This is a genomic window from Polymorphospora sp. NPDC051019, assembly GCF_040683055.1.
Taxonomy (GTDB): domain Bacteria; phylum Actinomycetota; class Actinomycetes; order Mycobacteriales; family Micromonosporaceae; genus Polymorphospora; species Polymorphospora lycopeni.
This window is the reverse complement of the sequence record NZ_JBFBCH010000006.1, coordinates 1-57,671: the sequence shown is the minus strand read 5'-3', so window position 1 is coordinate 57,671 and position 57,671 is coordinate 1. Positions and strand designations below refer to the sequence as shown.

The window sequence follows — 57,671 nt, the reverse complement described above, 5'->3', positions numbered from 1 at the left end:
CGTCGAGCTGGGCCGGCCCGGCCGCGCCGAGATCGCCAGCGTCGCGGCGCTCGCGCTGCGGCTGCGACTCGGCGGGGCGGATGCCGCGCCCCGCTCCTTCACCCTCGGCGAGGCCGTCCGGCGGGTGGCGCTCGTCGGCCTGCTCGCGCACGCCGTCGGCGCGCTGGTCGGTGCCGCCCTCGTCGTGTGGACCGCCTACCGGCTGCCCGGGCTTCCCGCCGACGCCCTGCCGGCCGCGCTCACCGACCGCTGGCAGGCCCTGTGGGGACTCACCGGTCTGCTGTGGATCCCGGCCTACCTGGCACTGGTGCACGGGCAACACCGCACCGCCCGGGTGCTGGCGCTGGTCGCACTCGCCCCGGTGCTGATCGGCACGGTGGTGGACGTGTCCGCCGACGGCGGCGCCTTCGCCCTGTCCCGGTCGTACTGGCTGCTCTTCGACGCGCTGCCGGTGCTGGCACTGGCCGCGTTCCACGGCGGCGCGCCACCGGTCCGGTCCCGCCCGTGGCTCGTCGCGCTGCCCGCCGGCACCGCGGTCGTCCTCGCCGTGTCGCTGGCCGTATGGTGGGCGGGCCGCCAGGAGGTCACCGCCGACTGGCCCGGGTTGTGGGCCGCCGGGGTGCTCGTCGCCACCGTCGTCCACGCCGCCCGCCGGCCGGCCGCGCCACACTGGACGCTCGCCCTCGGCATGCTCGCCGTGGCCGTACTCGGGCTGCGCGTGGTGACCCTCGTCGACCACCTGACGTTCGCCGTGGCCACCGCGGACCGTCCGGTGCTGCTGACCGTGAACGTCGCCCAGGCGGCGGCGATGCTCGTCGTCGCGGTGGCGCTCCTGGCGGTCTCGCGCCGCGCCATGCGCCGGCTCGCACCGGTCTGACACCCGCCGCGGCCACCCGGGAGGTCAGCGCCGCGGCGCCGGGCCGGCCGGCGCCGCTTCCCGCACCCGCTCGTCGCCGGCCGGCTCGCGGCGGATCGGGACGAGGTGCCACCAGGTCAGGCAGCGCCACACCCATTCCAGTGGGCCGTACCGGAAGCCGCGTAGCCACAGTGGACTGATCACCGCCTGCACCACCGCGATCGCCGCGCCGAGCAGGACGACCGTGCCGTAGCGGGTACCGGAGCCGACGTCGAGCAGCGCGTCACCGGCGACGATCAGCACCGACGCGAGCACGTAGTTGGTCAGGGCCATCCGCCCCATCGGCGCGAGCACCCGGTCCAGCGGGCCGCCCAACGGCGTACGCGACAGCAGCAGGAACCCGGTCACGAACAGGAAGGCGAAGACGAGGCCCGCCGGCAGCGACCGGTAGTGGGCGGTGGGGCCGACGCCGGCCCGGTACTGCAGCACCGCCGCGAGCACCGCGACCGGCACGGTGACCGCGAACGCGACCGCGAGCTGCCGCCCGCGCCGCCGCAACGTGTCCGCGATCCCGTAGCCGGCGACGGCCATGCCGAGCAGGAACAGGCCGGGGATGACGGTGAGGCCGTTGAACGTGACCCCGGCCGCCAGCAGCAGCACCACACCCAGCCCGAGCACCCACCGGCGGGACAGGTATGTCGCCGGCAGCAGCACCAGCAGCCCGAACAGCGCGTAGAACTTCAGCGCCTCACCGGGCTGCAGCAGGCTGTGCAGCGCCCCGAAGACCCCCAGCCACAGCAGCCGGCGCAGCAGCACCAGCCGGGGCCGGTCGGTCCGGCGCTCCGCCGTCCGCAGGAAGATGGCGAAGCTGACCCCGAACAGCAGCGAGAACACCGGGAACGGTCGTTGCAGGAACAGCAGTTCGAAGACGTACGCGTCGAGGTGGTCGGCGGCCGTGCCGGACGCCCTCGGCATCCCGGTCATCTGCACGATGTTCACCATCACGATGGCGGCCAGCGCCAGCCCGCGCAGGGCGTCGAGTTCGGAGATTCGCCGTCCGGTGGCCGGCGTCGCGTTCGGCGGGTTCGCGTCCATGGCCCCAGTCGAACAGCGCGGCCGGGTCCGGCGGCAGCGGGAAAGGTCGCCGCCGGACCCTACTTTCGTCGCATGCCCCGGTCCCCACGTCGGTGATCGGCACGCGTGCCGGGCCGGTCCCGCCGGTCCCGGATACGGTGACGGCATGGGTCCGCTCGCATGGCGTGGCGGCGGGTACGCGGTCGACATCGCGGTCGTGGTGGCCGCCGCCGTGGTCGGCGCCGCCCGGGAGATCGCCGACCCCAACCTCGCCACCAAGCACGTCGCCGCCCCCGTCTGGACGTACGTGGCGGCGCAGGTGCTCGCCGCGGTGCTGCTGCTGCGCCGGCGCACCCGGCCCGGGGCGGTCGCCGCCGGGGTCGGCGCGCTGAGCCTGTTCGCCCCCGCCACCGCCGCCCTCTTCGCCCCGTACGCCGTGACCGCGTACGGGCGGGACCGGCGACGCGGCTGGGCGGCCGTCGGCGTACTGGTGGTGTGCTGGATGGTCGGCGCGCACGCCTGGGCGATCGCCGATCCGTTCTCCGGCCCGGCACTGATCCTGGTCTCCGCCCTGCTCGGCATGTACGTCCGTGCCCGCCGCCACCTGCTCGACGAACTCGCCGAACAGGCCCGCACCGACGAACGGATGCGGCTGGCCCGTGAGATGCACGACGTCGTCACCCACCGGATCAACCTGATGGTGTTGCAGGCGGGCGCGCTCGGGGTGACCACGACCGACCCGGCGACCCGGGCGGCGGCCGCCGAACTGCGCGCGAACGGCTGCCGCGCGCTGGCCGAACTGCGCGACGTCGTCGGGGTGCTGCGCTCCGGCACGCGCACGCCACCGGCCCGCGACGGCGCCGCCGGCGGCCCGGACCACGACGGCACGACCGACGCCGCGCCCGACAGCGTCGTCGCCGACCTGGTCGACCAGTCCCGCGCGGTCGGCCTGCCGGTGACCCTCGCCGAATCCGGCGACCCGGCCACGACCGCCCCGGCGGTGCGCCGCACCCTGGTCCGCGTCGTCCAGGAGTCGCTGACCAACGTCCACAAGCACGCGCCGGACTCGACGGTCACCGTCACCGTCCGCTACGGCCCCGGCGAGGCGCGGGCGGTGATCGCCAACACCGCTCCGGGCCGGCCGCCCGACCCGGCGGTCGCCGCGACCGGCGGCGGCTCGGGGCTGCTCGGGCTGCGGCACCGGGTGGAGATGGTCGGCGGCACGCTGTCGGCCGAGCCGACCCCGGACGGCGGGTTCGCGGTCTCGGCCACGCTGCCGGCGGGGGCGGCCCGGTGATCCGCGTCCTCGTCGCCGACGACGAGCGACTGGTCTGCGCACACCTGCGCACCATTCTCGGCGTCGCCGCCGACATCGAGGTCGTCGGCGAGGCGTACGACGGTGCCGACGCCGTCGAGGCCGTGGTGCGGCTGCGCCCCGACGTGGTGCTGATCGACCTGCGGATGCCCGGCGTCGACGGGCTCGCCGCCATCGAACGCATCGCCGGCTTCGACGACCCGCCCCGGATGATCGTGCTGACGACCTTCGACGTCGACTCGTACGTGCTGCGGGCACTGCGGGCCGGCGCGTCGGGCTTCCTGCTCAAGTCGACCCCACCGGACGACCTGATCGGCCTGGTCCGGGTCGCGGCGGCCGGCCACACCGTGCTGTCGCCGGTCGCGGCGCGCCGGCTGGTCGGCATCGCGGACGGTCCCGCCCAGGCCCGGCAGCGGGCCCGCGGCCTCGTCGCCGCGCTCACCGAACGGGAACGGGAGGTCCTCACCCTGCTCGGCGCCGGCCGGTCCAACCAGCAGATCGCCCGCCGGCTCCACCTGTCGGAGGCGACGGTGAAGGGCTACGTGTCGCGGCTGCTGGTCAAGCTGGAGTGCGCCAACCGCACCCAGGCCGGGCTGCTGGCCCACGAGGCCGGTCTTACCGACGGCTGACCCGGACCGGCGGCCCGGTACGGCGGGACGTCAGGCGGCCAGCCGGTAACCGACGCCGCGTACGGTCTGGATCAGGTCGGTGCCGAGCTTGCGGCGCAGGTAGCCGATGTAGACGTCGACCACGTTCGAGCCGGGATCGTGGGCCAGCCCCCAGACCTGGTCCAGCAGCCTCTCCCGGCTCAGTGCCTCGCCACGGCGACGCAGCAGGGTCTCGGCGAGCAGGAACTCCCGGCCGGTCAGCACCACCGGCCGGCCGTGCACCGTGACGGTCCGCCGGACGAGGTCGAGCTGCACCGGCCCGGCCCGCAGCACGGTGGCGGTGGCCGGACCCCGCAGCCGGGCGCGGATCCGGGCGAGCAGTTCGTCGAACTCGAACGGCTTGGTCATGTAGTCGTCGGCGCCGAGGTCGAGTCCGTTGACCCGGTCCGACACCGCGGCGCGGCCGGTCAGCACGATCACCGGGATCCGTTCGCCGCTGGTCCGGATCTGACCGAGGGTGGTGAGCCCGTCCTGACCGGGCAGCCCGAGGTCCAGCACGAGCAGGTCGTGGCCCGGGCAGAGGGCGGCCGCGTCGGTGCCGGTGGTGGCCACGGTGGGCAGGTAGCCGGCCGCGCGCAGCCCTCTGGCCAGCAACGCGGCGATCCTCGGCTCGTCCTCGGCGACCAGTATGCGATGCACCGAACCACCCCCGCCGGACACGGCACGCGACCCACCCGTCAGCGAGCATCCGTCATTCCCGTCCACGGCGGCGGCGTCTGTCGGATAACCGTCGGCGGGGACCGGATGAGAGGACTCTCATCGGCGCCTGAGAAACGGGTGACGCACCCTCCCGACACTGGCCGGTACTGGCGGCACGACCGGGGTGGGGACAGGTATGGCTGGTATCGGTACCACGATCACGAACGCGCGGCGCGGTGGTGCGACAGCGGACCGCCGGCGGCACGGCCACCGGCGGCGCCGGACGCTCGTCCTGGCCGGGCTCACCGCCGCCGGGCTGCTGACCACCCTGCTGACGGTCCAGCCGGTCTGGGCGGTGACGTTCACGGTCACCAGCACCGCCGACGGGGTCGACGCGAACATCGGCGACGGAGTCTGCCGCACCAGCGCCAACACCTGCACGCTGCGGGCCGCGATCCAGGAGGCGAACGCGACGCTGCCCGGCGACACCATCCAGGTCCCGGCCGGCACCTACCAGCTCACCCGGCCGCCGGCCGGCGACAACGGCGACGCGACCGGGGACCTCGACATCGTCAGCCCGCTGACCATCGTCGGCGCCGGGGACGAACACACGGTCGTCGACGGCGGCCAGCCGCCGGCCGGGGCGCCGCCGGAGCGGCGCGGCCTGGACCGGCTGCTGGAGATCCACGACACCGCCGGCAACGTCACCGTCTCCGGCCTCACCCTGCGCGAGGGGTACGACCCGGAGCAGGGCGGCGCGCTCCTCAGCCGGTCACCGGGCCTGCTGCGCCTGCAGGACGTCGCCGTGCTCGACTCGTACGCCGGGGTGACCGGTGGCGGCATCGACCTCGACGGCGAGGGCCGGGTCGAGATCAGCGGCTCCGTCGTCCGGGGCAACGCCACCGGCGGCGACGGCGGCGGCATCCACAACCAGCACGAGGTCGAACTGACCCTCACCGACACCACGGTCGCCGGCAACACCGCCGGCGGTGACGGCGGCGGGGTGAGTAGCACCTCGAAGACCCGGCTGACCGTCACCCGCGGCACCGTCTCCGGCAATGTCGCCGGCGGCGAGGGTGGCGGCGTGCTCGCCGACTCGGAGCGGGCGACGACCGTACGCGGCACCGTCTTCACCGGCAACACGGCCGGCGACCCGGTCTCCGGCGACGGCGGCGGGGCCGGGCTCTACCTGGGCGGCAGCGGCGGGGCGACGGTCACCGGCGCGTCGTTCGCGGAGAACGAGGCGGTTGCCGAGGGCGGCGGGGTCGCGATCCACTCCGGCGGCCCGGTCACGATCGGCGACAGCACCGTACGCGACAACCACTCCGACTCCGGTGGCGGCGGGATCGAGAACAGCGGCATGCGGGTCACCCTGCTGCGGCTGACCGTCACCGGCAACAGCGCCGGCACCGACGGCGGCGGCATCGAGAGTCAGGGCAGCGGCGCCTTCTCGATCGTCGACACCTCGGTCAGCCAGAACACCGCGACGAACGGCGGCGGCTTCGCCAACGTCGCCGACGGCACCCTGCACGTCACCGGCTCCACGTTCTGGGACAACCGGGCCACCGAACACGGCGGCGGCATCTACAACGCCAGCGACGCCGACGCCCTGATCGAGAACACCACGTCGTCGGGGAACGTGGCCCAGGTCGCCGGCGGCGGCCTCTACACCGACGCCGACGCCGGCCTGCGGGTGGTCAACGTGACCGTCAACCGCAACGTCGCCCCGCGCGGCAGCGGCATCGGCGACGAGCCCGGCGGCTCGGTCAACTTCCCGGTCGAGCCGAGCACCTCGGTCATCCTGCGCAACACGATCGTGGCCGGCAACCTGCGCAGTCCCGAGTGCAGCTTCGCGGTCGGTTCCGAGGGTGGCAACCTCGACAGCACCGACTCCTGCCACCTGCGCGGCAGCCGCGACCGGACCAACGCCGGCGATCCGCGGATCGACGCCATCGCCGACAACGGCGGCCCGACGATGACCCACGCACTCCAGGTCGACAGCTTCGCCCTGGACGGCGGCGTCGCCCCCTGCGGCACCGTCGACCAGCGCGGCGTCACCCGGCCGAAGAACTCCGGCTGCGACATCGGCGCGCTGGAGCACGAGGGGCCGTTCCCGGCCGCCGACAGCACCCCGCCGGACACCTCGGTCGTCTCCGGGCCGCTGTTCGCCGCCGAGCGGGCCACCTTCCGGTTCGCCGGCACCGACGACACGACCCCGGCCGGGGAACTGCTCTTCGAGTGCCGGGTGCTGACCAACGACCCGACCGACCCGACCGACCCGCCGGACCCGACCGAGCCGCCGGACCCCGAGTACATCTTCGTCGGTTGTCCGAACCCGTACGAACTGCTCGACATCGAGATGGGGCAGAACACCCTGGAGGTACGCGCCATCGACCGGGCCGGCAACGTCGACCCGACCCCGGCGGTGCACGTCTTCACCGGCGGCGACGACATCACCCCGCCGGAGACGGTCTTCGCCAGCACCCCGCCGGACCCGAGTACCGGCCGGACCGCGGTGTTCAGCTTCCTCGGCACCGACGACCTCACGCCGACGAACCTGATCGGGTACGAGTGCCGGATCGACAGCACCGACGAGCAGGCCTGGCTGGAGTGCGCCAGCCCGTGGAGTTTCGCCAACCTCACCACCGGCACCCACACCGTGCAGGTCCGCGCCGTCGACGAGGGTGACAACGTCGACCCGACGCCAACCACGTACACCTGGACGGTGTCGTCCCCGGTCGACTGCGACACCGCGAACGTGATCCTCGGCGCCGACGCGGACGCCTACGTCGACGAGTCGGTCACCAACCAGAACTTCGGTATCGCCGAGGCGCTCACGGTCCGCTCGTCGGCGCCCGGCGAGGACGCCCGGACCCTGGTCCGGTTCCCGCTGCCGACCGACGTCCCGGCCGCCTGCGAACTGACCGGGGCGACCCTGCGGCTGTACGGCGACGGCGACGGTGGCCGGACGCTGGAGGCGGCCGCGGCCGGTGCGCCGTGGTCGGAGATGCAGGTGACCTGGGCCAACCAGCCACCGGCGGTCGGCCCGGCCGCGACCACGACGTCCGGCGGCGGGTTCCGCGAGTGGGACGTGACCGGCCAGGTCGCGGCGATGCTGGCCGGTGGCGCCAACCACGGCTTCGTGATCCGCGATGCGGCCGAGGAGGGTGACGGCGCCGAATCGTCGTTCGCCTCCCGCAACACGGTCGCCGAACCGCCGCAGGTGCCGCAGCTCGTGCTCCGGTTCGACGGGCCGGGTGCGCCGCAGCCACCACCACCGCCGGCGCCGGTGCCGACCACCGTCACCTGCGGCCAGGTGATCACGCACAGCATCCTGGTCCGCAACGACCTGACCGACTGCCCGCTGGACGGGCTGGTGATCGGCGCCCCGAACGTCGTCGTCGACCTCGACGGGCACACCATCGACGGGCCGGGCTACTTCCTCGGCCAGCCGGGCTCGCCGGTCGAACTCCCCGAGCTGGGGCTGCCGGCCGGGATCCGCAACGTCGGCTTCGAGAACGTCGTCGTCACCGGCGGCACCGTGCGGCAGTTCGGGTACGGCGTCGTGCTGATGGCCGGCACCCGGTTCAACCGGATCAGCGGGCTCACCGTACGCGAGAACGCGGTGGCCGGCGTCGAACTGGCCGACGCCGACGACGGCCGCAACGCCAACGAGGTGAGCGACAACGTCTTCGACGCCAACGAGATCGGCCTGGCCGTGGTCGCCGGTGCGGAGAACAGCGTGGTCCGGGACAACACCTTCACCGGCAACCTCGGCGTCGCCGTGCACATGCGTGACGCCAGCGGCCACCTGGTCGAGGGCAACACGGTCAGCGGGGTGACCGCCGACCCGACCATCGGCAGCGACGGCGGCTTCCTGCTGGAGGACGCCCGCGACAACCGGCTGCTGGACAACACGCTGGCCGACACCGGCGACGGCGGCATCATCGTGTCCGACGGCTCGCACCGCAACCGGGTCGAGGGCAACACGATGATCCGTACCGGCGACGCCGGCGTCTCGGTCGAGGACTCCGACGGCAACCAGGTGACCGGCAACGTAGCCCACCTGGCGTCCGACGTCGGGGTCGGGCTCAGCGGGGCGGCCGGCACCGTTGTGCGCGGCAACGACGTACGGTTCAACCCCGGCGGTGTGGCGCTGGAGGAATCCAGCGACAACCTCGTGCAGTCCAACGACGCCAGCCGGTCCGGTGGCGCCGGCATCTCGGTCGGGGCCGGGTCACTGCGCAACCGGATCCTGGACAACACCGTGCACGGCTCGGCCGGCGGCGGCATCTCGGTCGACGGCGCCGCGGTCGACCCGGAGGGCAACCCGCTGGACGGCAACACCGTCGAGCGCAACAGTGTCGTCGGCAACCAGGGCGACGGCATCTCGGTCGCCGAGGCCGGTCACCGGCTGGCCGGCAACACCGCACACCACAACGCCGCCTTCGGCATCGACGCCGCCGAGGGCACCGTCGACGGCGGGGGGAACACCGCCGGCGGCAACGGCGAGCCCGAGCAGTGCCAGGGGGTCGTCTGCGGTCCGGGTACGCCGGGCGCGCCGCCGACCGCGGACCAGACCGCACCGGACACCGTGCTCACCACCACCCCGCCGAACCCGAGCAGCAGCCTGGCCAGCGTCCACTTCGGATTTACCGGCACCGACGACACCGGCCCGCCGACGGCCCTGCGCTTCCAGTGCCGGCTCGACCCGCCGCCGGACCCGCCGGCACCCGAGCCGGAGCCGGGCGAGCCGCCGCAGCCGCCGGACGTCGACAACTGGGTCGAGTGCGTCAGCCTCACCACCTACCACTTCCTGTTCGCCGGTGTGCACCGGTTCGAGGTACGCGCCGTCGACCCGGCCGACAACGTCGACCTGACCCCGGCGACGTACACCTGGACGGTCGCGGCGGTGCCGCCGGGACCGGACACCACCCCGCCGAACACGACGATCTTCTCGATGCCGGACCTGGCCAGCACCTCGCCGGTGGCGACGTTCGGATTCCGGGGCAGCGACAACGCGTCACCCGGCCCGAACCTGCGCTACGAGTGCCGGATCGACACCAGCACGTTCGGCCCCTGCCTGAGCCCGAAGTCGTACGCCGGCCTGGCGCTCGGCGGGCACACGTTCGAGGTACGCGCCGTCGACCTGGCCGGCAACGCCGACCCGACGCCTGCCACGTACACCTGGACGATCTCGCAGGCACCGGCGGACACCACGCCGCCGGACACCACCATCGACTCGGCGCCGGACGCCAGCACCGTGGCGACCGGGGCGACCTTCACCTTCTCCGCCGGCGAACCCGGCTCGACCTTCGAGTGCTCGCTCGACGGGGCCGCCTTCGCCGCCTGCACCTCACCCCAGGTCTACACCGGACTGTGGGCGACCGACCACGAGTTCCGGGTCCGGGCCACCGACCCGTCCGGCAACACCGACCCGACGCCCGCGGCGCACGCCTGGACGGTCCGTCCGGCACCCGTGCCGTCGGCGGTCACCTGCGGCCAGACGCTCACCCGCAGCGTCCTGCTGACCAACGGCCTGACCAACTGCGCCGGCGACGGGCTGGTGGTCGGCGCGGCCGGGATCACCGTCGACCTCAACGGCTTCGCCGTCGACGGTGTCGGTCAGGGCAACGGCATCCGCAACAACGGCCACGACCAGGTGACGATCACCAACGGCACGGTGCGGGAGTTCGACCACGGCGTGCAGCTCAACGCCGGCACCGCCGGCAACATCGTCGACGGGCTGAGCCTGGAGGAGAACCAGGAGGCCGGCATCCAGCTCGTCGACGCCGACAACGGCACCGCCGGCAACCTGATCCGGGCCAACCAGCTCACCGCCAACGCCGACGGCATCGCGCTCACCGGCGGCACCCGGGGCACCCTGATCAGGGACAACACGATCGGCGGCAGCACCCTGACCGGCATCCATCTCGACGGCGGCAGCGGCAACCGGATCGAGGCCAACCGGATCAGCGGCGGCAGCGGGACCGGTGTGTGGCTGGTCGGGGCGACCGGAAACACGGTGACCGGCAACACCGTCCTCGACCACTCCGACGCGGCCCTGACCCTGGAGGCGGCGGCCAACGACAACCGGATCGAGGGCAACGACCTCACCGGGAGCGAGGCCGGCATCGTCGTCGCCGACTCCGGTGACAACGACATCATCGCCAACGTCGCCACCAACCACAGCGACACCGGCATCAGCCTGGAGAACAGCCGCGGCAACGTGCTGCGCGGCAACGACGTACGGTTCAACAGCAGCGGCATCGACCTCGCCGGGTCGTCGGGCAACCGGATCGAGTCCAACGACGCCAGCGACTCGTCCTCCGGCGGCATCTGGCTCGGCGACGGCTCGCTCGACAACGTCGTCACGCTCAACACCGCCAGCGGCAACTCCGCCGAGGGCATCTCGGTCGAGGCGGAGGTGCTGCCGGGGAGCACCGACCCGGGCAACGTCATCGACCGCAACATCACGAACAACAACGACAGCGCCGGCGTCTACGTCGGCAAGGCCGGCCACCGCATCTCGGCGAACACCGCCGACAACAACAACGGCTGGGGCATCTACGCCGAGACCGGCAACGCCGACGGCGGCGGCAACCGGGCCACCGGCAACAGCGAACCGGAGCAGTGCCACCAGATCCGGTGCGACGGCTCGGCGCCGACCCCGCCGGAGGTCGCCCCGCCGGACACGGTCATCGTCGACGAGCCGCCGAACCCGAGCAACAGCACCTCGGCGAGCTTCACCTTCACCGGCATCGACGACAACACCCCGCTGCCCGAACTCGGTTTCGAGTGCCGGCTCGACAGCACCAGCGAGACGGCCTGGGTCGAGTGCGAGAACCCGTGGACGTACGGCAACCTGGCCCCGGGGACGCACACGTTCGAGGTACGGGCGGTCGACCTGTCCGACAAGGTGGACCCGACGCCGGCGACGTACACCTGGGTGGTGGCGCTGTCGCCGCCCGGCGTGCCACCGGTGACCACGATCAGCGCCGGCCCACCGGCGCAGACCGCGGCCCGCAGCGCCCTTTTCACGTTCTTCGCCAACGAGCCGGACGCGACGTTCGAGTGCTCGCTCGACGGGGCGCCGTACGCCGACTGCGTCTCGCCGGTCTTCCACGAGGACCTGCTGCCCGGTACGCACGAGTTCCGGGTCCGGGCCCGCGACGCCGAGGGCAACCTGGAGCCGACCCCGGCGACCCGCGCCTGGACGGTCACCGGTCCGCCGGTGGTGACCCTGGTGCTGGCGCCGGAGGCGGAGCAGACGAGCACGACGGCCACGTTCGCGTTCGTCGCCAACGAGCCGGTCGCCCGGTTCGAGTGCTCGCTCGACCTGGCCCCGTTCACCACCTGCGTCTCCCCGGTGGAGTTCACCGGCCTCGCGATCGGCGACCACTACCTGCGGGTGCGCGCGGTCGACCTGGACGGGGTCACCTCCACCGAGGAGGAGATGGCCGAACACGAGTGGGAGATCGTGCCCGGCCCCGACACCACGCCGCCGGAGACGACGGTCGACAGCGGCCCGGCCGACCCGGCGACCGCCACCTCGGCCACGTTCACCTTCTCCGGCACCGACGACGTGACGGCACCCGCCGGTCTGCTCTTCGAATGCCGCCTCGACAGCCAGAACGAGGCCGATTTCGTCGAGTGCACCAGCCCGCACGGCTATCCGAACGTGGACCTGCCCGACGATCTGGCTCCCGGCCCGCACGTCTTCGAGGTACGGGCCATCGACCAGGAGGACAACGTCGACCCGACCCCGGCCCGCCACGAGTGGACGGTGGCCGGCACCCCGGCCGCGCCGCAGACCACCATCGGGGCGGCACCGCCGCCGTCCACGGCCGGCACGACGGCGACGTTCGCGTTCAGCGCCAGCCAGCCCGGCGTCACCTTCGAGTGCGCGCTGGACGGGGCACCGTTCGCCCCGTGCGTCTCACCGGCCAGCTACACCGGGCTCGCGGTCGGCGACCACGAGTTCGCCGTACGGGCCCGGACCGCCGGGGGAGTGACCGACCCGACCCCGGCCGTCTTCGGGTGGACGGTGCAGCCACCACCGGACACCACCGCGCCGCAGACGTCGATCGCGACCGGTCCGGCGCAGTCGACGGCGAGCCCGGCCGCCACGTTCACGTTCACCGCGGACGAGGCGGGCTCGACTTTCGAGTGCTCGCTGGACGCCGCCCCGTTCGGCCCCTGCGTGTCGCCGGCCGCCTACACCGGGCTGGCGCCGGGCGGCCACCAGTTCCGGGTCCGGGCCACCGACGCCGCCGGCAACGTGGACGCCACCCCGGCGACCTGGTCGTGGACGGTCACCCCGCCGGTCACCTGTGCCACGCCGGGCTCGGTCACGCTGGGCGCGAACGCGGACAGTTGGGTGCTGCAGTCGTCGGCGTCGAGCAACTACGGCACCGACTCGGCGATCAAGGTCGACACCAAGGCCGGCAGCAACGCCCGGGTACTGGTCCGGTTCAACCTGCCGGCCATCCCGTCGGGTTGCCAGGTCGTGGGCGCGAAGCTGCGGATGTACGCGTCGTCGTACAAGACCGGCCGGACGTTGCAGGCGGTCCCGCTGGCCGCGACCTGGTCGGAGGCGAACGTGCGGTGGAACAACCAGCCGGCGACGACCGGCACCCCGGCCACCGTCGCCTCCGGCTCCGGCTACCGGGAGTGGACGGTGACCGGCCAGGTCGGCGGCATGTACGCGGGCGGCAACTTCGGTTTCCTGGTCCGCGACGCGGTCGAGAACGGCAACGGTGTCGAGCAGGGCTTCCACAGCAGGGAGAAGGGGTCCGACAACCCACCCCGGCTGGTGATCACCTTCGGGTGACGCCCGGCCGCCCGGCGTACCGCCCCCGTTCCGCCGTCGGGGGCGGTACGCCGGAGCACGATTCCCCAATGGTGAATGAAAGGTGAACGGGAGGTGTAGTTCAGGGGCGGAAATATAAGAGCCGTTAGGCGGATCGGTCGAATGTCGACGAAGGCGGCCGACCGATCCCCGGCCGTTCGAAGATTCCGGCCGTATCCACTTCGGAAGTACGATGCCGAGGCGCGCGGCACGAGGTGGCGGCCCGGTCCGCGCGACGACCATTCGCGCGACCCTGGGGAGTGTTTCGATGGTGGGTCGCTCCGGTTGGTCCCGGGCCATGCGGAGCATCCACACCCGAATACTCCTGTCCTACATCGCATTGATCGTCATATCGATCGGCGTTTCCGCGATCGCCATTCACGAGGTGCTCGTGATCCGCCTGGAAAGCCGGGTGGCCGAGGCCGTACAGCAGGAGTTCCTCGAGATGCGGCGGCTGACCGCGGACGGCCACGATCCCCGCACCGGGGCCGCGTTCACCACCGTCCAGGCCGTCTTCGACGTCTACTTCCGCCGCAACGTGCCCAGCAACGAGGAGGCGATGCTGGCCTTCGCGGACGGTCAGCTCTACCACGCCGCGCTCAGCCGGTTCCCGATCGACAGGCTTCCCGAGCCGGCCCTGCGGGCCTTCGCCGATGCCGCCGGCGCGCCCGCGCCCGAGCCGGACCGCCCCCGCCTGGCCAGCTACGACACCGGCAGCGGGGTGGCCTACTACGCGGCCCTGCCGATCCGGGTCGGCACCAGCAGCGGCGCGTTCGTGGTCACCATCCTCCCGGTGGGTGAACGCGCGGAGATCGCCAAACTCCAGCGGTACGGCGCCGGCGTCATTCTCGGCGTGCTGGTGCTCGCCTCGGCCTGCGCCTGGCTGGTGACCGGCCGGGTGCTCGGTCCGGTCCGGCAACTCACCGAGACGGCCCGGCTGATCTCGCAATCCGACCTGACCCGCCGTATCCCGGTCGGCCGCCAGCGCGAGGCGGCGGAAATGGCCAACACCTTCAACGCGATGCTCGACCGCCTTGAGGCGGTCTTCCGCCGGGAACGCGAATTCGTCGCCGACGCCAGCCACGAACTGCGGGGGCCGCTGACCATCTCCCTGGGAAATCTCGGCCTGCTCGACCGCGAGGTCTCCGGAAATCCGCAATGGCGTGGCACCATCGCCCTGGTCTCCGACGAACTGGTCCGGATGGGCCGGATAGTCAACGATCTGCAGCTGCTCGCCGATGTCGACCATCCACGATTCATCCAGCGCGAACGGATCGACCTGGAGACGTTCATGGCCGAACTCGTGGTCAAGGTCAGTGCGCTCGCCGTACGCGACTGGCGACTCGACGAGGCCGGGCCGGGGCAGGGGACCGCCGACCGGCACCGGCTCACCGAGGCCATGGTCAATCTGGCCGACAATGCCGTACGGCACACCACCGGAACCGACACGATCGCCCTCGGCGCGACTCTCGTCGACGGCGAGCTACGGCTCTGGGTCCGCGACACCGGCTGTGGTGTCCCGCCCAAGGACCAGCCGTACATCTTCGACCGCCTGCGTCGCGGCGCCCGGGCCCACCTGCGCTATCCCGGCTCGGGGCTGGGGCTGTCGATCGTCAGGGCGATCGCGGTGGCCCACGGCGGCCGCGTCGAACTGGTCAGCGGGCCGGGCGGCGGAGCGACGTTCACCCTGGTCATTCCGGAGCGGCCCGGGGAAGGGGCACCGCCGTGGCCCGGATCCTGATCGCCGAGGACGACGCCCAGATCGCGTCGTTCCTCGTCAAGGGGCTGCGGGCGAACGGGTGGACGACGGTCCACGCCACCGACGCCGCACAGGCCGAGCGGTTCGGCGTGGGCCATGAGTTCGACCTGGTCATCCTCGACCTGGGACTGCCCGACCGCAGCGGCCTCGACGTGTTGCGGACCCTGCGGACACACCGCCGCGGGCTACCGGTGCTGGTGCTGACCGGCCGGCCGGGCCAGGACGCGGCCGCCTGCCTCGACGCCGGCGCCGACGACTACGTGACCAAGCCGTTCCGCTTCGAGGAACTGCTCGCGAGGATCCGGGCGCGGCTGCGGGACGCCGGCATCGACGAGCCGCCCATCCTCGCGTCCGGCCCGGTCCGGCTCGACCCGCGGGCCCGGCGAGTCACCGTGCACGGCCGGGACGTGGCCCTCACCGGGCGTGAGTTCGCCCTTCTGGAAGTGCTCTTCCGGCATCCCGGCCGGGTGCTCAGCCGCGAACAGTTCCTGGCCCACGCCTGGGGCTACGACTTCGAGCCCAGCCCCAACCTCGTCAACGTCCACGTCAGCACCCTGCGCAAGAAACTCGGCGTCGACGTGATCGAGACGCTGCGCGGCCTCGGCTACCGGCTCCGCCGATCCTGAGCCGGCATCGACCGGTCAGCCCTGCGGCTGGGAGATGTTGACCATCCAGGTCACCCCGAACCGGTCCTGGCAGGTGCCGAACTCGTCGCCCCACATCTGCTTCTCCAGCGGCACCGACACGTTCCCGCCCTCGGACAGCTTCGCCCAGTAGCCGCGCAGCTCGTCGGCGTCGTCACCGCTCAGGCTGACCGACAGGTTGTTGCCCGGCCGGTAGTCCTCGCCGGGCGGGTGGTCGGCGCCCATGAGCGTGAACCCGCCGGAGGTGTCCAGCCTGGCGTGCATGACCTTGTCGGCGGCCGCCGGGTCCGGCGCGCCGAACTCGCCGTAGGTGTTCATCATCAGGGTGCCGCCGAAGACCCGCTCGTAGAACTCCATCGCCTGCCGTGCGTCGCCGTCGAAGCTGAGGTAGGGGTTGAGCAGGGAACCCATCGGGTGCTCCCTCCGGTCGCGCCAGTGCGGTCCCCGACAGGCTAGCGACGTTGCCCGGCACTTTCGCCGGAATGCGCAATCCCGGCCCGCATCCGGCGGTAGGCCAGCCCGCCCGCCAGGGCGGCCAGCAGGCCGGCGCCGAGAATCACCGGGCGGGTGCCGTCGACGAGGAAGTCCTCGCCCCACAGGTGCAGCCGACGTTGCCCGATCAGGGTCACCAACAGTGGCGCGAGGGCCACCGAACACCCCAGGACGACCTTCAGCATCGACTGGTAGAGCGCGTTGACCCGGCCCCGCATCGCGTCCTCGACCCGGGAGCCGATGATCGTCACCCCGGTCAGGAAGGCGGTGCCGGCACCGGCGCCCACGGCCACGACGGCCGCCAGCGACACGGCCAGGTGCGGGGAGAGCGCCACCACGACCAGTACGTTCCCGGCACCGACGACCGCGATCCCGAACAGCCGTTCGTGCGTCACCCGACGGGCCAGCCGGGGCGTACCGAGGATTCCGGCCACCAGCCCGACGAACGCGGCGAGGAGCAGGAGTCCGAACGCGGCCTGACCACCGCGCAGGCTCAGCGCGTACGTCTGGGCCGAGCCGACGACGGCGCCGCCGGCGGCGAGGGCACCGGCCATGCCGATCAGCAGCCCCCGGACCAGCGGGCTCGCGCGTACGTAGGAGACGCTGTCGCGCAGCATCGCGCCCAGACCCGGGCCGGGCGTCGCGTCCGGCGCCCGGTCGGCCGCACCGGCCGGTGTGGCCGGGGTCGGGCGGGCGGCGAGCTCGGGCAGGACGGTCGCGATCGACACCGCGCTGGCCAGGTAGAACAGCGCGGCGACGACGACCGCGAGCCGGGTCAGACCGTTCATGTCGAGCACGTGCGACGGCAGGCCGAAGACCGTACCGGCTCCCGTGATCAGCGTGAACAGGCCGCCGGCGACGGCGATCGTGAGACCGTACGTCATCGCCAGGCCCAGTTGGGCCGCCGGCGCGACCTGGTCCGGTCGCCGCAACAGGCCGGGTACGGCGGCGTCCTTCGCCGGAATCCACATCGTCGTGGCCACCTGGACGAGGAAGCCGCCGACGAGGATCCACCAGTAGCTGTTCACCACCGCGATCGACAGCAGCAGCGCGCAGCGGGCCAGGTCGGCGACGGCCATCACGGTACGCCGGTCGAACCGGTCCGCCAGCAGGCCCGCGACCGGCGAGAAGAGCAGGCCGGGCAGGAGGTTGGCGAACAGGACGCCGCTGAACGCGTAGTTCAGTCCGGCGCTGCTGGTGGCGAGGGTGCCGGCGAGCGCGGCGAACGCGGCCAGCGCCAGCCAGTCCGCGCTGCTGCACAGCCCGGTGACCATCCACAGCCGGCGGAACGCCGGGATCGCCAGCACCTCCCGGGCGCCGGCCAGGGCGGGACGCCCCGGGCGCCGTCCGGCACCGTCGTTTCCGGCTGCCGGGTCCTCGTCCACGCTGGCTCGCATCAGCGAATGCTAGACGTGGCTCCTGAGGTGACCCCGCGCCGACCGGCTCCGGGGCCGCGGGTTCGTCGAGGAGGACAAGACGACATACCCTCGCCGGGTGGCCGGCCCGTCGAGAATCCTCGTCTACGGGGTGTACGGCTCCGGAAAGTCCACGTTGGCCGAGGAACTGGCCCGGCGGCTGGGCCTGCCGTGGCATCCGGTCGACGACCTGACCTGGGAATCCGGCTGGGTCGAGGTGCCCACGGCGGTGCAGCGTCAACGGATCGGGGCCATCTGCCGGCAGCGGCGGTGGATCCTAGACGGGGCGTACGGCCCCTGGCTGGACCTTCCGCTGGCCCACGCCGACCTCGTCATCGGCCTGGACTATCCGCGCTGGCTGTCGTTGTGGCGGCTGCTGCGCCGGACCGCGCGCCGGGTGGTGACCCGGGAGACGATCTGCAACGGCAACCACGAGTCGCTGGGCAGCGTCTTCTCCACCGAGTCGGTCGTCGTGTGGCACTTCGGGTCGTTCGCCCGCAAGCGCCGGCGGATGCGGCGCTGGCAGGCCGAGCCGGGCGGGCCGCCGGTCCTGCTGTTCCGCCGGCCGGCGGACCTCGAGCGGTGGCTGGCCGGCCTCGGCCCCGGGCAGCCGTGAACCGGCCGTAAAGCCCACTAATCCTGTAGGGATAGACAGGTACGTTCGATCCGGGGTAGCCTCGCAGAAGGGTCCGGCGATAGCCGACAAACCCGGCTTACCGGGCGTGTTCCTCCGCCGCCGAGCCAGGCCCGTCACCACCTCCCACCCAGGAAGCGGAGCCGCGCCATGCCCGACACCCTCCCGTCGATGCATCTCGCCGTGACCCTCGACGGCGCCGGCTGGCACCCCGCCGCCTGGCGCGAGCCGACCGCCCGGCCGGCGGACCTGTTCACCGCCGGCTACTGGGCCGACCTCGTCACCGAGGCCGAACGCGGCCGGCTCGACCTCGTCACCATCGAAGACTCGCTCGGCCCGCAGTCCACCCACCCGGCGGGGCCGGACGACCGCACCGACCGGGTCCGCGGCCGGCTCGACGCGGTGCTGATCGCGTCCCGCGTCGCACCACTGACCAGCCACATCGGACTCGTGCCCAGCGTCGTGGTCACCCACACCGAGCCGTTCCACATCGCCAAGGCGATCGCCACCCTCGACTTCGTGTCCGGCGGCCGGGCCGGCGTGCAGGTACGGGTGTCGGCCCGGACCGACGAGGCGGCCCACTTCGGCCGCCGTCGGCCACCGGACCCCGGCGACGCCGACGCGGCCCGCGACCTGTTCGACGAGGCGGCCGACTACGTCGAGGTCCTCCGCCGGCTCTGGGACAGCTGGGAGGACGACGCCGAGATCCGGGACGTCGCCACCGGCCGCTTCGTCGACCGCGACCGGCTGCACCACATCGACTTCACCGGCCGCTGGTTCAGCGTGAAGGGACCGTCGATCACCCCCCGCCCACCGCAGGGGCAACCGGTCGTCGCCGCGCTCGCCCACGGCAGCCTGCCGTACCGCCTGATCGGCCGCTCGGCCGACCTCGGGTTCGTGACTGCGGACGGACCGGGGCCGGCCCGGGCCGCCGTCGCCGAGATCCGGGCCGCCGCGGGCCGGGCGGGGGAGACCCCGCACGTCTTCGGCGATCTGATCGTGTTCCTCGACGCGACCGCCGCGCGGGCCCGCGCCCGGCGGGCCCGGCTCGACGAACTCGCCGGCGGCCCGCCCGCCACGGACGCGGCGGTCTTCGCCGGCACCCCGGCCGAACTCGCGGACCAACTCGGGGAGTGGCAGGAGGCCGGCCTCACCGGCTTCCGGCTGCGTCCCGCCTGCCTGCCCCACGACCTCGAACAGGTCACCCGAGGGCTGGTGCCGGAACTGTCCCGGCGCGGCGCGTTCCGCCGGACGTACCCGGCCGGCACCCTGCGTCGGCTGCTCGGCCTGTCCCGCCCGGCCAACCGGTACGCCGCCGCCTGAACCGCCGGCACCGCCAGACCCAGGAGGGCCAGCCGACCATGGACAGACCACCCAGACAGATCCACCTCGCCGCGCACTTCCCCGGCGTCAACAACACCACGGTGTGGAGCGACCCCCGGGCCGGCAGCCACATCGAGTTCAGCTCCTTCGCCCACTTCGCCCGCACCGCCGAACGGGCCAGGTTCGACTTCCTCTTCCTGGCCGAAGGGCTGCGGCTGCGGGAGCAGAACGGCCTCATCCACGACCTCGACGTCGTCGGCCGCCCCGACACGTTCACCGTCCTCGCCGCCCTCGCGGCGGTCACCGACCACCTCGGCCTGGCCGGCACGATCAACTCCACGTTCAACGAGCCGTACGAGGTCGCCCGGCAGTTCGCCAGCCTCGACCACCTCTCCGGCGGCCGGGCCGCGTGGAACGTGGTCACCTCCTGGGACGCGTTCACCGGCGAGAACTTCCGGCGCGGCGGTTTCCTGCCGCAGGAGCAGCGGTACGAGCGGGCCCGCAGCTTCCTGCACACCACGTGGGAACTCTTCGACTCGTGGCGGGGCGACGAGATCGTCGCCGACCGGCGGTCGGGGGTGTTCCTCGGCGACGCCCGGGCGGGCACGTTCGCGCACCGCGACGCCCACTTCGACATCGCCGGGCGGTTCACCGTACCGCGCGGGCCGCAGGGCCGGCCGGTGATCTTCCAGGCCGGTGATTCCGACGCCGGTCGGGAGTTCGCCGCCTCCTCGGCCGACGCGATCTTCAGCCAGCACGGCACCCTGGCGGCCGGGCGCGCCTTCTACGCCGACGTCAAGGCACGGCTGCACCGCCACGGCCGTACACCCGAGCAGTTGCTGGTCCTGCCGGCGACGACCTTCGCCCTCGCCGACACCGACGAGGAGGCGCACGAGCGGGCCCACGAGATCCGGCTGCGGCAGGTCAGCGGACAGACCGCGATCCGGTTCCTGGAACAACTGTGGAACCGGGACCTGTCCGGGTACGACCCCGACGGCCCGCTGCCCGAGATCGATCCCGTGCCGGGCGAGAACCTGGTCGCCCGCGGCCGGGCCAGCGTACGGATGTACCGCGACCCGCTGGCCACGGCGAAGGAGTGGCGCGAGCGCGCGGCGGCGAAGCGGCTGTCGATCCGCGAACTGGTCATCGAGGTCACCGGCCGGCAGACCTTCGTCGGCTCACCGGCGACCGTGGCACGGGCGATGGACGAGTTCGTCCGGGCCGAGGCCGGCGACGGGTTCATTCTCATACCGCACCTGACCCCCGGCGGGCTCGACGAGTTCGCCGACACCGTCGTACCGCTGCTGCAGGAACGCGGGGTCTTCCGCACCGAATACACCGGGCCGACGCTGCGTGACCACCTCGGGCTCGCCGTACCCGAACCGGCGGTCCGGACCGCCGGATGAGGTTCCCCCTGGTCGCGCCCGTCGCCTGTGCTCCCGACCCGGCAGAGTGAACGAGGAGAATCCGATGCCCACCACCCCGCTCGCGGTGCTCGACCTGGTCCCGATCCCGTCCGGGGCGACCGCCGCGGAGGCGATCGGCAACAGCATCGACCTCGCCCGGCGGGCCGAGCGGTTCGGATACGCCCGGTACTGGTTCGCCGAGCACCACCTCAACCCCGGCGTCGCCGGCACCTCTCCGGCGATCATGATCGCGCTGGCCGCGGCCGCCACCTCGACGATCCGGGTGGGCTCCGGCGCGGTGCTGATGGGCCACCGCACCGCGCTGTCGACCGTGGAGGAGTTCGGGCTGATCGACGCCCTGCATCCCGGGCGGCTCGACCTCGGCCTCGGCCGCTCCGGCGGCCGGCCCACCGAGCCGGCCCCGGCCCCGGTCGGCGGCCGGGCGCCGAACGGGCTGCTGATCCCGCCCCGGTTCTCCGCCGCCCACCTGCTCGCCGCGCCCCGCTTTGTCCTGCAGAGAACGCTGCTCCAGCTACCCGGTGCCCGGTCGCAGGACTACGTCGAGCAGGTCGACGACCTGCTGCGCCTGCTACGCGGCACCTACCGGTCCGCCGACGGCGAACCGGCGCGGCCGGTACCGGGCACCGGCGCCCGGTTGCAGGTCTGGATCCTCGGCAGCAGCGGCGGCGAGAGCGCGCAGGTCGCCGGCGCGCACGGGCTCCGGTTCGCCGCCAACTACCACGTCAGCCCGGCCACCGTCCTGGAGGCGGCCGACGGCTACCGGGCCGCGTTCCGTCCGTCGGCGGAACTGGACCGGCCCTACGTCAGCGTCTCCGCCGACGTCGTCGTGGCGCCGGACACCGACACCGCCCGCGAACTCGCCGCCGGCTACGGCCCGTGGGTACGCGGCATCCGCACCGGCGAGGGCGCGATGCCGTTCCCGACCCCCGAGGAGGCCCGCGCCCACGAATGGACCGACGCCGACCGGGAACTGGTCGCCGACCGCGTCGACACGCAGTTCGTCGGCACCCCGACCGAGGTCGCCGACCGGCTCGAACAGTTGCGGGAGGCGACCGGCGCCGACGAACTGGCCGTCACCACCATCACCCACCGCCACGCCGACCGGGTGCGCTCGTACGAACTCCTCGCCCGGGAGTGGCGACGCCGTTCCCGGTGACCACCGGACCCGGCTCCGCGACGGTTCACCCGAACCGGGTGATCCCCGGCCACCCCGGTTGCGGCCAGGGTTGGCGCCATACGCCGAGCGGAGGGAGTTGTCACCGGTGGTGGACGACATCGATCGGTTCTTCGCCACGCTGGGCGAGACGTCGGAGGGGCGGCTCCCACCGAGCAGGCACGGGACGATCAGGTTCGTGTTGCACCGGAACGGGGCCGTCGACAACTGGCTGGTCACCTTCGCCGGCGGCGGCGCCACCGCGGTGCCCGACGACCGCCCGGCCGGGTGCGTGGTGAACATGTCCGGCGAATGGTTCGAGAACCTGCTCGCCGGCCGCGACCACACCGTCTCGATGACGTTGCGCGACCGCGCCGCCGTCGAGGGCGACCTCACCCTCTTCCTGACCTTCCGCAGACTGCTGCCGCCCCTGGCCGACACCCGCGGTCCGCTGCCCGAGGCCGTCGCCGCGCACGCCCCCCGGCCCGGAGGTGGCGAGTGAATCCGGTCAGCATCTACTACGGCAACCTGTTCATGACCTGTGACCGCAAGGGCGACGTCGAACCGTCCCGGCAGATGCCGCTCGGCCTGTTCTTCTTCGACACCCGGTTCCTGTCCACCTGGCGGCTCACCGTCAACGGGGAGCGCCTGCAGACGCTGTCGATCGACGACCTGCAGTACTTCGAGTCCCGGTTCTTCCTCACCCCCGGCCAGCCGACCCACTACGTCGACACCGACATCTCGGTGTTCCGGCACCGGTGGGCCGGCGACGCCTTCGAGGAACGGGTGTCGGTGCAGAACCACTCGAAGGAGCCGATGGACCTGACCATCCGCCTCGACATCGGCGCCGACTTCGCCGAACTGCTCGACATCAAGCACGGCATCCAGCGGCACCGCGAAACCACGACGACGATCCGGGACGGCGTGCTGACCGTCCGGTACGAACGCGGCGTCTTCGTCCGGGAGACGCTGGTCGCGTCGAGCCAGCCCTGCGCGACCGACGACGACGGCATGACGTTCACCACCCGGGTCGAACCGCACGGCATCTGGCACACCGACCTGCGGGTCACCGCGCTCCTGCGGCCGGCCAAGCCGGCCGACCTGCGGGAGGCGCTGCCCGGTCACCGGCTGCGCAGCACGGAGCAGATCCGGCAGGAACTCGACGACTGGGTGAGCGGGGCACCCCGGCTGCGCACCGACTACGAGCCGCTCCAGCAGACGTACCAGCGCAGTCTCTCCGACCTGGTCGCCCTGCGGTACAAGGGCCTCAACTACCGGGAGTACCAGCCGCTGGCCGGGATGCCGTGGTTCATGAACCTGTTCGGCCGCGACGCGATCTTCAGCCGGATGCAGGCCCTGCCGTTCCTGCCGCAGACCTGCGTACCCGCCCTGCGCATCCTGTCGCTCGCGCAGGGCGCCCGGATCGATCCGTTCCGCGGCGAGGAGCCCGGCAAGATCCTTCAGGAACTGCGGTACGACGAGTCCGCGGCGTTCAACGAGCGACCGCACGCCATCCTGTACGCCGCCGCGGACACCACCCCGCTGTTCGTGATCCTGCTCGACGAGTACGAACGCTGGACCGGCGACACCGAACTCGTCAACGAGCTGCGGTTCGAGGCCACCCAGGCGCTCGACTGGATCGACCGGTACGCCGACCTGGTCGGCAACGGCTACCTCTGGTACGGCCCGCACGGCAGCACCGACGGCACGGTCGGCCAGAGCTGGAAGTGCTCCAACGAGGGGGTCTCCTTCCGCGACGGTCGGCTGGCCGGCTATCCGCAGGCGGCGTGCGAGATACAGGGCTACGTCTACGACGCCAAGTGCCGGGCCGCCCGGCTGGCCCGCCGGGTCTGGGGCGATCCGGAGTACGCCGACCGGCTGGAGCGGGAGGCCGCGGCACTGCGGGAACGCTTCAACCGCGACTTCTGGATCGAGGACAGGGGATACTACGCGGCCGCCCTGCAGGCCGACGGGCAGCAGGTCGACTCGCTCACCTCGAACATCGGCCACCTGCTGTGGAGCGGCATCGTCGAACCGGACCGGGCCGAGGCCGTCGTCTCGCACCTGCTCGGCCCCACCCTGTTCTCCGGCTGGGGCATCCGTACCCTGGCGACCACCGAGCAGCGCTACAACCCGATCGGATACCACACCGGCACGGTGTGGCCGTTCGACAACTCGATCATCGCCTGGGGGCTGCGCCGGTACGGCTTCCGCCCCGAGGCCGCCCGGGTCGCCGCCGCGATCCTCGGCGCCGGCCGGTACTTCGGCGGGCGGCTGCCCGAGGCCCTTGCCGGCTACGACTCGACCCTGACGAAGTACCCGGTCCTGTACGCCTCGGCCGGCGCCCCGCACGCCACCTCGGCCGGCGCCCCGCTGCTGTTCCTGCGTACCCTGCTGGGCCTGGAACCGTACGACGACCACCTCGTGGTCGACCCGGCCGTGCCGGAGGAGATGGGACAGATCGAGCTGCACGACATCCCCGGCCGCTGGGGCCGGCTCGACGCCCTCGGCCGCGGCCAGCCCGGCATCGCCCGCCGTTGACCGCGCCACCGCCGGCCCGTGTAGCCCGGCGCCTCACCGCCGCGGCCCGTGCGGCCCGCCGCTGACCGCGCCACCGCCGGTCCCGCGTTGTCGATCTGAGCGTCAGGGACCTTATCCGTCGGCGGAAAGGTCCCTGGCGCTCAGATCAGGAAACAACCGCCCGCCCCTGGCCCGGCGGCGCGGCCCGATGGATACCGTCGAAGCATCTTCAGCCCCTCCTTTTCCGGCATATCGTTCGGGTGACGGCCGCACCCACGTCGACGCCGGTACCGGCGACCCCACCCGCGTGGTCGGGAGCGGCATGTGATGCCCGACATCTCCAGGAGGCCACAGGCATGACGAGGTATGTGGAGCGCACCACGAGCACCAGCCAACCCCTGTTGCACCAGCACGGCCGGCAGATCCAGGAGTTCGGCTCCGTACGCCAGTTGCCGGTCGGGCTGTCGTACGACGCCCGGATGTACTCCTGCGAGCGGGTCAACCGCATCCTCTCCGACACCCAGATCCTGTACGCCCTCTACAAGAAGCACCACTGGCTGATGCGCGGGCACACCTTCTACCAACTGCACCTGCTGCTCGACAAGCACGCCGGCGAACAACTCGCCCTCATCGACATGCTCGCCGAACGGGTCCAGACGCTCGGCGGCGTCGCCGTCGGCGACCCCCGGCACGTGGCGGAGATAACCAAGGTGCCCCGCCCGCCGGACGGCGCCGAGGAGGTGCCCGCGATGCTGTCCCGCCTCCTCGAGGCACACGAGATGATCCTGACCGACGCGCACGACGCCGCGGCCCGGGTCGCGGACATGGGTGACGACGGCACCAACGACATACTGGTCTCCAACGTCATCCGGACCGGCGAGTTGCAGGCGTGGTTCATCGCCGAACACCTCGTCGACACCCCGGTCGTACGCGCGTAACCGGCGCCCCGGTTTGGTCGGTACGGCACCGGGTAGCGCACCGGATATGCGGATGACCGATTCGAACTCGCGGAAGGCCGGGCGGTGAACGCCCGGGTGGCCGTCGCCGGCCAGATCGCCCGCGACCTGGTGCTGCTCGTCGACGAGGTGCCCGACGGCGGCCGGTCCGTCGCCGCCCGGCTGCGCCGCGAGATGCTCGGCGGCAAGGGCGCCAACCAGGCGGTCTCGCTCGCCCAGCTCGGCGCCGACCCGGCCTTGCTGGCCGTGACCGGTGACGACAGCGTCGCCGACCAGTTGCTCGCCCAGGCTGCCCGCGACGGCATCGACGTGTCGGCCGTCGTCCGGCGGCGCGACACGGTCACCGGGCTGATCGTCGAACTGCTCGACGGGCGGGGGCACTGGCGGTACGTCGAACATCTGCCGGACGCCGTCCTGCTCACCGAGGCCGACGTACGCGCCCACGCCGACGTACTGACCGCCGCCGACGCCGTACTGGTGCAGTTGCAGCAACCGCCGACGGCGACGCTGACCGCGGCCCGGCTGGCCCGCGAAGCCGGCCGGCTGGTCGTGCTCGACGGCGTGCCCACCGACGACGGGCACCGGGCCGCGCTGTTCGCCGCCGCCGACGTGCTGCGGGCCGACGACCACGAGACGGAACTGCTGACCGGGGTGACCGCCGGTGACCCGGAGCGGGTCCGGGCCGTTGCCACCGACCTGCTCGCCGCCGGCCCCGGACTGCTCGTCCTCGGGCTCGGCGGGGCCGGGAACCTCGCCGTGTGGCGCGACCCGCGCTGGGGCGAGGGACACCTGCTGGTCCCGTTGACCGCCGAGCACGTCGTCGACACCACCGGCGCCGGCGACGCGCTGGTCGCCGCGCTGACCGTCGCGCTGCTGCGCGGCGACCCGCCACCGGCCGCCGTCCGCTACGCCGTCGCCGCTGCCGGCGCCACCGTCGGCCATCCGGGCGGCCGGCCCACGCTGGACCGGGCCGCGCTCACGGCGTGACCCGCCTGACGCCGGATTGCCGCCGGCCCGCACTGGGAAGTAGGCGGGGATGACTGGACACGTGGTGGTGTTCGCGCCGGCACCGTTGCTGACCGTGACCATCGAACAGCAGGCCGACGCGGTCGAGTTGCACCTGCACGCGGGCGGGCAGGGCGTCTGGCAGGCCCGCATGATCGCCGCACTGGGGGTGCCGGCCACCCTGTGCGTCACCGTCGGCGGCGAGGTCGGCGACGTCCTGCGGGTCCTGCTCGCCGACGAGAACGTCCAGGTACGGGCGGTGGCCCGGCAGGCCGGCTCGGGCTGGAGCGTCCACGACCGGCGCGACGGCAGCCGGACCGAGATCGCCGAACACCCGGGCGAGCCGATGGTCCGCCACGACATCGACGAGCTTTACAGCATCACGCTCGCCGAGGGGCTGCGCGCCCCGGTGTCCGTACTCAGTGGACCGGCGGCCCCGGAAGTCGTCGACCCCGACGTCTACCGGCGCCTCGCGGCCGACCTGCGCGCCAACGGCGGCCAGGTCGTCGCCGACCTGTCCGGCCCGTACCTCGCCGCGGTCCTCGACGGCGGCGTCACGTTCGTCAAGGTCAGCCACGAGGAACTCATCGACGACGGCCGGGCGAAGGACGACAGCGTCGACGAACTCGTGGCCGCCGCCCACCAGCTCCGCCGCGACGGTGCCGGGGCCGTCCTGGTCAGCCGCGCCGACGCGCCCGCGCTCGCGCTGCTCGACGACGACGTCACCGAGGTGCGCGTACCCCCGCTCCAGGTCGTCGACCACCGCGGTGCCGGCGACTCGATGAGCGCCGGGGTCGCGGCCGTCCTGGCCCGCGGCGGCGACCTGGAACAGGCGGTACGCACCGGCGCCGCGGCCGGCGCCGTGAACGTCACCCGGCACGGGCTGGGCACCGGCCGGGCGGAGACGATCGGGGAGCTGATCGGCCGGGTGCGGCTGGCACCGCTCGGCGAGGGGTAGGCGTTGGACATGGCGGACCGACCGGTACGGATTCTGATCACCAACGACGACGGCGTCGCCGCACCCGGCATCCGCTGGCTGGCACACGCCGCCCGTGGCGCGGGGCACGAGGTCGTCGTCGCCGCCCCCGAGCGGGAGGCCAGCGGCATGAGCGCGGCGCTGAGCGCCGTCACCGACCAGGGCCGGGTGGTGATCACCCGGCCCACCCCGCCCGGCCTGGAGGACATCGTCGCGTACGGCGTCGCCGCCTCGCCGGCCTACATCGCCGTGCTGGCCGGACTCGGCGTATTCGGGCCGGCTCCGCGCCTGGTGCTCTCCGGCATCAACCGGGGCGCCAACGCCGGCCACGCGATCCTGCACTCCGGCACCGTCGGCGCCGCCCTGACCGCCGCCAACCAGGGCCTGTCCGCGCTGGCGGTCTCCCTCGACGTGCTCACCCCGGCCGCGGCGACCAGCGCCACCGGGGGTGCCGCCGTCGCCGCCCTCGACACCGCCGACGACGAGGTCCGCAACTGGCCGGCCGCCGCCGACTTCGCGATCGGCCTGCTGCCCTGGCTGCTCGACGCCCCGGCCGGCACGGTGCTCAACCTGAACGTGCCCGACCTGCCCGCCGACCGGATCGCCGGGCTGCGGCCGGCCACCCTCGCCCCGTTCGGGCAGGTGCAGATGGCGGTCGCCGAGCGTGGCGAGGGGTACGTCCGCACCACCGTCGAGGCGTCCGAGCCACACCCGGCACCCGGCACCGACCTCGGTTGGCTAGCCGAGGGCTACGCGGCCGTCACCGCCGTACGCCCACCGGCCCCCGACCCCGGCGTCACCTTGCCACCGGCCCTGTGACGCCGGCCGGTCCGGTCCACCGGTTGTCCGGGCCGGCGAGGGAGACGATCAGCTCGATCAGCTCCGGCCAGCCGAGCTGCCGGCCCCGGGCGAAGCCCGCGTCGAAGGCGCCGTCGTCCAGGGCGGCCCGCACGGCGGCGGCGTCGCCGGGGGAGTCGAACGGGTCCATCCGCTCCGGGAAGTAGCCGATCGGGGTGCCGAGCGCCGCGACCGCACCGAGCAGGACCGCCCCGTCCCCGGCCCGCCCGGTCCGTCCCAGCGCGCCGGCCAGCGAGTGGGCCGTCGCCAGCCAGCTCGACCGGTCCGTCGCCGGATCGGACTCCAGCAGCAGCGTGGTCAGGGTGTTCCGGGCCCGCCCCGGCATGCCGAGATCCACGCTGACCTTGCTGTCGACCCAGTCCGACGAGATCACCGCCCACCGGTGCCCGCACGAGCGGGCGAGTTCGTTCGCGCGGGCGAGTTCGGCCCGGGCCCGGGGCAGGTCGGTGCAGGCCCGGCTGAGCTGGGCGCGTACGGTCAGCGCCTCGGCCAGCGCCCACGGCCGGTTGACCACCTCGGCGAGCCGGACGGCCTGGTCGGCCAGGGGGAGCGCGCTGGCGATGTCGCCGCTGATCGCGGTGACCGAGGCCAGGTAGATGACGGCGGTGGTGTGCGCGTCCCGGGCCCCGACCCGCTCGCACAGGTCGGCCGACGTCCGCAGCGCCCGGATGGCGGCGGCGTGCTCGCCGGCCAGGTAGCTGACCCCGCCGATGGTCATCAGCAGCCGGGCCCGGGCCAGCGTCCACCCGTCGGGCACGGCGTCGGCCGCCGGCCGCCGGCCGTCCAGCGCGGCCAGGGTACGCCGGCCCCAGCGCAGCCCCTCGGCGATCTGCCCGGTCCGGTACCAGAACCAGGCGAGCGCCCCGCAGATCCGGGCCGCGCACAGCGGGTCCCCGACGGCGAGCGCCGAGGCGAGGGCGGCCCGGATGTTGTCGCGTTCCAGGCCGAGCCGGGCCAGCCAGGTGTCGCCGTCGGGGGTCGGCAGGCGCTGCTCGCCGGTCTCGACGAGCCCCAGCAGCCAGCTCCGGTGCCGGGCCCGGGCGTCGTGGAGTTCGTCGTCGCGCAACAGCGCCGCTGCGTAGAGCCGTACCGACTCCAGCATCCGGTAGCGGCGCGGCGTCGTCCCGGCGTCCGCGGCGACCAGCGACTTGCGGACCAGGCCGAGCAGCGACGGCACCACCTGCGACACCGGGAGGCCGCCGCCGACCAGCCGTACGGCGTCCAGGTCGAAGCCGCCGTCGAAGACGCTGAGCTGCCGGAACAGGCACTGCTCCGGTTCGGTCAGCAGGTGGTAGCTCCACCCGATCGTGTTCTCCAGCGTGGCGTGCCGGTGGTCGTCGCCGTGCCCGGTGTCGAGCAGTGTGAACCGGTCGTCGAGCTGGAACGCGATCTCCCGCAGGGACAGGGCGCGGGACTGCGCCGCCGCCAGTTCGATCGCCAGCGGCAGGCCGTCGAGGTCCCGGCACACCTGGGCGGCGGTCGGCCGGTCGACGTCGGCCGGCCCGGCTCCGGGCAGGACCGCCGCGATGCGCTGCACCAGCAGCTCGACCGCGTCGTCGGGCGGCAGCGGGGCCACGTCGAGGACGGCCTCCCCGGCCACCGCCAGTGGTTGCCGGGTCGTGACGAGCAGCCGGAGCCCCGGGCACCGGCCCAGCAGCGTACGCGCCAGCCCCGCCACCGCCGTCAGCAAATGCTCGGCGTTGTCGAGGACCAGCACCATCTCACGTTCGGCGAGCACGGCCGCCAGTTCGTCGGCGCCGGGGTTGCCCGGTATCCCGACCGTCTCGGCGACCGTCCGGGCGACCAGCGTCGGCTCCCGCAGCCCGGCCAGCTCCACCACCCACGGCCCGTCCGCGTCTTCGCGGCCCCGGCAGAGTTCGAGGACCAGCCTGGTCTTGCCGATCCCGCCCGGCCCGGTGACGGTGACCAGCCGGTGCCGGGCCAACAGGTCCGACAGCGTCGCCAGTTCGGCGGTGCGGCCCACGAACGACGAGTGCGCCACCGACACGTTGCGGCTCGCCGGCAGCGCCACCCGTACCTGCCGGGCCGGCGCCGGTCCGTCGCCGACCGGCTGGTCGAGCGACTCGTCCTGGTTGAGGATCGCCGCCTGCACCCGCAGCAGGCCCGGACCGGGATCGGAGCCGAGATCCGCGGCGAGGCGTTCCCGGGCCTGCCGCAGCACCGCCAGGGCGTCCCCCTGCCGGCCGGCCCGGTAGAGCGCCACCGCGAGCAGTTCCCAGCCGCGCTCCCGCAGTGGATGGTCGATGACGAGCGCCTCGAGTTCACCGATCGCGGTGCTGTGCTCGCCGACCGCGAGCATCGCGGCGAGGCGCTGCTCCCGGGCGACCGCCCGCAGCGACTCCAGCCGGGCCACCTCGGAGACGGTGAACGGCGCGTCGACGAAGTCGCCGTACGCCTGGCCCCGCCACAGCGCCAGGCCCTCGTTCAGCGACTCGAGCGCCCCGGTCGGGTCGCCGCGGTCGAGTTGCCGGTCGCCGGCGGTCACCAGCGCGGTGAACCGTTCGGCGTCGATCGTCTCCGGTGGCACCCGGATCGCGTACCCGGTGCCCTCCCGCACCAGCAGCCGGGCCGGCGTCCGGGCGGCCCGGTTCGGTTCGAGTGCGCGCCGCAGCGCCGCGACGTAGCTGAAGAGGGTGGCCGTCGTCGGCGGCGGCCCGTCGCTCCACACCTGCTCGACGAGACGTTCGGTGGACAGGACCCGGCCCTGCGCCGCGATCAGCGAGGCGAGGACCATTCGCGGCCGGCGGCCGCCGAGGTCGACGGGTTCCCCGTCCAGTTCGGCGGTGAGAGGGCCCAGAACCCGGAACTGAATACTCATGCAAATCCCCACCCGGTTACCGTGCGCCGCCCACGCCGGTCGGGTGGTGTTGTCGGCCCCCCCAGGCACTCCAACCTCACCATAGCCACGCAAGTCGCATCCACTCAGCTCTCAGCCCGGGTTGCAGCGTGCTCCCAGTGGCCCCCAGCAGAGTCGCCCGCAACGGTGTGACCAGCGCGTTTGTCCGGCCACCGGTCGGGATTCCACTGGAGGTCGACCGGGCGCACGCTTGGAATGCGTCAGGTTGCCGACTCTCCGGGCATCAGCGGGTCCGCTGTGGACGGCCGCCTGGGGTGCGTTCACCCGCCCCGGGCGGCGAGGAAGCTGGCCAAAACCTCGGTGTGGGTGGAGAAGGCGAGTTCGGTCGGTTCGGTGACGACCAGCCACTCGGTCGCCTCGGCGGTCGGCGCCGACGCCGGCAACCGGTCGGCCGGCTGCGGCGGCAACACGCCGAAGATCAGCAGGGTGCCGCCGCTGGGGGCGCTGTGGACCGCGAACGGGCGTACGGTCTCGGCGTCACCGGTCAGGCCGGTCTCCTCGCGCAGCTCGCGGACCAGGGCGTCGCGCCAGTCCTCGCCGTGCTCGATGAACCCGCCGGGCAGGGCGAGCCTGCCGCGGGCGGGTTCGATGTCGCGGCGCTGCACGACGACGCCGAGGCCGTCGGCGGTCAGCACCGGCAGGATCGCCACCGCGACCGGGAGCGGGTTGCGCCAGGTGGTCTGGGCGCAGGCCGCGCACACCCTGGGCCAGTCGGCCCCGGCCCCGTAGACGGTTCCGCAGTACGAGCAGTGCGAGTGCAGAAGACCGGTCACGTCGCACGACGATACCGGGGCCCGGCAACGGGTCGCCGGGATCGCCCGGGGTCACGGGAGGTCGGCGTACCGCTGCGGGATGGCGGCCTCGACCCGCTCGGTGAAGGCGGTGAACGGGGTGGCCAGCACCGTCCGGTCCGGTGCCCGGCCGGTGTGCTTCCAGGTGCCGACGACCCGGCCGGCACTCACCACGGTCGGCTGGAACACGCCGTTGCGGCCGGGCACGATCCGCTCGGCGTGTTCGGCGGGTACGACGGCGGTCCGGTCGCCGTAGCCGAGGATGAACTCGTCGAAGCCGGGCAGCAGGAAGACGTCGCCGGCCTCGGCCCGCAGGGTGGCGAGCAGGTCCGGGGTCTCCGGTGCCATCAGGTGTTCGGTCCCGTCGACCTCGACGGCGGCCAGTTCCGGGCGGGCGACCGCCACCCCGGTCCGTACGTCGGTGGTGGTCAGCCCGGACCAGCGCACCAGATCCTTGACGGTGGCCGGGCCGTGGCCGCGGAAGTAGCGCCGGGCCAGTTCGCCCAGTGCCTCGTCGCGGTCCGGTCGCGGCGACGGCGGGATCCACTCGTCGGTGAGCACGATCTCCTGCTCGCCGCCGGACATCGGACCGAAGCACAGCGTGCCGGTCAGCGCCAGCTGCGCCAGCAGGTGGTAGCCGCGTTGTCCGGTGGTGGCGACGCCGGCACCGTCCCAGACGGCGAGCAGGTCGCGCCGGCCCAGCCGGCGGCCACCGGTCAGCGCGTCGACCGCCAGCGCACGGGCCTGCTCGACGACGGCCTCGGTGAGTTCGAGTTCGGCCCGCCGGCGCTTCGCCTGGGCGACCATCCGGGCCGAGGTCAGGTCCAGGATCCAGCGCAGGTCGCCGGCCGCGACCAGGTGCAGGGTGCCGCGCATGGGCCAGGACCGGACGACGTCGCCCGCGTCGAGCGCGGCCTCCACCACCGCCAGGCTCCGGGCGGTGGTACGCAGCGCCACCGACGTGAGCGCACCCCGCAGATCCTGGGCCTGTACGGCGGTCAGCCAGCCGACCACCTCGGCCGGGCCAGCCGGGCCGGGGCCGGCGAGCCGCTGCGCGGTGAGCCGGAGCAGGCCGATGTCGTGCGGTGTCGTCATCGGCCGATTGTCGCCCCCGCCGGTCCGCGGGTCCCCGGTGGGTACGGCGGTCAGCCGGCCTTCGGGGCGGCCGGCAGTGGCGTGACCGGCGGTGACGGCTCCTCGGGGACGACCTCGGACAGGTCCCGCAGCTTCGGGATCGGCGATCGGATCACGAACACCACCGCGAAGATGGTGCCCAGCGCGGCGACGACCATCGTCGCGCGTAGCCCGATCAGGTCACCGAGCGCACCGCCGATGACCGCGCCGATGGCGGCGGTGCCGGTGACCGCGAACCGGTAGCCGGCGTTGGTGCGGCCGAGCACGTCGGAGGTGACCGACGCCTGCCGCAGGCTGATCGCCTGGATGTTGTAGATGACCAGGCCGGCGGCGTTGACCAGCAGCGCGGCGCCGATGACGACGGCGGCGAGCAGCCAGTGTCCGCCGGCGGCGGGGATCGCCAGCGGCGCCACGTTGGCGATCATGATCGAGACGATCAGGGTCGGGCCAAGGCCCCACCGCCGGCCGAGCCGGGCGGAGAGGGTGCTGCCGAGCAGGGCACCGGCCCCGGACATGGTGAGCACGACGCCGATCACCGTCGGCGGCAGGTCGAGGCCGCGGGTCAGGTGCAGGATCAGCACCGCCCACAGCATCTGGTTGAACAGGTTGTAGACCGCCGCCTCGATGCCGAGCGCCCGCAGGTAGACGTTGCGCAGCAGCAGCCCGAGGCCGTGCCCGATCTGGGCGAACACCGACGGTCGCGGCCCGTCGTGTCCGGCCGGGGCCGGCTCGACCCGGCGGATGAACAACTGGGTGACCCCGGAGACCAGGAACGTGGCCGCGTTGACCGCGACCGCCACCGGCGCGGTCAGCGTGCCGACCAGCAGACCGGCCGCGCCCGGCCCGGTGAGCTGGGCGAAGGAGCGGCTGCCCTCCAGCCGCCCGTTCGCGTCGACGAGCTGGTCACGCTCGACTATGGACGGCAGGTAGGACTGGTATGCCAGGTCGAACACCACCGTCAGGGAGGCGGACAGCAGGACCAGGACCATCAGCAGCCAGACGTTGAGTCCGCCGAGCAGCGCGATGACCGGGATCAAACCGATCAGGACCGCCCGGCCCAGGTTGGTGCCGATGAGCAGCGGCAGCCGCCGGGTCCGGTCGACCCACACCCCGACGAAGAGGGTCAGCAGCAGGTACGGCGCGAACTGGGCCGCGTTGAGCGCACCCATCTGGAAGGCGGTGGCGTCCAGGGTCTCCGCCGCCAGCAGGGGAATGGCCACGATGGAGATCTGGGTGCCCATCATGGACAGCGACTCCGCCGACCAGAACTTCATGAAGTCGGCGTCCCGGGACAGCCGCCCGGGTCGCTTCTCCGGCTCCGGAGCGTCCATCGTCGGTCTCCTCGTCACCTGAGTTGTTCGCGCAGCAGCGGCAGCACCTCGGCGCGAAGCTGCGTCGGCGAGCCGAGCCACAGCGACTCGATCGCCGCCCGGCGATGGAACAGATGTGCGTCGTGGTCGTTGACCAGGCCGGACGCGCCGTGCACCTGCAACGCTTCGGTGGTCATCGTACGGGCCAGATCGGCGGCCGCGGCCAGACAGCGCGCGGCGGCGAGGCGCGTGTCGCGGCCCTGGTCGGCATCGCGGGCCGCGTCAAGGGTGAGCAGCCGGGCGGCGTCGAGGTGGACGGACAGTTCGGCGAGCCGGAACGCGATCGCCTGGAACCGGCCGATCGGCTGCCCGAACTGCTGCCGCTCGCGGGCGTACGCCACGGCGAGGTCGAACGCGCCCCGGGCCAGCCCGACGAGGTAGCCGGCCTGGCGGATCCGGGCCGTCGCGAGCGCGCGGGACCAGCCCGACCCGTCGGCGCTCCAGACGGCCGGTGTGCCGGCGAGCCGCACGTGGTGCAGTTCGCCCTGACCGAGTTCCTCGTGGCGGCGGACGGTGACCGTCGGATGGTCGCGGGGCACCAGCGCGAGCCGGGGCCCGTCGTCGGTCGTGCCGACCACGAGCAGATGGTCGACCTCGGTGGCGAAGCCGACGAACCGGCGCTCGGCGTGGATGCCGCCGGTCGTCGGGTCGACGGTCATGGCGCCGGGGTCGGCGGGGCTCGCCGCCCCGTCGGCGCGTACGGCCAGCGCGACGCCGCCGTCGCCGGGCAGGTCCCGCCCGCCCCGGGCCAGCAGGTCGGCGGCGGTCACGGTGTCGAGCAGCGGCCCCTGGTAGAGGGCGGCGCCGAGCCGCTCGGTGATCGCGGCCAGCTCCTCGTGGCCGCCGACCGGCGAGTCCGCGACCGGTGCCGGGCCGGCCCCGTCGGCCGCCGGCCCGGCGGTGTCCGGCGGCGGCCCGGTCAGCCCGAGCCCGACCAGGCCCTGCCAGATCATCGCGCGGATCGCCGGGTTGTCGTCGGCCGACCCGTTGTCCGGCCGGGGCCGGTAGGCCATCCGCCGTACCATCGCGGTCAGGTCGGGGTCGAGGAACTCCGCGAGCGCGTGCACCCGGGTCGTGGTCATGTCAGCAGCTCCAATCCCTGGGTGGCGACGACGTACAGCATGATCTGGGAGGTGCCGGCCGCCAGGGTGAGTCCGGGCGCCTCGCGGTAGGCGGCGTCGACGATGCCGTCGGCTGGGGCGTCGGCGTCGCGGGCGTCGAGCACCCCGTCGAGGCCGGTGAACTCCGGCGCCAGGACCGCCAGCTCCTTGAACACCTCGGTGACGTGCCACTTGGCGGCCGACGACTGCACGTCGTCGGGGCGGCCCTCGACCAGGTTGGTCACACACCGCCAGGCGAGCAGCCGCGCCGCCCGGACCCGCGCGGTCAGGTCGAGCAGGCGGTGCGCGTACGCCGGGTCGTCGAGCCGGCCGGTGGCCGCCGCCTGCCGCAGCACCGTGTCGAGCAGCCGCTGCGCCTTGGCCGCCGTGTCGACGCCGGTGCGCTCCAGGCCCAGGAAACGGTTGACGGTCTGCCAGCCCTCGTCGACCTCGCCGAGCACGTCTTCGGCGCCCACCCGTACGCCGTCGAGGGTGACGTCGACCATTCGGTCCTCGGTGAGGTTCCACATCGGACGCATCGTGACCGCGAAATTCCGCAGCGGCACCAGGAACAGCGTGATGCCGTGGTATTTCACGCCCGTGTCGGTGGTCCGGACGGCGGCTACCGCGAAGTCCGCGAACTGCGTCTTCATGCTGAAGATCTTGCGGCCGAACAGCCGCCAGCCGCCGTCGCCGTCCGGCTCGGCCCGGGTCCGCAACGAGCTGAGGTCCGAACCCACCCCGGGCTCGCTGAACAGCACCGCGGCCGACGTCTCGCCGCGGGCCAGCCCGGGCAGCAGCCGGGCGCGCTGCGCGTCGGTGCCGAAGAGCGCGATGGCGAGCCCGACGATGTCGACGCTCAGCCCGTGCGTCACGTCCGGCACCCCGTGCCGGATCAGCTCCTCGGTGACGATCGCCTTCTCGACCATGGTGGCGCCGAGTCCGCCGTACTCCACCGGCCAGTTGGGGGCCAGCCAGCCGCGTTCGCCGAGCCGGCGGTAGACGTCGAGCAGTTCCGGCTCCTCGCCCCCCGGCAGCCGGCGGCACCGGGCCACCGCCTCGACCACGTCCTCCTCGCACAGCAGCGCGCAGACCTCGGCCCGGAACTTGTCCTGCTCCGGGGTGAACAACGGCATCATTCGGCACCTCCGGGGTCGGCCTGGTCGAGGCCCGCGCGCAGGACGCGCGCCAGCTCCGGCAGGTTCGGCGGCTGCAACATCGTGTAGTGGTCGCCGGGCACCGTCCGCCGGTCCAGGCCGCCGGTCGCCACCGCCCGCCACCGGTCGAGGTCGTCGGCGGGCTCGTCGGCCGCGCTGAGCAGCAGCACCCGCCCCGGGTACGGCCGCGGCCGGTGCCGCAGCAGCGCCCGGTAGTTGGCGGTGAAGACCCGTACCCGGGTGGCGAGTTCGTCGGCGAGCCCGCCCGGCACCAGGTCGGCGACGGCGGCGAGCACCGCCGCGACCTGTTCGGCCTCCGGCCGGCCGCGAAGCTGCCCGGGATCGACCGCCGGCGGCCGCGCGCGGGCGATGCCGGCCAGGTCGCGGACGAACCAGGCCAGCAGGTCGGCGTGGTCCGGCTCGTCCGACCCGTCCGGCAGCCCGGTGTCCAGGGCTGCGACCAGCGCCACCCGCTGCCCCCGCTCCCGCAACTGGTGGGCCATCTCCAACGCCACCGCGCCACCCAGCGACCAGCCGCCCAGGTGGTACGGCCCCACCGGCTGCTGCCGCTGGACCGCCGCCACGTAGGCCGCCGCCGTCGCGGCGATCGAGGTGCCGGGGGCGCCGCCGTGCAGGGCCGGGTCCTCCAGACCGTAGAACGGCTGGTCCGGTCCGAGCAGCCCGGCCAGCCGGACGTACGGGGCGACCGAGCCGCCGACCGGGTGGACGAAGAACAGTGGCGGCCGGTCGCCGGTGGCCACGATCGGCACCAGCGGGCTGGCCGGGCCGGTGCTCCCCGCACCGGCCGGGTGGATGGCTCCGGCACCGGCCGGGCCGAGGGTGCCGGCCATCGCCTCCAGCGTCGGCGCCGCGTAGAGACTGCGCGGGTCGAGGGCGACGTCGAAGACCCGCCGTACCTCGGCGGCCAGCCGCACCAGGTCCAGCGAGTTTCCGCCGAGGTCGAAGAAGTTGTCGCGGACGCCGATCCGGTCGGCGGCGATCCGGTCGGTGCCCAGCACCCCGGTCCAGATCCCGGCCAGGTCCCGCTCGGCCGGGTTGCGCGGCGCGACGTGTTCCCCGCCGATCTCGTGCCGTGGCTCGGGCAGCGCCTTCCGGTTGGTCTTGCCGTTGCCGGTCAGCGGGATCGCGTCCAGCCGGACCAGGATCGCCGGCACCATGTACGCCGGCAGCCGGGCCGCCAGGTGGGCCCGCAGCGCCGCCTCGTCGTACCCGGTCCCGACGACGTACGCGACCAGCCGGGGGTTGCGGGCGTCGCCGCGTACGACGACGACGGCGTCGGTGACTCCCCTGTGGCCGGCCAGCACGGTCTCGATCTCGCCGAGCTCGACCCGGAAGCCACGGATCTTCACCTGCTGGTCGGCCCGGCCGAGGTATTCCAGCGTCCCGTCGGACCGCCAGCGCGCCAGGTCGCCGCTGCGGTAGAACCGCCCGTTCCCGGTCGGCACGAACCGTTGCGCGGTCAGCTCGGGCCGGCCGAGATAGCCGTACGCGACACCGGGGCCGCCGACGAGCAGTTCGCCCCACACCCCGATCGGCGCCGGCCGGCCGGCGGCGTCGACGACCCGCAGCGGCAGGTCGGGGATCGCCACCCCGATCGGGCTGGCGGAACGGGCCAGCAGCTCCCGGGACAGCACCTGGTAGGTGGTGTGCACGGTGGTCTCGGTGATGCCGTACATGTTGACCAGCCGGGGTCGCTCCTCGCCGTGCCGGTCGAACCAGCGCAGCACCGAGTCGACGTCCAGCGCCTCGCCCGCGAAGATCACCGTACGCAGCGCCAGCTCGTCGGACGGCCCGCCCCACTCCTCGTCGGCGGCGACCAGTTGCCGGAACGCGGCCGGGGTCTGACCGAGCACGGTGACCCGCTCGCGGCGCAGCAACTCGTGGAACCGCTCCGGTGAACGCGTCTCCCAGTACGGCACCACGACCAGCCGGCCGCCGTGCAGCAGCGAGCCCCACAGCTCCCACACCGAGACGTCGAACGCCGCCGAGTGGAACAGGGTCCAGACGTCGTCCGGGCCGAAGTGGTACCAGTGCTCGGTGCCCCGCAGCAGCCGTACGACGTTGCGGTGCGGGATCATCACCGCCTTCGGCCGGCCGGTGGAGCCGGAGGTGTAGATCAGGTAGGCGAGGTCGGCGCCGGTGACCGGGGTGACCGGCGCCTGCGCGTCCGGCAGGTCCTCTACGGACACCCGCTGGTGGTCGCCGGCGGGCAGCTGCGTGCCGGGCAGGGTCAGCACCGCCCGGACGCCGGAGTCGGCGAGGATGTGGGCCATCCGCTCGGCCGGCTGGTCGGGGTCGACCGGCACGTACGCCGCCCCGGTGCGCAGGATGCCGAGGATGCCGGTGACGAGGTCGGCTGTCCGCGGCAGGCAGACCGCGACCAGGTCGCCCGGCCCGGTGCCGAGTTCCACCAGCTTCGCCGCCACCCGGCCGGCCTGCCGGTCGAGCTCCCGGTAGGTCAGCCGGATGTCACCGGCGACCACGGCGACGTTGTCGGGCGTGCGCCGTACCTGCTCGGCGAAGAGCTGGTAGAGGGATTCGTCGGCGGGGAAGTCGGCCCGCTTCGCCCCCCAGCCCTCCAGCGCCGCGTGCTCGGCGGCGGACAGCGGGTCGAGCCCGCCGACCGGACCGTCGGGTGCGTCGACCGCCTGCGCGTAGACGGCGGCGAGGTGGTCGAGCAGGCGGCCGATCCGGTCGGCGTCGAACAGCTCGGTCGAGTATTCGACGTTGAGGTCGACGGGACCGGCGCCGGGGTCGACGGCGGAGATCGCCAGGTCGAACCGGGCCCGGTCCCAGTCGAAACCGACCGGTTCGACGACGGTGTCGCCCAGCCGCAGTTCGCCGCCGGTGACACCGCTGGTCTGCAACGTGAACGACACCTGGAAGAGCGGGTTGCGGCCCGGTACGCGTTCCGGTCGCAGCGTGTCGACGAGGGTGCCGAACGGCACGTCCTGGTGCGCGGTCGCGCCGAGCACGGTGTCCCGGCAGCGGTGCACCAGCTCCCGGAAGGTCGGGTCGCCGGCGACGTCGGTGCGCAGCACCAGGGTGTTGGCGAAGTAGCCGACGAGGGGTTCGATCTCCGACCGGGTCCGCCCGGAGAACACCGAGCCGACCACGAGGTCGTCCTGGCCGGTGTGCCGGTTGAGCACGACCAGGAAGCCGGCCAGCAGTACGGACAGGAACGACGTCTGCTCGGTGCGGGCCAGGTCCCGCAACCGGTCGGCGAGGTCCGCCGGCACCCTCCGGTCGGCCAGCGCGCCGGCCCCGGTCGGCTGGGCCGGCCGGGCCCGGTCGGTCGGGAACTCCAGCTCGGGCAGGTCGGCGAGGCGCTGCCGCCAGTAGCCGAGCTGCTGGTCGAGCAGGTCCCCGTCGAGGGTGCGCCGCTGCCAGGCGGCGTGGTCGGCGGGCTGGACCGCGAGCGGGGCCAGCGTGGCGGTGCCGCCGGTGCGGGCCGCGTCGTAGAGGGCGGGCAGCTCGGCGGTGACGACCCCGACCGACCAGCCGTCGGCGATGATGTGGTGCAGCACGACCAGCAGCACGTGGTCGTCGTCGGCCAGCCGGGCCAGGCAGGTCCGCAGGCCGGAGCCCGTACCGAGGTCGAAGGGGAGCCGGGTCTGGTCGGCGACCCAGCCGGCGAGCCCGGCCGGGTCGGTGCCGGTGACCGGCAACGGCCAGTCGGTCGGCGCCGGGTCGATCACCTGGCGTGGTACGCCGTCGCGCGCGACGAACCGGGTCCGCAGCGCCTCGTGCCGGCCGACCAGGCCGGCCAGTGCCCCGCGTAGCGCGGTCACGTCGAGGTCGCCGCGCAGCCGCAACGCGATCGGGATGTGGTAGACCGGCGACGCCGGGTCGAGCTGGTGCAGGAACCACAGCCCTTCCTGCTGGTGCGACACCGGCAGCGGGCCGGCGCGGTCCACCGGGGCGATCCGGTCGCCGGCCGTCGCCTCGCCGCCGTCGACCAGCTTGCCGAGCTGTTCCAGGGTCGGGTGGACGAAGAGCTGGCGCGGGTCGACGGTGACCCCGAACCCGTCCCGGATGCGGGAGATGAGCTGGGTCGCCTGGAGCGAGTTGCCGCCGAGGTTGAAGAAGCTGTCGTGCACCCCGACCGCGCCGGCGTCGACGTCGAGCAGCCCCTGCCAGATCTCGGCGAGCCGCCGCTCGGTGTCGGTCTCCGGCGGGGCGTCGCGGCCGCCACGGACCGGTTCGGGCACCGGCAGCCGGGCCTCGTCGACCTTGCCGGAGGCGGTGAGCGGCAGCTCGGCCAGCGTCACCACCGTGGCCGGCACCATGTGCAGCGGCAGCCGGTCGGCGAGGTAGCCGCGCAGTTCCTCGTCGCGCGGCTCCTGGCCCGCCTCCGGTACGACGTAGGCGGCGAGGAACGCCTGCGGGGTGCCCGGTTCACGGACCACGACCGTGCACTGCCGGATCGTCGGATGCCCGTTGACGGCGTGCTCGATCTCGCTCAGCTCGATGCGTAGGCCGCGGATCTTGACTTGTCGGTCGACGCGGCCGACGAATTCGATGTTGCCGTTGGTGCGCCAGCGTACGACGTCGCCGGTGGCGTACATGCGTTGGCCGGGTTGGGTGGTGAAGGGGTCGGGGAGGAATTTTTCGGCGGTGAGGTCGGTGCGGCCGAGGTAGCCGTGGGCGAGCCCGTCGCCGGCCATGTACAGCTCGCCGGGCACCCCGACCGGCACCGGCCGCAGCCGCCGGTCCAGCACGTAGGCCCGCTGGTTGCCCATCGCCCGGCCGATCGGCGGCTGCCCGGTCAGCGGCTCGTCCGGGCACCGGTAGTCGGTGCAGGTGACCGTGACCTCGGTCGGGCCGTACCCGTTGTGGAACTCCAGGCCCGGCCGCTGCCACCGGTTGACCAGTTCCGGCCCGTACGCCTCCATGCCGATGAACAGCACCCGCAGGTCGACCAGCGGCCCGGGGTCGAGCAGCCGCAGTACGGCCGGCGGGATGTCCCCGAACGTGATCCGCTCGTCGCGCATCAGTTCCTGCAACCGGTCCGGGTCGAGCAGCGTGCCGCGCGGGGCACCGACGACCGTCGCGCCGGCCGACAGGGTGGCGAAGAAGTCGGACACGCTGACGTCGAAGGTGGGGTTCGCCAGTTGCAGCACCCGGTCGCCGGGTCCGAGCTTGAAGAGTTCGCGCATGTTGCGGCAGAAGTTGACGATGGCGCGGTGGGGGACCATGACGCCTTTGGGGCGTCCGGTGGAGCCGCTGGTGTAGATGACGTAGGCGGTGTCTTCGGGGTGGATGTCCACTGTGGGGGGTGTGGTGGGTTGGGTGTCGAGGGTGTCGGTGTCGAGGGTGATGGTGTGGATGTGGTGGGGGAGTCGGTGGGCGAGGTCGGTGGTGGTGACGACGGTGGTGACGGCCGCGTCGTGGAGTTGGTAGGCGAGTCGGTCGTCGGGGTATTGGGGGTCGAGGGCGAGCCAGGCGGAGCCGGTTTTGAGGATGCCGAGTTCGGCGACGGGTAGGTGGAGTCCGCGGTCGAGTAGGAGGGCGGTGACGGTGCCGGGTCGGGCGCCGGTGTGTGCGAGTTGGTGGGCGAGTTGGTTGGCTTGGTGGTCGAGGTCGCGGTAGGTGAGTTCGGTGCCCTCGAACCGCATGGCGGTGCGGTCGGGTGTTTCGGCGACGCGTTCGGCGACCAGGTCGTGCAGCAGCGCGGCGGGCCGCTCCACCGGCGCCGGATTCCACTCCTCGACCATCCGCCGCCGCTCGTCGTGGCCGGTCACCGGCAGGTCGCCGATCCGGGTGTCCGGCTCGGCCAGCGCCCGGCGCAGGACCACCTCGAAGTGCCCCACCAGCCGGTCGATCCGGTCGGCGTCGAACAGCTCGGTGGAATACTCCACCAGCGCGTCGATGCCACCGCCCGGCTTCTCCACGACGGCGAACGCGATGTCGAACCGGGCCCGGTTCCAGTCGATGTCGACCGGGCTGACCGCGACGTCGCCGAGCCGGAAGTCGCCGCTGACCCCGGCCGCCTGCAACGTGAAACTGATCTGGAAGAGCGGGTTGCGACCCGGCGAGCGGTCAGGATTCAACGCGTCGACGACCAGCCCGAACGGCACCTCCTGGTGCGCGGTCGCACCCAGCACCGTGGCGTTGCAGCGCCCGACCAGCTCGCGGAACGTCGGGTCGCCGGCGACGTCCGTACGCAGCACCAGCGCGTTCGCGAAGTAGCCGACCAGCGGCTCGGTCTGCGACCGGGTACGCCCGGAGAAGACCGAGCCGACCGCCAGGTCGTCCTGCCCGGTGTAGCGCTCCAGCACCACCAGGAACCCGGCGAGCAGCACGGCCAGCAGCGACGCCTGCTCGCCGAGCGCCAACTCCCGCGACGCGGCGGCGACCCGGTCGGGCAGTTCCCGGCGCATCAGCGCGCCGGCACCCTTCGGCTGTGCCGGATGCGGCCGGTCGGTCGGGAAGTCCAGCGCCGGCAGGTCCCGCAGGTTGTCCCGCCAGAAGTCGAGCTGCCGGTCCAGCCGCTCACCGGTCAGCCACCGGCGCTGCCAGGCGGCGTGGTCGGCGGGCTGGATCGCCAGCGGTGGCAGCGCGGCGGCCCGTCCGGCGCGCGCGGCGTCGTAGAGTTCGGCCAGTTCGGCGGTGAGCAGCCCGACCGACCAGCCGTCGGCGACGATGTGGTGCACCACCAGCAGCAGCACGTGCTCGTCGTCGGCGAGCCGGGCCAGCCAGGTGCGCAGCATCGGGCCGCGCTCCAGGTCGCTGGGTTCCTGGACCAGGTCGTTGACCCAGCCGCCGAGCCGGGCCTCGTCGAGGTCGGTGACCGGCACCGGCCAGTCGTCCGGCACCGGGTCGACCACCTGGTACGGCACACCGTCGCGACTGCCGAACCGGGTCCGTAGCCCCTCGTGCCGCCCGGCCAGGGCGGCCAGCGCCCTGCGCAGCGCGCCGACGTCGAGGTCGCCACGTAGCCGCAACGCGAAGATCACGTGGTAGACCGGCGAGGACGGGTCGAGCTGGTGCAGGAACCAGAGCCCTTCCTGGAGGTGCGAGACCGGAAGCGGTCCACCGTCGCGCGGCACCGGAGTGATCCGCTCCTGCTCCGCCTCCAGCGCCCGCCGTTGCTTGAGCCGCAGTTCGAGCAGCGCCCGCCGCTTCTGGTCGATCGAGGTGGTCATGTCGCGCTCCAGAGGGTCAGCCGGCTCCGCCGAGCAACTTGTGGATCTCCGCGTCGGACAGGCCGGCGATCTCCGCCTCGAGCGCGTCGAGTTCGGCCGCGTCGAGCTGCTGTCGTACCGCCTCGTCGATCTGACCGGCGAGACGTTCGAGGGTCGGATGGGTGAAGATCTGCCGGGCTTCGAGGCTGATCTGGAACGCGTCCCGGACCCGGGAGATGATCTGGGTGGCCTGGAGCGAGTTGCCGCCCAGCTCGAAGAAGTTGTCCCGCGCGCCGATCCGGTCGGCGGTGATCCGGTCGGTGCCGAGGATGCCGGCCCAGACCGCGGCCAGCGACTTCTCGGTCGCGGTGGCCGGCGGCGTGAAACCGGCACCGATCTCGTGCCGGGGTTCGGGCAGTGCCTTGCGGTCGGTCTTGCCGTTGCCGGTCAGCGGGATGGCGTCCAGCCGGACCAGGTGGGCCGGCACCATGTACGCCGGCAGCCGGGCGGCCAGGTGCGCCCGTAGCGCCGCCTCGTCGTATCCGGTGCCGACGACGTAGCCGACCAGCAGCGGATTGTCGGCCTCGCCGCGTACGACGACGACGGCGTCGGTGACTCCCGCGTGGTCGGTCAGGGCGGTCTCGATCTCGCCGAGCTCGATGCGGAAGCCGCGGATCTTCACCTGCTGGTCGGCCCGGCCGAGGTATTCCAGCGTGCCGTCGGACAGCCAGCGGACGAGGTCGCCGCTGCGATAGAGCCGGTCGCCGTCGGCGGGTACGAACCGCCGCGCGGTGAGTTCGGGCCGGCCGAGATAGCCGTAGCTGACGGCGGGGCCGCCGACGAGCAGTTCGCCCCACACCCCGATCGGCGCCGGCCGGCCGGCGGCGTCGACGACGCGGACCGGCATGTCGGGGAGGGCGACCCCGATCGGGCTGGCGCACCGGGCCAGCAGCTCCCGGGACAGCACCTGGTAGGTGACGTGGACGGTGGTCTCGGTGATGCCGTACATGTTGACCACCCGGGGCCGCTCCTCGCCGTGCCGGTCGAACCAGCGTCGGACCGAGTCCGGGTCGAGGGCCTCGCCGACCAGCACCACGACCCGCAGTGCCAGCTCGCCGGCGTCCGGGCGCCGTTCGTCGACCGCCACGAGCTGCCGGAACGCCGCCGGGGTCTGCTCGAGCACGGTGACCCGTTCGTGGCGCAACAGCTCGTGGAAGCGTTCCGGCGAGCGGGTCTCCCAGTACGGCACGACGACCAGCCGGCCGCCGTAGAGCAGGGCTCCCCACAGTTCCCAGACGGAGGCGTCGAAGGCCGCGGAGTGGAAGAGCGTGTGCACGTCGGTGTCGTCGAAGTGGTACCAGTCGTCGGTGGCGCGCATCAGCCGTACGACGTTGCCGTGCGGGATCATCACCGCCTTCGGCCGGCCGGTGGAACCGGAGGTGTAGATCAGGTAGGCGAGGTCGGTGCCACCGACCGCGGCGACCGGTCCCTGCTCGTCCGGCAGGTCCGCCATGGACACCCGTACGTGCCCGCCGGCCGGCAGCGCGAAGTCGGCCGGTGCCAGCACCGCCTTCACCCCGGAGTCGGCGAGGATGTGGGCCATCCGGTCGGCCGGCTGGTCGGGGTCGACCGGCACGTACGCCGCCCCGGTGCGCAGGATGCCGAGGATGCCGGTGACGAGGTCGGCCGTCCGCGGCAGGCAGACCGCGACCAGGTCACCGGCTCCGACGCGCAGCCGGGCGAGGCGGGCGGCGACCCGGCCGGCGGCGGCATCGAGTTCGGCGTAGGTGAGGTGGGTGTCGCCGGCGGTGACGGCGATGTTGTCCGGGGTGCGCCGCACCTGGTCGGCGAAGAGCCGGTAGAGGGATTCGTCGGCGGGGAAGCCGGCGCGTCCGGCGCCCCACGCCGCCAGGGTGGCGCGTTCGTCGGCGCCCAGCGGGTCGAGTCCGCCGACCGGCTCGTCGGGTGCGTCGACGGCCCGCGCGTAGACGGTGATGACGTGGTCGAGCAGCCGGGTGATCCGGTCGCCGTCGAACAGGTCGGTGGAGTATCCGGCGTGCAGCCCGAGGCCGCCGTCCCCGGCGTCGACGACCACGACCTCGAGGTCCGGCCCGGTGTCGCCCGGCCCGGCCCCGTCCGGCCCGGTGTCGCCCGCCGCCGTCCCGGGCGGGGCGGCGGCCACCCCGAAGGCGACCTGGAAGAGCGGGTGACGGCCGGGTACGTGTTCCGGCGCGAGCGCGTCGACCAGGGTGCCGAACGGCACGTCCCGGTGCGCGGCGGCGTCGAGCACGGTGTCCCGGCAGCGGTCCACCAGCGCCCGGAAGGTCGGGTCGCCGGCCAGGTCGGTACGCAGCACCACCGGGCCGGGGCCGGTCGAGCCGCCGCCGGCCTCACCGGCGCCGACCCGCGCACCGACCACGAGGTCCTCCTGCCCGGTGTGCCGGTTGAGCACGACCAGGAAGCCGGCCAGCAGTGCCGCGTCGAACGACGACGGCCGCGTACCGGCCAGGGCCCGCAGCTCACCGACGAGGACGGCCGGGATCTCCCGGGCCGCCCACGACCGGGCGCCGGTGGGACGGTTCGGCCGTGGCCGGTCGGTCGGGAACTCCAGCTCGGGCGCGTCGGCCAGCCGCTGCCGCCAGTAGGCGAGCTGCCGGCCGTGCGAGTCGGTCATGTCGCGCTCCATCCGCCGATCAGCCGGCTTCGCCGAGCAACTTGTCGATTTCCTCTTCGGACAGGCCGGCGATCTCCGCCTCGAGCGCGTCGAGTTCGGCCGCGTCGAGGCGCGGCTGGGCCGCCTCGTCGATCTGGGCGGCGAGCTGTTCGAGGGTCGGATGGGTGAAGATCTGCCGGGCCTCCAGCGTCACCTCGAACCGGTCCCGGATGCGGGAGATGAGCTGGGTGGCCTGCAGCGAGTTGCCGCCCAGTCCGAAGAAGCTGTCCACGGCCCCGATCCGCTCCACGCCGAGCAGGGTCCGCCACACGTCGGCGAGCCGGCGCTGGGTGTCGGTCGCCGGCTCGGCGAACCCGGTGCGGTCCGGGGTGGGGTCGGGCAGCCGCCGGTGGTCGACCTTCCCGGTCGGGCTGAGCGGCAGCTCGGTCAGGGTCAGCAGCGCCGACGGCACCATGTGCAGCGGCAGCCGGTCGGAGAGGAACCGGCGTACCTCGTCGAGGTCGACGTCCTGCCCGGTCTCGGGTACGACGTATCCGGCGAGGTAGGCGTCCGGGGTGCCGGGGTCGCGTACGGCCACCACGCCCTGCCGTACGCCGGGGTGGTCGGCGAGCACGTGCTCGATCTCGCCGAGTTCGATGCGTAGGCCGCGGATCTTGACTTGTCGGTCGACGCGGCCGACGAATTCGATGTTGCCGTCGGTGCGCCAGCGTACGACGTCGCCGGTGGCGTACATGCGTTGGCCGGGTTGGGTGGTGAAGGGGTCGGGGAGGAATTTTTCGGCGGTGAGGTCGGTGCGGCCGAGGTAGCCGTGGGCGAGTCCGTCGCCGGCCATGTACAGCTCGCCGGGTATGCCGATGGGTGCCGGGCGCAGGTTGCGGTCGAGGACGTAGGCGCGCTGGTTGTCCATCGCCCGGCCGATCGGCGGGGCGGCGTCCAGGTTGTCGCTCGGGCACAGGTAGTCGGTGCAGGTGACGGTGACCTCGGTCGGGCCGTAGCCGTTGTGGAACTCGCGGCCGGGCCGGCGCCACCGGTTGACCAGCGCGGCGGGGAACGGCTCCATGCCGATGAACAGCGCCCGCAGGTCGACCAGCGGCTCGGGGTCGAGCAGCCGCAGTACGGCCGGCGGGATGTCGATGAAGGTGATCCGCTCGTCGCGCATCAGTTCCTGCAGCCGGTCCGGGTCGAGCAGCGTGGCCCGGGGCGCACCGACCAGGGTCGCCCCGGTCGTGAAGGTGGTGAAGAAGTCCGAGACGCTGACGTCGAACGACGGGTTGGAGAACTGCAGCACCCGGTCGCCGGGTCCGAGCTTGAAGAGTTCGCGCATGTTGCGGCAGAAGTTGGCGATGGCGCGGTGGGGGACCATGACGCCTTTGGGGCGTCCGGTGGAGCCGCTGGTGTAGATGACGTAGGCGGTGTCTTCGGGGTGGATGTCCACTGTGGGGGATGTGGTGGGTTGGGTGTCGAGGGTGTCGGTGTCGAGGGTGATGGTGTGGATGTGGTGGGGGAGTCGGTGGGCGAGGTCGGTGGTGGTGACGACGGTGGTGACGGCCGCGTCGGTGAGTTGGTAGGCGAGTCGGTCGTCCGGGTATTGGGGGTCGAGGGCGAGCCAGGCGGAGCCGGTTTTGAGGATGCCGAGTTCGGCGACGGGTAGGTGGAGTCCGCGGTCGAGTAGGAGGGCGGTGACGGTGCCGGGTCGGGCGCCGGTGTGTGCGAGTTGGTGGGCGAGTTGGTTGGCGCGGTGGTCGAGGTCGCGGTAGGTGAGTTCGGTGCCCTCGAAGCGCATGGCGGTGTGATCGGGCTGGGCGGTGACGCGCTCGGTGACCAGGTCGTGCAGCAGTGCGGCGGACCGCTCCACCGGCTCCGGATTCCAGTCGGCCAGCACCGACGACAGCTCCGCCCGTGGCAGCAGCGTCAGGTCGTCGACCCGGACGGTCGGGTCGGCCAGCGCCTCGGCGAGCACCGTCGTGAAGTGGTCGACCAGCCGGTGCGCCCGCTCGGCGTCGATCGTCTCGGTCGAGTGCTCCACCCACAGCCGCAGTTCGCCGTCCGCGCCGTCGAACAGCATGAACGTCAGGTCGAACCGGGACGTGCCGACGTGCACCGGCACCCGCTCCACCGCCAGGTCGCCGAGGCGGAACTGGGTCGCCATGGTGGCACCGGTGAGCGCGATGCAGACCTGGAAGAGCGGGTTGCGGCCGGCCACCCGCTCCGGCTTGAGCGTGTCGACCACCGCCCCGAACGGCACGTCCTGGTTGGAGATGCTGTCCAGCACCGTCTCGTTGCAACGGCGTACGAGGTCGCCGAAGGTCGGGTTGTCGCCGACGGCGGAGCGCAGCACCACCATGTTCGCGAAGTAGCCGACCAGCGGCTCGATCTCCGAGCGGGTGTGGCCGTGCAGCACGCCACCGATGGCGATGTCGTCCTGCCCGCTGTAGCGCCGCAGCACCGCCAGGTAGGCCGCGTACAGCACGGCGAGCAGGCCGACGCCATGGTCGCGGGCGAACGCCCGGGTCGCCTTGGCGACGTCGGACGGCAGCGTGGTGTTGAAGTCGGCACCGGCGCCGGTCGGTGTCGCAGGCGGCGGCCGGTCGAGCGGGAAGTCGAGGTCCTCCGCGCCCTCGAGCTGCTCACGCCAGTAGGCGAGCTGCTTCTCGCCCACCTCCTCGGCCAGCCAGCGCCGCTGCCAGGCCGCGTGGTCCGCCGGCTGGATCGCCAGCTCCGGCAGGTCGAGGGTCCGGCCGGTGACGGCGGCGTCGTAGCGGTCGGCCAGTTCGGTGGTGATCAGGCCGACCGACCAGCCGTCGATGACGATGTGGTGCATCAGCAGGAGCAGCACGTGGTCGTCGGGCGCGACCCGCAGCAGCGGCGTCCGGAACATCGGGCCGGTCTCCAGGTCGAACGGCACCCGGGCCTGCTCCTGGACCCACTCGTGGACCGACCGGTCCCCGGCGTCGACGACCGTCAGCGGCCAGTCGTCCGGTGCCGGGTCGATCACCTGGTACGGCACCCCGTGGTCGTTGCCGAACCGGGTGCGCAGCCCCTCGTGCCGTACGACCAGCCCGCGTAGCGCCTCGCCCAGCGCGGCCAGGTCGAGCGCGCCGCGCAGGCGCAGCGCGAACGGCTGGTTGTAGGCCGGGGACTTCGGCGTGAGCTGCTGCACGAACCACAGGTAGCGCTGCTGCTCCGAGACGGCCATCTTCTCCTCGCGCGGTACCGGCACGATGCGTTGCCGCTGCGCCTTCTCCGCCAGCCGCTGCCGGATCTTCATCTCCAGCAACGCGCGCTTGATCTCGCCCGGGTCCCGCACACCCGCCGTCATCTCGTGCCCCTTCCGTGCCTGTGCTCAGCTGTTGCGCCGGGCGCTCAACGGACGCAGGTCGGTCCACACCCGCGCGATGTGGGCCAGGCATTCGTCCTTCGGGCCCGTGACGCCGACCGTCCGCCAACCGGCGGGGATCTCCCGGCCCTCCGGCCAGATCGAGTACTGCTCCTCGTGGTTCACCACGACCGCGTACCGGGTGTCGTCCCGCTCGTCGGAATCGGTCATCTCGGATCTCCCTTACGTGGTGCCGCTCGACCGTGCTCCGCGGCCGTGGCGGTCCCGGCGACCACCACGTACGCGCCGGTCACCGTGGGGCGTGCGCACCGCCCGGCCGGTGGCCGGGGGCGCCCACGGCCGTGCCGGTCGCGGGCGCGGACGCGGCCGGGACCTGGCTGTCGGATCACGGGCACGGCGGTACGCCGGACGGCGGCGAGCCTCCGTGTGGTGTGTTCGGTTCTACCGGGACCTGCTGCGTGACGTGGCGCAGCCGGTCGAATCCCCTGCCGGGCGAAGCTATCTCGGTATTCGGACCACTGTCAATATTGATCGACTTGGCTGTCTGTTGCCGTTGCGGTGTGGGGTGACGTCTGCGCTGCTCATGATGACCGTGTCGGTTTCCGGGTGACCGGTAGCATTTTTAGAGTGTCGATGTTCCTCGATGAATCGCATGTCGTGACGTCGCCACATCCTGTTGACCGGTTTGTAAGTTCGGTACGATTGATGATCGTTTTCGGCGCCGATCGGTCGGTATTGTCGCGATCCTCCGGTCCGGAAGTCCGGCCCGCTTTCCCGGTCCGGGCGTCGTTGTCCGATGGGGTTTGGCGAGCCGTCGACACATCAATCGATGATGACGGACATCGATTGATGTGTCGCCATTGGTCAGATGTCGCGCGGCAGGGACCAAGTGATCCACCGCTGACTGTTAGTCTCCAGCCTCATGGAATCCGAGCCGGCATCGGACACCGGCGGAACCCGTCCGGCGGCACTATCCGAAACCCCCCGCCAGCGCCTGGTCGCCGGACTCCGGGTCGGCGTCGGGCTGGCCCTGGCCGCGTTCATGCTCGCCGTCACCTTCGGCGCACTGGCCCGGTCCGAGGGCTGGGGAGTGATCGCCCCGATCGTCTGCTCACTGGTCGTCTTCTCCGGCTCCGCGCAGTTCGCGCTCGCCGCCGCTCTCGCCGGCGGCGGCGGCATCCCGGCGGCCGTCACCGCCGCCGCCCTGATCAACGCGCGGTTCATCCCGATGGGCGTCGCGGTCGCCGGTGACCTGCGCGGCGGCCGGCTGCGCCGGGCCATCGAAGGCCAGGCCGTCGTCGACGCCTCCTGGGTCGCCGCGCACCTCGGCGGCGGCCGCTTCGACCGCTACCGGCTGATCGGCGCCACCATCGTCCAGTGGCCGGCGTGGGTCGCCGGCACCGCCCTGGGCGTCGCCCTCGCCCCGCCGGAAAGCCTGGTGGAAACCCTCGGCCTCGACGTCATCTTCCCGGCCTTCTTCCTGCTGCTCCTGCTCGACGAACTACGCGGAGCACGCCCCAGCCGCTTCGCCGCCGCCGTCGGCGGTGTCGTCGCCGCCGGCCTGGTCCTCGTGGTTCCGACCGGCCTCGCACTGCTCGGATCCACCGCCGGGGCACTGCTCGGCCTGCGCGGAAAGGGGAAGCAGTCATGAACCTGTGGCTGGCCATCATCGCCGTCGCCGCGGTGAGCTTCACCTTCAAGGCGATCGGTCCCGCCCTGCTCGGCGACCGGGAACTGCCGCCCGCCGCCCGCAACGTCATCGCACTGCTGGCACCCGCCCTGCTCGCCGGGCTGATCGTCGTGGAGGTCCTCGGCCCGAAGTGGACCGGCGTCGACTGGACCCTGCTGGTCGGCCTCGCCGCCACCGCCGCCGCCTGGGCGTGGCGGGCACCGATGCTGCTCGCCGTACTCGTCGGGGTGATCGCCACCGCGCTCGCCCGTCAACTGCCGTTCTGAGCCGACCGCCGGGCCCGGCGGCGGCGACGCAGCGCCACACCGGCCGTCACCGCGAACAGCAGCACCCACACCGCCCCCAGGTACGCCAGCAGACCCGGGAGGTAGTCCCGGTCGTCCAGCCCCGGATTCGGCGGCGCCGCCGACGGGCGGGTCAGCAACGGCGTACCGACCAGCAGCAGCGTCCCCGTGGCGAACAGGCCGACCACCACCATCGTGCGCCACGGCCGGGGCAGCAGCCGGGCGACCAGCACACCGGTGACCGCCACCAGCGGCGCCAGCAGCAGGTCGTGCGCCGGCGGACCGGTCACCAGCCACGCCGCCACGGACAACAGCACCGCCGGCGTCCACTCGATCTCCCGCGCCAGCAGCCAGCCGCCGTACCCCATCACGGCCGCACCGACCGCGGCCAGCGCCACCCGTACCCCGCCCGGCCGCCCCCGGCCGGCGGTCACGGCAACACCCGCAGCACGGCGACCCACTTGGTCTGCAACACCCCCGGCCGGGTCGCGGCGATGATCCGGCACGGATAGCCGTGGTCCAGGCTCAGCTCCTCCCCGTTGAGCCCCAACGCGAGCAGGGTCAGCCGGTCCTGGACGTGGTCCGGCAGCAACAGGCTCTCCCGGTACGTCCCCACGGCCTCCAGCGACTCCACCCGCACCCGGCCGGTCGGGGCACCGACCGCGGCGAGCAGATCGGCGACGACCACCCCGGTCCACACCGCCGACGCGCTCCACCCCTCCACACACGCGATCGGCAGCCGTACGGTGTGCTGCGGCAGCGCCGCCAACTGGTCCCGGGAAAGCTCCCGGCGGCCACCGGGCCACTCGACGGCCAACCGCCAGTCGGCGCCGACCCGCGCCACCCCGGCCGCGGTCGCACTCCGGTTGATCGGCAACCCCTGCGGTCCCCGCGACGCCCGCCAGCTCAGCGGCGACACCCGGTACAGCCACGGCACCGTCGCCCCGGCCGTCGCCACCACCGCCGCCAGCGCGGCGAACCCGCTGGCCGAAAGCAGCCCGCGCCGGCTCAGCCCGGACACCCCCGGCGCCGGCCGCCCCACCTGCCGGCGCAACCCGTCGCGGATCTTCGGCAGCTTCACCGCGACATGGACCAGCAGCGCCCCGACCGCCACCCAGGCCACCGCGTAGTGCGTCGGCACGAACCGGAACAACCACGGGTACGACTGCGCGCTGTTGAACATCCCGGTGGCGAGCTGGAAGAACGCCGCGCCGATCAGCACGAACAGCGACGCCCGCTCCAGCGCGTGCCCGACCGACCGGAGCGCCGGCCGGACGAACAGCCTCGGGTAGACGCTCCACAGCTTGGCCAGCAGCAGTGGCACGGCCGCGATCCCGCTCAGCACGTGCACACCCTGCGTGACCCGGTAGAGGTTCACCGGCCGGGTCGGCCACCACGAACCGTGCTGGGCGACGTGCGAGAGCACACCGGTGACGAAACACAACCCGAACGCCACCCCGAGCAGCACGCCGAGCCGGGCGGCCACCCGTACGTCGTGACCCTCGGCGCGGAAGTCCTCCTCCCGCGGCAGCCTGAGGTGAGGTCTGCCGGTGACCTCGCCGCGCTCGGTCACGCGCCCACCCCGGTCACGCCGGGGCCAGCTCGGCGAACCAGCGGTCCTCGTCGCACAGCACCACCCCGATCACCAGCGGCGTGTCCACCACCAGCGCCGGCAGCGCGTCCAGGCCGACCCGCGCCCACTCGAACGGCACCCCCTCACCGCGCTGGTGGTGCAGCCGCGACCAGCCCCGCCACAGGCCGCTGCCGGGCTCGTCGACCTCGACCACCACCGTGCCGCCCCGGCGCAGCAGGCCCGCGCAGCGGCGCAGCAGCGCCACCGGGTCGCCACCGATACCGAGGTTGCCGTCGGCGAGCAGGACATGCCGCCAGCGCCCCTCGTGCGGCAACCGGTCGAAGACGCTGCGGCACAGCGCCGCCGCACCACGCTCCCGGGTCAACCGGACCGCCCGCGGCGACGTGTCGATACCCAGCGCCGGCAGGCCCCGGGCCACCACCTCGGCACTGATCCGACCCGGCCCGCAGCCGACGTCGAGAACCGGCCCCGCGCACCGGTCGATGAGCCGGCGCATCACCGGCTCGGCGGCGCCGTGCCACCGGTGTACCGGCAGCACGGTCTGCCGGCCGTCGCCGTCGACCCGGTCGCAGCGCAGCCCGGTGAGCACGGCCGCGTACCCGTCGGCGACCGTGCCGGCGGTGCGTGCGGTCACCAGGCCGCCAGGCGGGGCGCCGCCGCCGGACGGTCGGCCACCGGTACGGTCGGCACCGCCCCGACCGGGGCCGCCGACACCTCCGGTGCGGTGACCGCGCGCACCGCCGCCGCGAACCGGCCGTCGGGTACGGCGGCCGCCACCGCCACCGCGTCCGTCATCGTGTCCACATCAGACAGACTCGGCAGGATGCCGACCGGCAGCTCCCGTCCGTGCAGCGCGGCCAGCGTCCGGTCGGCGGTGTCCGGCCGCGACATCGCAACCCCGCGCAGCACCTCGGCGTGCTCCGGATCGCACAGGCCGAGCGCCCACCAGCCGCCGTCGTGGGCCGGACCGAGCACCGCCGGGACACCACCGGACAGCCGGTCCAACGCCTCGGTCAGCATCGCCACCGTCACCTGCGGGGTGTCCATGCCGATCTGCAACACCGCCGACCCCGGATACCGGTCCGCGGCGTCGGCGTGCGCGGCGGCCAGCCGCTCCGACAGCTCCCTGCCCCGCTGGGCGAGCACCGTCCAGCCGTCCAGCGCCCCGACGATCGGTCCCGACCCGACCCCGTCGGACAGTTCGCCCTCCAGCGCCAGCACCGGCACCACGTCCGGCATCGCCGAAACCACCTCGATGGTGTCGAGCAGCGCCGCCGCGGCGATCCACGCCGCCTGCTCCGGGCTCGCCGGCGGGGACAACCGCGTCTTGACCCGTCCCGGCACCGGCGCCTTCGCGACCACCAGCAGCACCGCCGGGCCGCCGGTCCCGGCCGGCGGCTCCCGGTGCCCCGAAGCCGGTGGTGGATCCGACCGGCTCACCACAGCACCCGCGCCATGTCGCGGGCCGCCCGCAGGCTGCCCCGCACCGAACCGGAAACCTTCGAAGTCGTGCCCGCCGCCCGGGGACGGTACGCCACCGGCCGCTCCACGATCCGCCAGCCGGCCCGTCCCGCCCGCGCCAGCAGCTCCAGCGGATAGCCGAACGCCCGGTCACGTACGTCCAGCAGCAGCAGGTCACCACGCCGCGCCGCCCGCACCGGACCGATGTCACGCACCGGCAGCCCCCGCCGCCGCATCAACGCCGCGAGCATCGCGTTCCCGACCCGGGCGTGCCACGGCCACGCGCCCCGCCCGACCGGCACCCGCCGGCCGACGGCCAGATCCGCGGCACCACCGGTCACCAGGTCCACCAGCATCGACAACCCCTCCGGATCGATCGAGCCGTCCGCGTCGAGCACGCAAACGACATCGGCGTCGGCGGCCCGCAGCCCCGCGTCCACCGCGGCGCCGTAACCGCGCCTCGGCTCGACCAGCACCGTCGCGCCGGCCCGGGCGGCGACCTCCGGCGACCCGTCCCGGGAACCGTTGTCGACCACGATCGCCCGGTAGCCCCGGGGAATCCGGCGCAGCACGTCCGGCAGGGCCGCCGCCTCGTCCAGGCAGGGCAGCACCACGTCCACGGTCATGGCGGACCCTCGCTCCGCTCGGGCCGCCCTGACGATCGGCTGGGCGGGCTGATTCCCTCGCTCCGCTCGGTCATGGGCGCGAGTTAGCCGTTTCCGTGCCGGCTAAACGCCGGGGCGGCGCTTCGGAGGTTCCGGCCCGGTCGTACCCGGCGCACCGTTACCGTGACCGGGTGCGCCAGGCGCCGACGGACCGTACCGGTGGGGCGGCCCGGAACGGCCTCCGCGCCGACGTCGCCGCGGCCGGCGCCGCGCTGCTCCTGGTCGCGGCCGCCGTCGCGGTCGGCTGGTGGCTGAACCGCCGCCACGTGCCGATCTACGCCGGCAGCGCCCCGCTCTTCGCCACCCCCGGCCCGCACGTCGGCATCGGTACCGTGCTGGCACCCCTGGTCGCCGCCGCGGTCGTCGGCGGGCTGCCCCGGCTCGCCGACCGGCTCGGCTGGCGCCGCCTGCTGCTCACCGCGTACGTCGCCGCGCTCGCCTGGATCCTCTCCCTCGCCATGATCGACGGATGGCGGAACGGCCTGACCAGCCGCCTGACCGGCGACGCCGAATACCTCATCGACGTACCCGGGGTCACCGACATCCCCGCCATGCTGCGCACCTTCACCGACCGCATCCTGGACTTCCAGCCCGACTCCTGGCACACCCACGTCTCCGGGCACCCGCCCGGCGCGCTGCTTCTCTTCGTCCTCCTCGACCGGATCGGCCTCGGTGGTGGCACGGCCGCGGCCCTGCTCTGCGTCCTGGTCGGCGCGCTCACCGCCGTCGCCGTACCGGTGACCCTGCGGGCGCTGGGCGACGAGCCCGCCGCCCGGGCCGTACTCCCGTTCGTGGTTCTCTTCCCCGGCGCGGTCTGGCTCGGCGCGTCCGCCGACGCGATCTTCGCCGGGGTGACCGCCACCGGCATCGCCGCGCTCGCCGTCGCCGGCCGGCGACGCGGCCCCGTCCTCGCCCTGGCCGCCGGCGCGCTTCTCGGCTACGGCGTCTTCCTCTCCTACGGGCTGGTCCTGATGGCCCCGATCGCGCTCGTCCCGGCCCTGGTGTCGCGCCGGCTGCGGGCCACCCTGTTCGCCCTGGCCGGCGCGGTCGCGGTCGTCGCCGTCTTCGCCGCCGCCGGCTTCTGGTGGTACGACGGCTACCGGCTCGTCGTCGAGCGCTACTACCAGGGCATCGGCCGGGAACGGCCGTACGCCTACTGGGTCTGGGCGAACCTGGCCACCCTCGTACTGGCGGCCGGTCCGGCCACCGCCCCGATCCTGCGCCGCGCCGTCGTCGCCCTCGGCCCGGCCGCCCCCGGGGAGCCCGGCGGTGCGGGGTGGGATGGCCGGGGCGGCGGTTCCGGGGCACCGCGGCACGCGCGGCCGGCTCCGCCCGGTGCCGTCCGCCGGTTTCTCGGACGGCTGTCGACCGGCCCGGTCGCGCTGCCGCTGGCGGCGGTGGTCGCGATCGTCGCGGCGGACCTGTCCGGGCTGAGCAAGGCCGAGGTGGAGCGGATCTGGCTGCCGTTCGGCGTCTGGCTGATGGCCGGCGCCACCCTGCTCCCGGCACGCCACCGGCGCTGGTGGCTGGTCGCGCAGGCGGTCACCGCGCTCGCGGTCAACCATCTCGTCCTGACCGTCTGGTGACCGTGCCGCCCGCGTTCCTTGATCGACGAACCCCGGCCCGGGCACGGCCGGCGCGGGACGAGGTGGCTGGCGGGGGATGAGGCGGCAGGCGCGGGATGAGGCGCTGACGGGGCGGTACTGCTGTCGCGCTCCACAGCGAATTCGGCGTACAAACAGCGAATTCGCTTCCGCGGTCTCGGTCTGCAGGTTGATCCGCTCCGCGTACGGGTAGGTCGCGGCGGTGGTGTAGCCGTCGAC

At 73.4% G+C, this 57,671-nt stretch carries 38 protein-coding genes (1 of these 38 running past the window's edge); 19 read left to right on the top strand and 19 right to left on the bottom strand.

Annotated elements, in window-relative coordinates:
* Window positions 1-877: the 3' portion of a hypothetical protein gene (locus AB0M79_RS13405; RefSeq protein ID WP_364212096.1), read on the top strand. Its footprint begins 137 nt before the window's first position; 877 of the gene's 1,014 nt are visible here — the last part of the coding sequence; its start codon lies off the left edge, out of view; the stop codon is at window positions 875-877.
* Window positions 878-901: 24 nt separating this feature from the next.
* On the opposite strand, the gene AB0M79_RS13400 is transcribed toward AB0M79_RS13405, so the two are convergent.
* The gene (locus AB0M79_RS13400; RefSeq protein ID WP_364212093.1) at window positions 902-1,951 is read right to left on the bottom strand and encodes a DUF418 domain-containing protein; all 1,050 of its coding nucleotides are present in this window, start codon (window positions 1,949-1,951) and stop codon (window positions 902-904) included.
* 145 nt (window positions 1,952-2,096) lie between these two features.
* On the opposite strand from AB0M79_RS13400, the gene AB0M79_RS13395 reads away from it, so the two are divergent.
* A complete protein-coding gene (locus tag AB0M79_RS13395) occupies window positions 2,097-3,227 on the top strand; it encodes a histidine kinase (RefSeq protein ID WP_364212090.1) in 1,131 nt (376 codons plus the stop codon).
* Complete coding sequence (locus tag AB0M79_RS13390; protein ID WP_364212087.1) at window positions 3,224-3,874, top strand: response regulator transcription factor; 651 nt, start codon at window positions 3,224-3,226, stop codon at window positions 3,872-3,874. The genes AB0M79_RS13395 and AB0M79_RS13390 overlap by 4 nt, the downstream gene beginning before the upstream one ends.
* Before the next feature lie 30 nt (window positions 3,875-3,904).
* On the opposite strand, the gene AB0M79_RS13385 is transcribed toward AB0M79_RS13390, so the two are convergent.
* A complete protein-coding gene (locus tag AB0M79_RS13385; RefSeq protein WP_364212084.1) occupies window positions 3,905-4,552 on the bottom strand; it encodes a response regulator transcription factor in 648 nt (215 codons plus the stop codon).
* 196 nt (window positions 4,553-4,748) lie between these two features.
* Here AB0M79_RS13385 and AB0M79_RS13380 point away from each other — a divergent pair, with 196 nt between their 5' ends.
* The 3 genes from AB0M79_RS13380 (at window position 4,749) to AB0M79_RS13370 (ending at window position 15,788) form a co-directional block, all read left to right on the top strand.
* A complete protein-coding gene (locus AB0M79_RS13380) occupies window positions 4,749-13,385 on the top strand; it encodes a right-handed parallel beta-helix repeat-containing protein (RefSeq protein ID WP_364212081.1) in 8,637 nt (2,878 codons plus the stop codon).
* Window positions 13,386-13,794: 409 nt separating this feature from the next.
* Window positions 13,795-15,144: an ATP-binding protein gene (locus AB0M79_RS13375; protein WP_364212078.1), complete on the top strand. Its 1,350-nt coding sequence runs from the start codon at window positions 13,795-13,797 to the stop codon at window positions 15,142-15,144.
* Window positions 15,129-15,788, top strand: coding sequence for a response regulator transcription factor (locus AB0M79_RS13370; protein ID WP_364212075.1), 660 nt, complete (start codon window positions 15,129-15,131; stop codon window positions 15,786-15,788). Before AB0M79_RS13375 ends, AB0M79_RS13370 begins: the two co-directional genes overlap by 16 nt.
* Window positions 15,789-15,803: 15 nt before the next feature.
* Here the strand turns inward: AB0M79_RS13370 and AB0M79_RS13365 are convergent, their stop codons facing one another.
* Together AB0M79_RS13365 and AB0M79_RS13360 are read right to left on the bottom strand one after the other, a co-directional pair.
* Window positions 15,804-16,217: a VOC family protein gene (locus AB0M79_RS13365; RefSeq protein WP_364212073.1), complete on the bottom strand. Its 414-nt coding sequence runs from the start codon at window positions 16,215-16,217 to the stop codon at window positions 15,804-15,806.
* A gap of 41 nt (window positions 16,218-16,258) precedes the next feature.
* Window positions 16,259-17,695 (bottom strand): MFS transporter, encoded by a 1,437-nt coding sequence (locus AB0M79_RS13360; RefSeq protein ID WP_364212070.1) that lies wholly within the window; start codon window positions 17,693-17,695, stop codon window positions 16,259-16,261.
* Window positions 17,696-17,792: 97 nt separating this feature from the next.
* Between AB0M79_RS13360 and AB0M79_RS13355 the strand changes: the two genes are divergently transcribed.
* The 10 genes from AB0M79_RS13355 to AB0M79_RS13310 all read left to right on the top strand — a co-directional run bounded on the left by AB0M79_RS13355 (window position 17,793) and on the right by AB0M79_RS13310 (window position 28,526).
* Window positions 17,793-18,329: an AAA family ATPase gene (locus AB0M79_RS13355; protein WP_364212067.1), complete on the top strand. Its 537-nt coding sequence runs from the start codon at window positions 17,793-17,795 to the stop codon at window positions 18,327-18,329.
* A 168-nt stretch (window positions 18,330-18,497) separates the two neighbouring features.
* On the top strand, window positions 18,498-19,670 hold the full coding sequence (locus AB0M79_RS13350; RefSeq protein WP_364212064.1) for an LLM class flavin-dependent oxidoreductase: 1,173 nt from the start codon (window positions 18,498-18,500) through the stop codon (window positions 19,668-19,670).
* Between the two features lie 38 nt (window positions 19,671-19,708).
* Window positions 19,709-21,076 (top strand): NtaA/DmoA family FMN-dependent monooxygenase, encoded by a 1,368-nt coding sequence (locus AB0M79_RS13345; RefSeq protein WP_364212062.1) that lies wholly within the window; start codon window positions 19,709-19,711, stop codon window positions 21,074-21,076.
* 64 nt (window positions 21,077-21,140) lie between these two features.
* The gene (locus tag AB0M79_RS13340; protein ID WP_364212059.1) at window positions 21,141-22,253 is read left to right on the top strand and encodes an LLM class flavin-dependent oxidoreductase; all 1,113 of its coding nucleotides are present in this window, start codon (window positions 21,141-21,143) and stop codon (window positions 22,251-22,253) included.
* Window positions 22,254-22,362: 109 nt separating this feature from the next.
* Window positions 22,363-22,752: an SCP2 sterol-binding domain-containing protein gene (locus AB0M79_RS13335; protein ID WP_364212056.1), complete on the top strand. Its 390-nt coding sequence runs from the start codon at window positions 22,363-22,365 to the stop codon at window positions 22,750-22,752.
* A complete protein-coding gene (locus tag AB0M79_RS13330; protein ID WP_364212054.1) occupies window positions 22,749-24,791 on the top strand; it encodes a glycogen debranching N-terminal domain-containing protein in 2,043 nt (680 codons plus the stop codon). The genes AB0M79_RS13335 and AB0M79_RS13330 overlap by 4 nt, the downstream gene beginning before the upstream one ends.
* Before the next feature lie 335 nt (window positions 24,792-25,126).
* The gene (locus tag AB0M79_RS13325; protein WP_364212051.1) at window positions 25,127-25,708 is read left to right on the top strand and encodes a DNA starvation/stationary phase protection protein; all 582 of its coding nucleotides are present in this window, start codon (window positions 25,127-25,129) and stop codon (window positions 25,706-25,708) included.
* An 84-nt stretch (window positions 25,709-25,792) separates the two neighbouring features.
* Window positions 25,793-26,713, top strand: coding sequence for a PfkB family carbohydrate kinase (locus tag AB0M79_RS13320; RefSeq protein ID WP_364212048.1), 921 nt, complete (start codon window positions 25,793-25,795; stop codon window positions 26,711-26,713).
* Between the two features lie 49 nt (window positions 26,714-26,762).
* On the top strand, window positions 26,763-27,689 hold the full coding sequence (locus AB0M79_RS13315; RefSeq protein ID WP_364212045.1) for a PfkB family carbohydrate kinase: 927 nt from the start codon (window positions 26,763-26,765) through the stop codon (window positions 27,687-27,689).
* A gap of 9 nt (window positions 27,690-27,698) precedes the next feature.
* Window positions 27,699-28,526: a 5'/3'-nucleotidase SurE gene (locus tag AB0M79_RS13310; RefSeq protein ID WP_364212042.1), complete on the top strand. Its 828-nt coding sequence runs from the start codon at window positions 27,699-27,701 to the stop codon at window positions 28,524-28,526.
* On the opposite strand, the gene AB0M79_RS13305 is transcribed toward AB0M79_RS13310, so the two are convergent.
* The 10 genes from AB0M79_RS13305 to AB0M79_RS13260 form a co-directional block, all read right to left on the bottom strand.
* On the bottom strand, window positions 28,504-31,404 hold the full coding sequence (locus AB0M79_RS13305) for a BTAD domain-containing putative transcriptional regulator (protein WP_364212039.1): 2,901 nt from the start codon (window positions 31,402-31,404) through the stop codon (window positions 28,504-28,506). The genes AB0M79_RS13310 and AB0M79_RS13305 overlap by 23 nt on opposite strands.
* A gap of 299 nt (window positions 31,405-31,703) precedes the next feature.
* On the bottom strand, window positions 31,704-32,216 hold the full coding sequence (locus AB0M79_RS13300) for an NUDIX domain-containing protein (RefSeq protein WP_364212036.1): 513 nt from the start codon (window positions 32,214-32,216) through the stop codon (window positions 31,704-31,706).
* 51 nt (window positions 32,217-32,267) lie between these two features.
* Window positions 32,268-33,329 (bottom strand): winged helix DNA-binding domain-containing protein, encoded by a 1,062-nt coding sequence (locus tag AB0M79_RS13295; RefSeq protein ID WP_364212033.1) that lies wholly within the window; start codon window positions 33,327-33,329, stop codon window positions 32,268-32,270.
* 50 nt (window positions 33,330-33,379) lie between these two features.
* Complete coding sequence (locus AB0M79_RS13290) at window positions 33,380-34,699, bottom strand: MFS transporter (RefSeq protein WP_364212030.1); 1,320 nt, start codon at window positions 34,697-34,699, stop codon at window positions 33,380-33,382.
* Window positions 34,700-34,713: 14 nt separating this feature from the next.
* Window positions 34,714-35,820, bottom strand: coding sequence for an acyl-CoA dehydrogenase family protein (locus AB0M79_RS13285; RefSeq protein ID WP_364212027.1), 1,107 nt, complete (start codon window positions 35,818-35,820; stop codon window positions 34,714-34,716).
* Window positions 35,817-36,974, bottom strand: coding sequence for an acyl-CoA dehydrogenase family protein (locus tag AB0M79_RS13280; RefSeq protein WP_364212024.1), 1,158 nt, complete (start codon window positions 36,972-36,974; stop codon window positions 35,817-35,819). The genes AB0M79_RS13285 and AB0M79_RS13280 overlap by 4 nt, the downstream gene beginning before the upstream one ends.
* Entirely contained in the window at window positions 36,974-44,164 is a 7,191-nt protein-coding gene (locus AB0M79_RS13275; RefSeq protein WP_364212021.1) for an amino acid adenylation domain-containing protein, read from the bottom strand. Before AB0M79_RS13275 ends, AB0M79_RS13280 begins: the two co-directional genes overlap by 1 nt.
* A 16-nt stretch (window positions 44,165-44,180) precedes the next feature.
* Complete coding sequence (locus tag AB0M79_RS13270) at window positions 44,181-46,817, bottom strand: amino acid adenylation domain-containing protein (RefSeq protein WP_364212018.1); 2,637 nt, start codon at window positions 46,815-46,817, stop codon at window positions 44,181-44,183.
* Between the two features lie 19 nt (window positions 46,818-46,836).
* Window positions 46,837-50,136 (bottom strand): amino acid adenylation domain-containing protein, encoded by a 3,300-nt coding sequence (locus tag AB0M79_RS13265; RefSeq protein WP_364212015.1) that lies wholly within the window; start codon window positions 50,134-50,136, stop codon window positions 46,837-46,839.
* Window positions 50,137-50,160: 24 nt separating this feature from the next.
* Window positions 50,161-50,364, bottom strand: coding sequence for an MbtH family protein (locus AB0M79_RS13260; protein ID WP_357536865.1), 204 nt, complete (start codon window positions 50,362-50,364; stop codon window positions 50,161-50,163).
* Window positions 50,365-51,076: 712 nt separating this feature from the next.
* Here AB0M79_RS13260 and AB0M79_RS13255 point away from each other — a divergent pair.
* Together AB0M79_RS13255 and AB0M79_RS13250 are read left to right on the top strand one after the other, a co-directional pair.
* Window positions 51,077-51,805, top strand: a complete 729-nt coding sequence (locus tag AB0M79_RS13255) for an AzlC family ABC transporter permease (RefSeq protein WP_364212012.1) — start codon at window positions 51,077-51,079, stop codon at window positions 51,803-51,805.
* On the top strand, window positions 51,802-52,110 hold the full coding sequence (locus AB0M79_RS13250) for an AzlD domain-containing protein (protein WP_357536869.1): 309 nt from the start codon (window positions 51,802-51,804) through the stop codon (window positions 52,108-52,110). Before AB0M79_RS13255 ends, AB0M79_RS13250 begins: the two co-directional genes overlap by 4 nt.
* On the opposite strand, the gene AB0M79_RS13245 is transcribed toward AB0M79_RS13250, so the two are convergent.
* The 5 genes from AB0M79_RS13245 to AB0M79_RS13225 form a co-directional block, all read right to left on the bottom strand.
* Complete coding sequence (locus AB0M79_RS13245) at window positions 52,095-52,562, bottom strand: hypothetical protein (protein ID WP_364212008.1); 468 nt, start codon at window positions 52,560-52,562, stop codon at window positions 52,095-52,097. The two genes, AB0M79_RS13250 and AB0M79_RS13245, sit on opposite strands and share 16 nt — an antisense overlap.
* Window positions 52,559-53,701, bottom strand: a complete 1,143-nt coding sequence (locus AB0M79_RS13240; protein WP_364212005.1) for a molybdopterin-dependent oxidoreductase — start codon at window positions 53,699-53,701, stop codon at window positions 52,559-52,561. Before AB0M79_RS13240 ends, AB0M79_RS13245 begins: the two co-directional genes overlap by 4 nt.
* Window positions 53,702-53,714: 13 nt before the next feature.
* Entirely contained in the window at window positions 53,715-54,311 is a 597-nt protein-coding gene (locus AB0M79_RS13235) for a class I SAM-dependent methyltransferase (RefSeq protein ID WP_364212832.1), read from the bottom strand.
* 41 nt (window positions 54,312-54,352) lie between these two features.
* Window positions 54,353-55,093 carry a DUF2064 domain-containing protein gene (locus AB0M79_RS13230; RefSeq protein ID WP_364212829.1) on the bottom strand — a complete coding sequence of 247 codons (741 nt, stop codon included), beginning with the start codon at window positions 55,091-55,093 and terminating at the stop codon, window positions 54,353-54,355.
* A gap of 65 nt (window positions 55,094-55,158) precedes the next feature.
* Complete coding sequence (locus AB0M79_RS13225) at window positions 55,159-55,809, bottom strand: glycosyltransferase family 2 protein (protein ID WP_357536875.1); 651 nt, start codon at window positions 55,807-55,809, stop codon at window positions 55,159-55,161.
* A 251-nt stretch (window positions 55,810-56,060) separates the two neighbouring features.
* Between AB0M79_RS13225 and AB0M79_RS13220 the strand changes: the two genes are divergently transcribed.
* Complete coding sequence (locus AB0M79_RS13220; protein ID WP_364212826.1) at window positions 56,061-57,434, top strand: hypothetical protein; 1,374 nt, start codon at window positions 56,061-56,063, stop codon at window positions 57,432-57,434.
* Window positions 57,435-57,671: the final 237 nt, after the last annotated feature.

Excerpts from the sequence above, each read along its gene's own strand:
- AB0M79_RS13400 (WP_364212093.1), bottom strand. The coding sequence starts at position 1,951 with ATGGACGCGAACCCGCCGAACGCGACGCCGGCCACCGGACGGCGAATC.
- AB0M79_RS13395 (WP_364212090.1), top strand. The coding sequence starts at position 2,097 with ATGGGTCCGCTCGCATGGCGTGGCGGCGGGTACGCGGTCGACATCGCG.
- AB0M79_RS13380 (WP_364212081.1), top strand. The coding sequence starts at position 4,749 with ATGGCTGGTATCGGTACCACGATCACGAACGCGCGGCGCGGTGGTGCG.
- AB0M79_RS13365 (WP_364212073.1), bottom strand. The coding sequence starts at position 16,217 with ATGGGTTCCCTGCTCAACCCCTACCTCAGCTTCGACGGCGACGCACGG.
- AB0M79_RS13360 (WP_364212070.1), bottom strand. The coding sequence starts at position 17,695 with ATGCGAGCCAGCGTGGACGAGGACCCGGCAGCCGGAAACGACGGTGCC.
- AB0M79_RS13350 (WP_364212064.1), top strand. The coding sequence starts at position 18,498 with ATGCCCGACACCCTCCCGTCGATGCATCTCGCCGTGACCCTCGACGGC.
- AB0M79_RS13345 (WP_364212062.1), top strand. The coding sequence starts at position 19,709 with ATGGACAGACCACCCAGACAGATCCACCTCGCCGCGCACTTCCCCGGC.
- AB0M79_RS13340 (WP_364212059.1), top strand. The coding sequence starts at position 21,141 with ATGCCCACCACCCCGCTCGCGGTGCTCGACCTGGTCCCGATCCCGTCC.
- AB0M79_RS13325 (WP_364212051.1), top strand. The coding sequence starts at position 25,127 with ATGACGAGGTATGTGGAGCGCACCACGAGCACCAGCCAACCCCTGTTG.
- AB0M79_RS13315 (WP_364212045.1), top strand. The coding sequence starts at position 26,763 with ATGACTGGACACGTGGTGGTGTTCGCGCCGGCACCGTTGCTGACCGTG.
- AB0M79_RS13310 (WP_364212042.1), top strand. The coding sequence starts at position 27,699 with ATGGCGGACCGACCGGTACGGATTCTGATCACCAACGACGACGGCGTC.
- AB0M79_RS13305 (WP_364212039.1), bottom strand. The coding sequence starts at position 31,404 with ATGAGTATTCAGTTCCGGGTTCTGGGCCCTCTCACCGCCGAACTGGAC.
- AB0M79_RS13295 (WP_364212033.1), bottom strand. The coding sequence starts at position 33,329 with ATGACGACACCGCACGACATCGGCCTGCTCCGGCTCACCGCGCAGCGG.
- AB0M79_RS13290 (WP_364212030.1), bottom strand. The coding sequence starts at position 34,699 with ATGGACGCTCCGGAGCCGGAGAAGCGACCCGGGCGGCTGTCCCGGGAC.
- AB0M79_RS13285 (WP_364212027.1), bottom strand. The coding sequence starts at position 35,820 with ATGACCACGACCCGGGTGCACGCGCTCGCGGAGTTCCTCGACCCCGAC.
- AB0M79_RS13280 (WP_364212024.1), bottom strand. The coding sequence starts at position 36,974 with ATGCCGTTGTTCACCCCGGAGCAGGACAAGTTCCGGGCCGAGGTCTGC.
- AB0M79_RS13275 (WP_364212021.1), bottom strand. The coding sequence starts at position 44,164 with ATGACCACCTCGATCGACCAGAAGCGGCGGGCGCTGCTCGAACTGCGG.
- AB0M79_RS13270 (WP_364212018.1), bottom strand. The coding sequence starts at position 46,817 with ATGACCGACTCGCACGGCCGGCAGCTCGCCTACTGGCGGCAGCGGCTG.
- AB0M79_RS13265 (WP_364212015.1), bottom strand. The coding sequence starts at position 50,136 with ATGACGGCGGGTGTGCGGGACCCGGGCGAGATCAAGCGCGCGTTGCTG.
- AB0M79_RS13260 (WP_357536865.1), bottom strand. The coding sequence starts at position 50,364 with ATGACCGATTCCGACGAGCGGGACGACACCCGGTACGCGGTCGTGGTG.
- AB0M79_RS13255 (WP_364212012.1), top strand. The coding sequence starts at position 51,077 with ATGGAATCCGAGCCGGCATCGGACACCGGCGGAACCCGTCCGGCGGCA.
- AB0M79_RS13250 (WP_357536869.1), top strand. The coding sequence starts at position 51,802 with ATGAACCTGTGGCTGGCCATCATCGCCGTCGCCGCGGTGAGCTTCACC.
- AB0M79_RS13225 (WP_357536875.1), bottom strand. The coding sequence starts at position 55,809 with ATGACCGTGGACGTGGTGCTGCCCTGCCTGGACGAGGCGGCGGCCCTG.